The sequence below is a fragment of the Serratia proteamaculans genome, assembly GCF_008830365.1.
Classification (GTDB): Bacteria; Pseudomonadota; Gammaproteobacteria; order Enterobacterales; family Enterobacteriaceae; genus Serratia; species Serratia proteamaculans.
Map to the genome: position 1 here is coordinate 1 of NZ_WBKI01000012.1, position 46,690 is coordinate 46,690.

The following is a 46,690-nucleotide window of genomic DNA, read 5'->3' on the forward strand; positions in this document are numbered from 1 at the left end:
TCAATCTTGCCATGGGGCGCGCGGATTTATTCCCAGAAACGCCGGTAGCGGTGAGAGGGTTTAAGCGCGTCATAGACGAGCAGGCGTGGACAATTACTAAGGTGACCCATTCACTCAGCAATAGCGGTTATACGACGGCACTAGAGCTAGAGGTTAAGCTTTCCGATGTGGAGTATGAAGAGGAAAACAAACAGGATAGAATTAATAATAATTAATTGATATTAAAGGAAAAAAGACTAAAATCATCTTATCAATGTTGACGTGTCGAGGTGATAAATTATGTTTCATTGCAATATTTGCGGAACTGCTGCACATGCTCGTTCAAGCCGTTATCTCAGCGAGAATACAAAGGAGCGTTACCACCAGTGCCAGAACATCAATTGCAGCCATACATTTGTCACCATGGAAACCATTGAACGCACCATTATGAAACCCGGCCATGTGGTTCCGGTGATGCCTCACCCGACCCATTACGGCCAGCAAAGCATGTTGATGTAGCTAAAGCGAAGAATCCCCGGAAATCCGGGGATTTTTTTCGACGTGGTCAATGTGTGGACATTGATAGAGATAATTCCTTTTATCTCATAAAGATAAGTGCTAGATACGGGCACCATCCCTGTCTTCCCCCGCCATGATGGCGGGGTTTTTTTTGTCCATCATTCCGCTATATTGACCCCCTCAACGTTTAACCGGGATGGGTTATGGAACCGCAATATGCGCGTCTGGTGAAATCCGCTGCGTTAGCTGCCACCGCATTGGCCTCCATACTGTTAATGATCAAAATTGTCGCCTGGTACCACACCGGTTCGGTGAGCTTGCTGGCGGCGTTGGTGGATTCTTTGGTGGATATTGCCGCATCGCTGACTAATCTGCTGGTGGTGCGTTATTCGCTGCAGCCAGCTGACGAGGAACATACTTTCGGGCACGGTAAGGCCGAGTCATTGGCTGCGCTGGCACAAAGCATGTTTATTTCCGGCTCGGCCCTGTTTCTGTTCCTGACGGGTTTCCAACATCTGTACTCCCCGGAAACGCTACGTGATCCCGGTATTGGTATTGCCGTGACGGTGGTGGCTTTGTTCAGCACCTTGCTCTTGGTCACATACCAGCGTTGGGTGGTAAGAAAAACCCGCAGTCAGGCGGTGCGAGCAGATATGCTGCATTATCAGTCAGATGTCATGATGAATGGTGCTATTCTTATAGCGCTTGCGCTAAGCTGGTACGGTTTTCAACGGGCGGATGCGCTGTTTGCATTGGGCATTGGCGTCTACATTCTTTATAGCGCGTTGCGGATGGGTCATGAGGCGGTGCAATCGCTGCTGGACAGGGCATTGCCGGACGATGAACGTCAGGCGATCATCGATGTGGTTTCTTCCTGGCCAGGGGTGAAAGGTGCGCACGATTTGCGCACCCGCCAGTCCGGTCCGACGCGTTTTATCCAGTTGCATCTGGAGATGGACGATGCGCTGCCACTGATGCAGGCACATCTTTTGGCCGAGCAGGTGGAACAGGCATTGTTGCATCGTTTCCCCGGTGCGGATGTCCTCATCCATCAGGATCCCTGTTCCGTGGTACCAGAGGGGCGGCAGGGGCGTTGGGAGCTATAATCAATGCAGGGCCGGTGAGAACAGTGCTGCGGTTAGCTCACAGTGCCATGGTGGTTTTTTACCGCAATATTGCGTGACTTGAATCAATTCAGCTGGGTGTTTTTGTTATAATATCCAGCAATAAGCCGTAAAGCTGGTTTTCTGCAGCCGGAGAGGTTTCAAGACAATCGGCGAATACAGAATTCTTAAGAAATTGCATCTACAGTTCAGAGGTAGTCATGATCAAGAAAATCGGTGTACTGACAAGTGGCGGTGATTCGCCGGGTATGAACGCTGCGATCCGTGGCGTTGTGCGTGCTGCCCTTTCAGAGGGTCTGGAAGTTTTTGGTATTTACGATGGCTACCTTGGTTTGTACGAAGATCGCATGGAAAAATTGGACCGCTACAGCGTGTCCGATATGATCAATCGCGGCGGCACCTTCCTCGGTTCGGCCCGTTTCCCGGAATTCAGAGACGACAGTGTACGTGCCAAGGCGATTGAAAACCTGAAAAATCGCGATATCGATGCGCTGGTGGTCATTGGCGGTGACGGCTCCTATATGGGTGCCAAACGCCTGACGGAAGAGGGTTTCCCTTGTATCGGTCTGCCTGGCACTATCGATAACGACGTGGCCGGTACTGACTACACCATTGGCTATTTCACTGCGCTTGAAACCGTGGTGGAAGCGATTGACCGGTTGCGCGATACCTCATCCTCACATCAGCGTATTTCCATCGTTGAAGTGATGGGACGTTATTGCGGCGATCTGACGCTGGCGGCGGCTATCGCCGGTGGTTGCGAGTTCATCGTGTTGCCTGAGATTGAGTTCAACCGCGAAGATTTGGTGTGTGAAATCAAGGCTGGCATCGACAAAGGTAAAAAACACGCGATCGTGGCGATCACCGAACACATCTGCGATATCGATGAGTTGGCGCGCCATATCGAGCAAGAAACCAAGCGTGAAACCCGCGCCACCGTGTTGGGTCATATTCAGCGCGGCGGTTCGCCGGTAGCTTACGACCGCATTCTGGCTTCCCGCATGGGCGCTTACGCTATCGAGCTGTTGTTGCAGGGCTACGGTGGTCGCTGTGTCGGTATCCAAAACGAGAAGATGGTGCATCACGACATCATCGATGCGATCGAAAACATGAAGCGTCCCTTCAAGGGCGACTGGCTGGAAACGGCGAAAAAACTCTACTGATCCCGTTTTAATTCAGGCAATAGAAGCCTCCGCATGCGGAGGCTTTTTTTATCCCCTGCAGTAGATATATTCCATAATCGTCTAGCCCAACATTTTTTATTCTTTAATTGATAGGGGAGTTTCTGGCAGGCTCTGATGCTAAATCAACCGATTGAGGTTGCGATTATTTTTCCTGGGAGAGCGAGTCGATGCGTATGCGTAAATGGGGTGTAGGTCTGACAATCATGCTGCTGGCGTCTGGTGCCATGGCGAAAGATATCCAATTGCTGAACGTTTCATACGACCCGACGCGTGAATTCTATCAGGAATATAACACCGCATTCGGTAAATACTGGCAGCAACAGACCGGCGATAAAGTCACTGTACGCCAGTCGCATGGCGGTTCAGGCAAGCAGGCGACCTCAGTCATTAACGGCATTGAGGCCGACGTGGTGACACTGGCGCTGGCTTATGACGTGGATGCTATCGCCGAGCGCGGACGCATTGATAAAGAGTGGATCAAACGCCTGCCGGATAACTCGGCACCTTACACCTCGACCATTGTGTTCCTGGTGCGAAAAGGCAACCCAAAACAAATTCACGACTGGGCCGATTTGATTAAACCGGGTGTCTCGGTGATTACTCCGAACCCGAAAACCTCCGGCGGTGCACGCTGGAACTATCTGGCTGCCTGGGGTTACGCGCTGCATCAGAACAATAACGACCAGGCCAAGGCGCAGGAGTTCGTTAAAAACCTGTATAAGAACGTCGAAGTGTTGGACTCCGGTGCGCGCGGCTCAACCAATACTTTCGTTGAACGTGGTATCGGCGATGTGTTGATCGCCTGGGAAAACGAAGCGCTGCTGGCGGAAAAAGAGCTGGGCAAGGACAAGTTTGAAATTATCACCCCGAGTGAATCGATTCTGGCTGAGCCGACCGTGTCGGTGGTGGATAAGGTGGTTGATAAGCGCGGTACCCGTGATATCGCTACGGCTTACCTGAAGTATTTGTATACGCCAGAAGGGCAAACCATCGCGGCGAAAAACTATTACCGTCCACGTGATGCGGCAGTGGCGGCCAAGTTTACCGACCAGTTCCCGAAACTGAAGTTGTTCACCGTGGATGATACTTTCGGTGGCTGGACTCAGGCGCAGAAGGTGCACTTTGCCACTGGTGGCGTGTTCGACGAAATCAGCAAGCGTTGATGCCGAATGGCAGCAATAAAAAAACCCCGGCTTGCCGGGGTTTTGTCATTTATAAGCCGAGTGAAATCAGGCTTTTTTAGCAGCAGCAGCGGCTTTGACGATCACGGCGAAAGCATCGGCTTTCAGTGATGCGCCGCCAACCAGCGCGCCGTCGATATCCGGCTGGGTGAACAGCTCGGCGGCATTCTTGTCGTTCACGGAGCCACCGTACTGGATGATCACTTCTGCAGCCACGGCTGCGTCCTGCTTGGCGATGTGATCGCGGATAAATTTGTGTACTGCCTGTGCTTGCGCAGGGGTAGCAGACTTACCGGTACCGATAGCCCAAATTGGCTCATAAGCGATAACCGCGCCTTTAAAGGCTTCAGCACCCTGGGTTTTCAGCACGGCGTCGATCTGGCGTGCACAAACTTCTTCGGTTTTACCCGCTTCGTTTTCTGCGTCAGTTTCACCGATGCACAGCACTGGGATCAGACCGGCAGCTTTCAGCACGGCAAATTTTTCGGCGATCGCAGCGTCAGTTTCTTTGTGGTAAGTGCGACGCTCGGAGTGGCCGATGATGATGTATTGAGCACCAACATCTTTCAGCATGTCGGCGGAAACTTCACCGGTGAATGCGCCGGACAGGTTCACGTCTACGTTTTGGGCGCCCAGGGCAATGCGGCTGCCGGCCAGTGCGTGCTTGGCCTGGTCCAGATACATGACCGGTGGTGCGATAGCAACGCCACAACCGTCAACGCTGCTCAGTTCATTGCGCAGCGCGGCGATCAGTTCGTTAACCATGTGAGTGCTGCCGTTGAGCTTCCAGTTACCCATAACTAATGGATGACGCATGTTTTTTCCTCCAACAAGGGAACGCGAGAGTCGAAATAACCACTGCCGGACCGGCAGTTTACCTGCCCAACAGTATAGAGATGATTAAGCACGAAGGCTTTGCTTTTCGTCATTAAATAGCCAGCTGTTACGGCTCGGATAACGCCAGCTTAACCGGTTCAACAGCGAAAGTTATCCCTTTATCGCCGTTGTCTGCTACCACATAACGGATTGCGCCGACCTGCTGTTGGTAGAAGCGTGAACCTTTGCCTTTTTCCAACAGGTTAGCCACTTTGCTCAGGCTTTTTTCCACCGTCAGCGCCGGTTCAAACTGGCGCATCAGTGCGGCCATATAACTGATGGCAATGATGCGGGCGGCCTTTTCTTCACTGCTCTGCTGCAGCGGCAGGTGGGTGATCTGCAGCGTTTTGATTTTGCCGGTGCCTTTTTCCAGCGCGATGGAGGCGTAGAGATTTTCGTTCAACTTGCTGGCGGCACGCGTCAGCAACGGCGTATCGTCTTCTGCCGTTGCGATGGCACGAAATTCACCAATCGGCAGCGTTGGGTTGTCGCGGTTATATTTTTCGCGGAATTTTACTACCGTCAGATCAAACGTCGGCGCCCCGGCCAGCAGGTACGGCGCGGTGGGCGACGCACTGACGGCGGCATCCGGCGGATCGGCCCAGGCACTGCTGATACCCAACAACAGGCAGGCGATGGCGATGGTTTTTCTCAGCATGGCATACGACATCAAGAACAAAGATGGCTCCGATTAAAGCGATAACCGAGGGGGGTGTCAAAGATCCCGCGCCATTATCGCTTGCTGACAGGAAAGCTGTGCGTTACTCCGCGTAATGCAGGGCGGAAATCTTCGCCCTGCGGCGCCTATGTTACACTGCACGGCAGAATATGGGCAGGTTAACAATGCAGGATTCAATGACAATACAACAGTGGTGCTTTTCGTTTAAGGGCCGAATTGGGCGGCGTGATTTCTGGATTTGGATGGTGTTATGGTTGTTGCTGATGGCGGTGGCTTTTTCTCTCGCCAGTCGTGAGTTGGTGGATATCCAGACCATTGCATTCTTTATCGTGGGGTTGCTGTGGCCGACGGCGGCAGTGCTGGTGAAACGGCTGCACGACCGCAACAAAGCAGGCTGGTGGGCGTTGTTGCTGATCCTGGCGTGGTTGCTGGCGGCGGGCAACTGGCAAATGCTGGCCCCGCTCTGGCAATGGGGCGTCGGGCGGTTTGTCCCGACGCTGATCATTGTGATGATGATGATCGATTTGGGCGCGTTTGTCGGCACGCCCGACACCAACCGTTTTGGCCCACCGGCCGAACCGGTGAAGTTCGGCGCGGACTGAGGTAACTGCTTACCAGTATTGTTCGCTGGTGATATGGCCCGGCTTGCGGCGCAGGTGCTTGCGCATCTGCCGCTGATCTTTCAGCGTTTGTTGGGTATCTCGCACCATTTGCGGGTTACCGCACAGCATGACGTGGTCAGTTTCAGCATCGAGGGGTAATCCCACCGCCGCTTCCAGCCGGCCATCCTCGATCAGCGCCGGCACGCGGCCCGTCAGTGAGCCGCTGACTTCTTCGCGACTAACGATAGTCTGAATGCGCAGTTTGCCGTTGTAGCGCTGCTGTAATTGTTGCATCAGCGGCAGGTAGCTGAGATCGCGCGCAAAGCGGGTGGCATGTACCAGCACCAGGTTTTTGAAACGCTCTAGGTCTTTGCCTTCCTGCAGCATCGACAGGTAAGGGCCAATCGCGGTACCGGTCGCCAACATCCACAGGGTGTCGCATTCAGGCACTTCTTCCAGCACGAAAAATCCGGCGGCCTCTTTGGTCACCATCACTTCCGACCCCGGCTGCAGCTGATTGAGGCGTGGGCTCAGTTTACCTTCCGGCACGGTAACCAGATAAAACTCCAGATTTGGGTCACTGGGAGCGTTGACGTAGGAATAGGCGCGTTGCACGCGTTCGCCGTCAATTTCCAGCGCCAGTTTGGCAAATTGCCCGGCGGTAAAAGGAGCAATGGGGGCATGGACGGTAATGCTGAACAGCCCGTCTGTCCATTGCGTGACTTGCGTAACCTTGCCATTAACCCAGTCAGCCATACTCTAAAGCTCCAATCGTCGAATCAAATAAGCGCAATGTCGTGAACCGGAAATAGCGTGCGCAGTACGCTCTATGTGATAGCCGTGGCCAAACAAACGGTTAAACAGTTGCAGCTCCGAGTTGCACAGGCTACTGCAGGCGGTGGCCGCCACGCCGATCGGGCAGTGGTTTTCCACCAGTAACATGCCCAGCGGATGCTCAACCAGTTCGGCCATGTAGCCATCATGCTGCCGCAGACGCACCAGTCGGGTGAGTTTGGCCTGATGGCAGGTTTCCTCTGACAGCTCTTCGGCATAGCGCTGATAAAGCTTGTCTTCGCGCGCATTCAGTAGCTGCTCCACCTCTTCAGCGCCAAACAGCTGATGGGCAGATCCCAACATCTCCGCCGCCAGCCGATCGTGGCCATTGGCAAACTGGGCGTGGCCCTGATGGGTCAGCGACCAGTAACGGGTGGGGCGACCTACTTTGGTACGCGCTTCCTCGTAATCAACCAGCTCACGTTTCTCCAGGGATTGCAGATGCTGACGGATACCCATGGGAGTGATGTCCAGACGCTCAGCCAGCATTTTGGCTGAATGTGGCCCCAGGGTTTTTAACTGCAATAAAATCAGCTCTGTTGTTTTCATAAACCCAATCCCTATGGTGTTATTTTATTTCAAGATGATGAAAATAATTATCGATTAAATGCTAAAGCCAAACTATTGAAAGTTTGCCATTTTTAACCCATAAGCGGTAGACGTACAGTTTAATTTACGAGGCTGGTTGGCTTTGCTGCCACTGTGACGGAGATCAATATCTGTCTGAAACTCGCTAAAAAAATCAAATTTGTTAGCTTATGCCGCCATAGAGGGCTGCTCGCCGTTCTGGCTGATTTTGGGGCCATACCGGGACGCTGTGACGAGTTAATACGTTAACGAAGATAATGAGAAAAATAGAAAACTTTCACCTGTTGGTGATGCTTACCCTGTTAGTGGCAGTCGGTCAGATGGCACAAACCATTTATGTTCCCGTTGTCGCTGATATCGCTAAAGATTTCTCGGTACGTTCCGGTGCGGTGCAGCGCGTGATGGCGGCCTATCTGATGACCTATGGTTTCTCGCAGCTGATTTACGGCCCGCTGTCAGACCGTATTGGCCGCCGCCCGGTGATTCTGGCCGGGATGATGATTTTCATGATCGGCGCTCTGGGTGCGCTATTGTCCAATAACCTGACGATGCTGGTTGCCGCCAGTGCCATTCAGGGGATGGGGACCGGCGTGGCGGGGGTGATGGCGCGAACCATGCCGCGTGACCTGTATGCCGGTACCTCGCTGCGTTATGCCAACAGCCTGCTTAACATGGGGATTCTGGTTAGCCCGTTGTTGGCGCCGATCATCGGCGGAGCATTGGCGATGGTATTTGGCTGGCGTGCCTGCTATGCCTTCCTGTTGGTACTCTGTGCCGGTGTGGCTTTCGCCATGTTCCGCTGGCTACCGGAAACTCGCCCGCAGCAGACCGAGAAACGACGAATGCTGGCAAGCTTCCGCAAGCTGTTGGCCGACGGGACCTTCAGTTGCTATCTGGTGATGCTGATTGGCGCTTTGGCGGGGATCGCGGTCTTTGAAGCCAGCTGTGGCGTGCTGATGGGCGGCGTGCTGGGTCTGAGCGGTCTGACCGTCAGTATCCTGTTTATTCTGCCAATTCCGGCGGCGTTTTTTGGGGCCTGGTATGCCGGTCGTGACGGTAAAACCTTCCACAGCCTGGTGTGGCATTCGGTGATCAGTTGTCTGCTGGCGGGTTTGATGATGTGGATCCCAGGGTGGTTTGGCGTGATGAACATCTGGACGCTGATTGTACCTGCGGCGTTGTTCTTCTTCGGAGCCGGTATGATGTTTCCGCTGGCGACCACCGGGGCGATGGAGCCATTCCCCTATCTGGCTGGTGCAGCTGGCGCGTTGGTCGGGGGCATGCAGAATATGGGCTCTGGCCTGGCGACCTGGCTTTCCGCCATGTTGCCGCAGACCGGGCAATTCAGCCTTGGCTTGCTGATGTTTGCCATGGCGCTACTGATTCTGCTGTGCTGGTGGCCGTTGTCCCACCGGATGCAGCATCAGGGACATACCGTATAAAACGAACAGGGCGCCTTCGGCGCCCTGTTTAATTACAGCAGAAACTCGTGCAGCGCCGGGTCTTTACGATCCAGATAATGGGTCGAGCGGATGCGGCGGATAGTGCGTGACTTACCGCGGATCAACAGCGTTTCTGTGGTGGCCATATTGCCCTGGCGGCTAATACCCTCCAACAAATCGCCCTTGGTGATGCCGGTAGCGGAGAAAATCACGTTGTCGTTGCGCGCCATGTCATCCAGCAGCAGCACCTTGCCAGCTTCAATCCCCATCTCTTTACAGCGTGCCAGCTCTTCTTCGCCGATGCGACGATTCTCGGCGCTGTCGCCTTTGACCTGATGACGCGGCAGCAGGCGTGCCTGCATATCACCGTCCAGTGCGCGGATCACCGCGGCAGAAATTACCCCTTCCGGCGCGCCGCCGATACCGTACATCACGTCGACTTCACTGTCTGGCATGCAACTCAGGATTGAGGCCGCCACGTCGCCGTCGGGGATAGCGAACACTCGCACCCCGAGCTGCTGCATCTGGGCAATAACGCCATCGTGACGCGGTTTGGCCAGGATCACCACCGTCAGTTGACTCAGTGGCTTTCCCAGGCAGACCGCGACGTTGTTCAGGTTCTCAGCCAGCGGCAGGTTAAGATCGATAGCACCGCGCGCTGCCGGGCCCACCACCAGTTTTTCCATATACATGTCAGGGGCGTGCAGGAAGGTGCCGCGATCGCCCACCGCCAGCACTGCCAACGCATTGGGCTGGCCCATGGCGGTCATGCGGGTGCCTTCGATGGGATCGACGGCGATATCCACCGCGTCGCCCTGGCCGCTGCCGACCTGCTCGCCGATATACAGCATCGGCGCTTCATCAATTTCGCCTTCGCCGATCACGATGCGGCCGTCGATATCCACTTTATTGAGCATAATGCGCATTGCGTTGACTGCAGCGCCGTCGGCGGCGTTCTTATCGCCGCGTCCCAGCCATTTATAGCCTGCCAGCGCAGCGGCTTCGGTAACGCGGGAAAATTCGATGGCTAATTCACGTTTCATGGCAAAACCTGTCTGTGAGAAAGGAAGAAAATATCGGCAAAGTTTATCACAGCACGCGGCGGCGGGGGCGGGGCAAAAAAATGCGCCGCCCGGAGGCAGCGCATGATGGGGTTAACCAGGCAAATAAGTGTTAGTCGTGCTCTTCCCATGCTTGTGCGCGGGCAACCGCTTTTTTCCAGCCGCTGTAACGGAAGTTACGCTCGGTGGTTTCAATGCTTGGGCGGAACTCACGCTCGATGACCGCTTTGCTCTTCACTTCATCCAGGTCATTCCAGTAGCCGATAGCCAGGCCCGCCAGGAATGCCGCACCGAGCGCAGTCGACTCACGCACTTCAGGACGCTCTACACGGGTACCGAGGATGTCAGACTGGAACTGCATCAGGAAGTTGTTAGCGACCGCGCCACCGTCCACACGCAGCGATTGCAGACGAGTGTTGGAGTCGGCTTGCATGGCATCCAGCACGTCGCGCGTCTGGTAGGCAATGGATTCCAGCGTGGCACGAATGATGTGGTTGCTGTTCGCGCCGCGGGTCAGGCCGAAGATGGCGCCACGGGCATACGGGTCCCAGTAAGGTGCGCCCAGACCGGTGAAGGCAGGTACCACGTACACGCCGTTGCTGTCTTTCACCTTGGTGGCGAAGTATTCGGAGTCGGCCGCATCGCTGATCAATTTCAGCTCATCGCGCAGCCACTGAATGGAGGCGCCGCCAATGAAGACCGCCCCTTCCAGCGCGTAGTTCACTTCGCCGCGTGGGCCGCAGGCGATAGTGGTCAGCAGGCCGTGGTTAGAACGTACCGCTTCTTTGCCGGTGTTCATCAGCAGGAAGCAGCCGGTGCCGTAGGTGTTTTTCGCCATGCCCGGTTGAACACACAGTTGGCCGTACAGCGCCGCCTGCTGGTCGCCGGCGATACCGGCGATAGGAATACGTGTACCGCCTTTACCCCCGATGTTGGTCTGGCCGTACACTTCAGAAGACGGACGGACTTTTGGCAGCATGGCGCGTGGGATATCCAGCGCTTCCAGCATACGTTCATCCCAGTCCAGCTCATGGATGTTGAACATCATGGTACGCGAGGCATTGGTGTAATCGGTCACATGCACCCGCCCTTGGGTCATTTTCCACACCAGCCAGGTGTCGACAGTACCGAACAGCAGCTCACCGCGTTTGGCGCGTTCACGGGCGCCTTCAACGTGATCGAGGATCCATTTTACCTTGGTGCCGGAGAAGTACGGGTCAACCACCAGGCCGGTGTTGTGACGAATGTACTCTTCCATGCCATCGCGTTTGAGTTTTTCACAGATGTCGGCGGTGCGGCGGCATTGCCAGACGATGGCGTTATAGATCGGTTTGCCGGTCTCTTTTTCCCAGACGATGGTGGTTTCGCGCTGGTTGGTGATGCCGATACCGGCGATTTGATCGGAATTGATGTCGGCTTTTGCCAGCACTTCCACCAGCGTGGAGCTTTGTGACGACCAGATCTCCATCGGATCATGCTCAACCCAGCCGGCTTTCGGGTAAATCTGCGTGAATTCACGCTGCGACACCGCAACAATATTGGCATCGTGGTCTAGCACTACGGCACGTGAACTGGTAGTTCCCTGGTCGAGAGCGACAATGTATTTTTTTTCTACAGTCATGATTTTAGTCCTGCTGTTGTTAACCGTTTTAAAACTGTGCCAATCACGCTTTACGCTGCTGAGCTTTGGCGGCGGGTTGTTCTTCGTCTACACAGACATCACACGGCAAATTGCGGCCAATGAGCATGCGGTAGCCAAAGGCACCCAGGCAGGCACCGATGATTGGGCCAAAGATAGGCACCAGGAAGTACGGAATATCACGCGCACCGGTGAAGGCCACTTTGCCCCAGCCAGCCAGATAAGCGAACATTTTCGGGCCGAAGTCACGGGCCGGGTTCAGCGCAAAGCCGGTCAATGGTCCCATAGAGGCGCCGATCACAGCAATCAGAATACCGATTAACAGCGGTGCCAGCGGGCCGCGTGGAATGCCGTTACCGTCATCGGTCAGCGCCAGGATCAGGCACATCAGGATCGCGGTAATCACCGTTTCAACCAGGAAAGCCTGGCCAACGGAGATGTGTGCATTAGGGTAGGTGGAGAAGATACCGGCCAGGGCCAGGCTTTCGTCGCTGCCGCGCACCATATGGTTGACTGCTTCAAAGTCGAAGAACAGGTTGTAATACAACCCGTAGACCAGCGCTGCTGCGCAGAAGGCTCCGGCGATCTGTGCGACGATGTAAGGCAGTACTTTGCGTCCGTCAAAGCAGGCAAACAACCACAGCGCGATGGTCACCGCCGGGTTGAGATGCGCACCGGAGATGGCAGCGGTCAGGTAGATGGCCATGGCAACGCCCAGGCCCCAAATGATACTGATTTCCCATTGACCGAAGCTGGCGCCAGCCAGTTTCAGCGCGGCAACGCAGCCTACGCCAAAAAATATCAACAGGCCGGTGCCGAGGAACTCAGCGATACATTGGCCTTTTAGGGTCGGACTGGTGGTTTGGCTCATAATGTTGTTGTCCTGCAAAACGGCGGTTGTGGGTTTATAGGCTCAGGGTGTGCATCAACCCGGCCTATGGGTACAGTTTTTTTCATCTCGTCCAATTATTAATTGAGGACGTGATGTAAATTTATCGTTAACGAACATAAACGAGAAATAGCGAAATCAAAATGTGTGTGCTGAGTCATAAAATTGAGCGAATTCGCGTCGTTTTGTGTTCTTTCTGCGCCATAAAACTGTGATCTGACCAGTGTTCCAGCCACCGTTCGTTAACAAATCAATTTACGCTCCCTGAGTATTTTCAGTTTTTGCTGATGGTGGCGGCAGGAAAATTGCAACAGACTGCGCGTTGAGCCGGATGTTGCTAGACAGTCGGGGACAGGCTACTTACAATCGTTTTTATCGAAAGAAGCGTTTTATCGAGACAGGCGCGTTATTTTCAATAAAAGCGTGTGTCACTTGGCGCGATGCATATTCGCAGCAGTTGCAACCTGAGTTGCGGCCGTTACCTATAGATGTACGCCTTGCTATCATGAGGGGACTGAAGAATGTCATTTGAAGTATTTGAGAAATTGGAATCAAAAGTTCAGCAGGCGATCGATACCATCACCCTGCTGCAGATGGAAATTGAAGAGCTGAAAGACAAAAACAACACTCTTTCACAGGAAGTTCAGGCTGCCTCCGGCAACCACGAATCGCTGGTACGTGAGAACCAGCAACTGAAAGAAGAGCAGCACGTATGGCAAGACCGCCTGCGTGCGCTGTTGGGCAAAATGGAAGAAGTCTGATTCCGGATTGCACGATCGAAAAGGGCGCCCAAGGCGCCCTTTTTCATATCTGAAGATTACTCGATATCGAGTGGATCCTCGGACAGGATAATACCGGTATTGTCAGCATACAGATGATCGCCGGAGAAGAACGTCACACCGCCGAAGTTAACGCGGATGTCGCTTTCGCCAATGCTCTCACTGGCGGCACCCACCGGAATGGCCGCCATCGCCTGAATGCCGATGTCCAACTCTTCCAGATCGTCTACCTGACGAACCGCACCGTAAACCACGATGCCTTCCCATTCGTTCTGGGTTGCCAGACGCGCCAGTTCTGCATTGATCAGGGCACGACGTACCGAGCCGCCACCGTCAATCACCAGGACGCGACCGCGGCCGTTTTCTTCAAGCAACTCGAATAACAGGCCGTTATCCTCAAAGCATTTCACCGTAGTGATTTGCCCGCCAAATGAAGTACGCCCGCCAAAATTGGAGAATAGAGGCTCAACTACGTTCACCTCTTCGTGATAGATGTCGCAAAGTTCGGAAGTATCGTATTTCATAGGATTTTACGTCTGTTTGCCGCTGGAATAACCAGTATATCCCTTTATTCGCCCTGTTGGCAAAATCATCAGTTCGATGGCTAACTGAGCACCACGCCAATAGCGAACAACACATTGGCCAGCAACGCGGCCTTAACCATATGTTCCAGCATAGGTCGCATGCCGGCAGGGGTCGGATCGCGCAACACGCGCAAGCCATGGCGGACCAGCAACGGGATGGCCAAGACAAACAGCCAGCCCCACAGGCTATGCAGGTTAAGCAGCGTGAACAGCGTAAAGCACGCCACCGCACCTATCAGCAGCAACACGTGGTAATAACGTGCCTTCTGCGGCCCAAGTCGGACTGCCAGGGTATTCTTGCCGTTGGCACGGTCGCTTTCGATATCGCGCAGATTATTGATATTGAGCACGGCAGCGGCCAGCAGGCCGCAGGCGGTGGCCGGCAGCATCACGATGCTGTCAAAGGTGTGGGTTTGCAGGTAGAAGGTGCCTGCCACGCTTAGCCAGCCGAAAAATACCAGTACCGAAATATCGCCCAGACCTAAATAACCATAGGGTTTGTTGCCCACGGTATAGGTAATGGCGGCGACGATAGAAAGCCCGCCGAGCACCAGGAAACCCACCACGTCGCTGGGTTGTTCACAGGCCACGGCGATCAGTGAACAGCCTGCCAGAGTGATCAACACCACCGTCACTATCAGCGCGCGTTTCATCTGCGCCTGGGTGATCATGCCTTTTTGCATGCCACGTAGCGGCCCGATACGGTCTTCTTTGTCGCTGCCTTTTACCGCATCGCCATAGTCGTTCGCCAGGTTGGAGAGAATTTGCAGCAGGCCGGCCGTCAGCAGTGCCAGCAGTGCCACGCCAGGCTTCAGGCTACCTTGCCAGGCGGCAATGGCAGAACCGACGACGATCGAGGCAAAGGCCAGCGGCAGGGTGCGCGGTCGTAAACTTTCAAGCCAGGCTCTGGCCGGGGAGGTGGTAGTTGATGAGCTCATTTTTCGCTTCAGAGTTAGTGGCTGCGTCCGTTAGAAATAATTGTGGGAGGCATAATGCCTCCCACAGATGACTGACTGGACATGATTGAGCGATTATAGGATAAAACGACTCAAATCTTCATCCGCTACCAGTTCATCCAGATGATTACGTACGTAATCCGCATCAATTGTAATGGATTGACCGTTAATTTCACTCGCATCGTAGGAAATATCTTCCATCAGACGCTCAAGCACGGTGTGCAAACGACGTGCGCCGATGTTTTCGGTGCTTTCGTTAACCTGCCATGCGGCTTCAGCGATACGGCGGATACCTTCGGCGGTGAACTCAATATTGACGCCTTCGGTGCCCATTAGCGCTTTATACTGCTCGGTCAGCGAAGCGCTTGGTTCGGTCAGAATACGCTCGAAATCTTCGGTGGTCAGCGCCTGCAACTCAACGCGGATCGGCAAGCGGCCCTGCAGCTCAGGGATCAAGTCTGACGGGCTGGCGGTCTGGAATGCGCCGGAAGCGATAAACAGAATGTGATCGGTTTTCACCATGCCGTGCTTGGTGGAAACGGTACAGCCTTCCACCAGCGGCAGCAGGTCGCGCTGCACGCCTTCGCGAGACACGTCCGGGCCGGAGCTTTGGCCGCCACGCTTACAGATTTTGTCGATCTCGTCGATAAACACGATGCCGTGCTGCTCAACCGCTTCGATCGCCTGTTCTTTCAGCTCTTCCGGGTTCACCAGCTTGGCCGCTTCTTCTTCCACCAGCAGTTTGAAGGCTTCTTTGATCTTCAGCTTGCGTGGTTTCTGCTTCTGGCCGCCGAGGTTCTGGAACATCGACTGCAGCTGGTTGGTCATCTCTTCCATGCCAGGAGGTGCCATGATTTCTACGCCCATCGGCGCAGCAGCCAGATCGATCTCGATTTCTTTGTCGTCCAACTGGCCTTCACGCAGTTTCTTGCGGAATGCCTGGCGTGCCGCGGACGGCTCCTGATGCTCTTCCGCTTGGCCCCAGTTGTTCTTGGCCGGAGGCAGCAGTGCGTCAAGGATGCGCTCTTCTGCCAGCTCTTCGGCGCGGGTACGGTTCTTGTCGATGGACTGCAGACGCACCATTTTGATCGCGGCATCGGTCAGATCGCGGATGATAGAATCCACTTCTTTCCCTACGTAGCCTACTTCGGTGAATTTGGTGGCTTCAACCTTGATGAACGGCGCATTGGCCAGTTTTGCCAGGCGACGGGCGATTTCGGTTTTACCGACACCGGTCGGGCCGATCATCAGAATGTTCTTTGGCGTGACTTCATGACGCAGCATCTCGTTGAGCTGCATCCGGCGCCAGCGGTTACGCAGGGCAATGGCAACGGCACGTTTGGCTTTGTTCTGGCCAATGATGTAGCTGTCCAGTTCGCTGACGATCTCGCGCGGGGTCATTTCAGACATAGTATTCGATCCTTACGCTTTGGAAGGCAATTCTTCAATGGTGTGGAAATGGTTGGTGTAAATACAGATGTCACCGGCGATGTTGAGGGACTTATCAACAATTTCGCGGGCGCTCAGCTCTGTATTTTCCAACATCGCGCGGGCGGCTGCCTGGGCGTACGGACCGCCGGAGCCAATCGCAATCAAATCATTTTCAGGCTGGATCACGTCACCATTACCGGTGATGATCAGCGAGGAGTTTTCATCCGCTACCGCCAGCAGCGCTTCAAGCTTGCGCAGCATACGGTCGGTACGCCAGTCTTTCGCTAATTCAACGGCCGCTTTCACCAGGTGACCCTGATGCATTTCCAGCTTGCGCTCGAACAGCTCAAACAGCGTGAAGGCATCCGCGGTACCACCGGCAAAACCGGCAATCACTTTGTCGTTATACAGGCGACGCACTTTCTTCACGTTGCCCTTCATTACCGTATTGCCCAAGGTGGCCTGGCCATCGCCACCGATCACTACCTGGCCGTTGCGGCGTACGCTTACAATTGTTGTCACGAGCAGACCCTCGTTGAAGACGGAAAGAAGCCCTCGCAGTATCTGCTTGCACAGACACTACGAGGCATATTGAGAGTATAGATGGGGGGGGATTGACGCTTTTCAACCCCCAACGGAGAGGGGAATGCAACTTGACATGCCTACGCCCTTCAGGCGCGACAGGGTTTTGTCCGCAGCCGCCCGGCTGCTGTAAGGGCCAAGTACCACACGGTTCCAGCCACCGCCGGCGGTGATACGGCTTTCAATACCCTCAAATGCCAGACGCGCACGCACGGACTCCGCCTGATCGGTTGCGCGGAATGAGCCACACTGCACCATCCACTTCTGCTTCGACTCAGGTTTGGTTTCCTGCTTGGCCGTTTCCTGTTTCACTTCCGGCTTGGTTTCAGGTTTGACCTCAGGTTTCGGCTGCTTAACCTGCACCGGCGGCGGTGTCACCGTCTGCGGTTTGGGTTGTGGCTTGGGCTGAGCCGGCTGCTGCACCGGTGCTGTCGTCGCACCGCTGTTAAACGGATTGCGCGGTTGAGCTACCTGCGGTTGCTGTACCTGTTGCTGCTGGATCTGCTGCTGTTGCACCTGCTGCTGTTGCTGCAGACGGCTACGGGCGGCGGCCTGTGAAGGGTCGTTATACGGCACTTCATTCAGCTGCGTTGGGCGTTGTTGCATATCTGCCTGCATCTGATCCAGCAGTTGGCGTTGTTCTGCGGTCAACTGAGTCTTGGTGTTGGTGGCGCCGCCGGCCGTAGGTTCGGTCGGGGTTTGCACGCCAATCTGACGATTCTCCAGTTCTTTGATGTAGCGCCAACGCTCTTCCGGCTTCGGCGGCAAGCCGTTGCCCGGACGACTGCTGTGCACAGGCAGTAGCGGTGCGTCATCCGGCTTGTTGTGCGTTATGAAATAGAGGCCACCGATAAAGATCACCAGAAGTGCGACGGCCAGCGCCAACACGGTTTTGGAGACCTTCGGAGAACTGCGTTTTTTACGGCTGGGGGTTTTACGCTTAGCTCCTGCTGCGCGCCCTCGGCTTACATAGTCTTTTTGTGCCACTATTATTCCGCTGTGTCCTGATGAGGGGATAAGTCCGTCATGTTACTGAACCCTAAAATATTTGACTAGCGTTTAGGGGCAGCGGTGCTGCCTCTGATAATCAATTCACTGTCCAATAGCCGGGAGCCACTTGCCACTGTTTGTCCGTGTAGCTGCTCCAACAGCAACAACATTGCCTGCTGGCCAATCTGGTAACGTGGTTGAGCCACCGTGGTTAACGGCGGGTCGCAATACTGCGCCAGTTTGATGTCGTCAAAGCCGACGATAGACAGGTCCTGCGGGACTCGCAACCCCATCTTTTTCGCCTGCGACAGCACGCCGATCGCCATTACGTCACTGTGGCAGAAGACGGCCGTCGGCGGTTTTGGCTGTGCCATCAACGCCGCGAGCGCCTGAGCACCCGCTTCGTAGGTGAAATCACCCCGGGTAATATAGCTGCTTTCGACGCTAATGCCATTACGACGTAGCGCCTGAATGTAACCTTGCAGTCGATAATGGCTGAGCGGCATCTGCTCCGGCCCGGCGACACAGGCGATTTGCTTGTGACCGAGCTGATGCAAATAATGTACGGCTTCGAAGGCGGCGGTCAGGTTATCGATGTGAACCGTCGGCAGTTCCAGCTCCGGGGCAAACTCGTTGGCCATCACCATCGGCGGCAGATTACGCTGCTCTTCCTTGCTGGCATCGAACGGCAAATTGGAACCGAGCAGCAGCATGCCATCGATTTGTTTGGTGATGATCAGATTGACGAAGGTGCGTTCCTGCTGGTTTTGCTGAGCACAATCGCCAATTAGCACCAGGTAGCCCTGTTGTGCGGCAGTTTGCTCGATCCCTTGGATCACATCGGCGAAAAACGGATCGCAAATGTCGGGGACGATCACCAGGATGGTTCGGGATTCGTTACGTTTGATATTGCGGGAGAGGGCATGAGGAGAATAGCCCACGGCCAGCACGGCCTGTTCCACTTTCTGACGCGTCGGCGTTGACACCTTTTCCGGGTTCATCAGCGCACGCGACACGGTTGCCGTTGAAACGCCCGCCATTTCGGCAACGTCTTTCATGGTTGCCATGGGTAACTCTTTCTTGTGTTCCAACGCCTTTCTCCTTGCGTTAGCCCCATGCCAACGCGACTACTTCAGTTGCTCACAAATTCTTACCGTGCGGTGGTGTTGTTATCATTTAGCGCCATCCGCGTTTAAACATTCCGTCACGCTGCTGCAAGAGGTGACAAAATTGCCTTCACAGACATTCTAAACAGAATATGTCCTGCCTTTGTTACCTAATTTGCATAAAAAGTGTGACCTGGGAAGGTTTTTTAGCGTTCGCTCGCAATTTCAAGGGTAAACGTTTGCCTGGTAGGAACTGAATCGGACTTTTCTGGGTTCAACTGTCTATAGGATCAATGTCTAGCGTCCACTTCACCTTACGCGCCTGCGGCAGGGTGCTGACCAGGGGCAGGGAGCTTTTCATTATCTGTTGCAGCACCCGCCGAGAAGGGTGTTGCAATAGCAATTGCCAGCGGAAGCGGCCACCGCGTTTCGACTGCAGTGCCGGGACCGGCCCCATCACCCACAGCGAATCGTCTTTCAGCGGGCTGGCCTCCAACAGGTTGCGCAGCTGCTGCAAGAATTGGGGGGCCTGCTGGTTATCGTGATCTTCCGAACGCACGATAATATGGCTGGTGTAAGGCGGCAGGAACACGCTATTGCGCTCTGCCAGCGTCTGTTTGGCAAAGGCGTCGTAGCCCTGTTGCAGCAGAATTTGCAGCAGCGGGTGTTCCGGGTGGTGGGTCTGTAACAGCACCTCTCCGGGCTTACCGGCGCGGCCTGCCCGACCGGAGACCTGGGTATACAGCTGGGCAAAGCGTTCTGCGGAACGGAAGTCGGCTGAGAACAGCGCGCCATCGACGTCCAGCAGGGCTACCAGCGTGACATCCGGGAAGTGGTGACCCTTGGCCAGCATCTGGGTGCCGATCAAAATGCGCGAACCGCCGCGGTGAATATCCGCCAGATGCTGCTCCAGCGAACCCTTGCGGCTGGTGGTGTCGCGATCGATACGGGTGATCGGGGTTTCCGGGAACAGCGGCGCCAGTTCGTTTTCCAACTGTTCGGTACCGACGCCGACAGACACCAGATGGGTAGAACCGCATTGAGGGCACTGGTGGGGGACCGGACGCTGGCTGTCACAGTGGTGGCAGCGCAGTTGACGATGATTCTGGTGGAAGGTGTAGTAATGATCGCAACGCTGGCACTCGGCGATCCAGCCGCACTCGTGGCATAGCAGCGCCGGGGCATAACCGCGACGGTTCAGGAACAGCATCACCTGATTACCGGCCTTCAAATGGTGTTGCATGCTTTTCAGCAACGGCTGCGAAAGACCCACCTTCAGCGGCAGGCCTTTTAGATCGATCAGGTGCTGCGCCGCCGGTTTGGCGTTACCTGCACGTTGGGTGAGTTTGAGCTGGCGATATTTACCCAATTGCACATTGTGCAGGGTTTCCAGCGCCGGTGTGGCGGTGCCCATCACCATTGGGATGTTTTCCTCGCGGGCGCGGAATACCGCCAAATCGCGGGCGTGATAGCGCCAGCCTTCCTGCTGTTTATAAGAGCTGTCGTGCTCTTCGTCGATGATGATCACGCCCAGTCGAGAGAACGGGGTAAACAGCGCAGAACGGGTACCGATGACAATCGCCGCCTCGCCGCTGCGGGCGCGCAGCCAGACTGACAGACGTTCGCTGTCATTGAGGCCGGAGTGCAGCACCTCCACCGGCGCATTGAAGCGCTCGCGAAAGCGGGCAATGGTCTGCGGTGTCAGGCCGATTTCCGGTACCAGCACCAGCGCCTGCTTACCTGCTGCCAGAATGTTTTCCAGCACGCTGAGATAGACTTCGGTCTTGCCGGAGCCGGTGACCCCGGCCAGCAGCCAGGTGGCAAACTGGTCGTCTTCACTGCGGATGGCACCTACTGCGGTGGCCTGTTCGGTATTCAGCCGCAGTCGCTCACCCAACACTTCAAAGCCGGGCCGCCAGTCCTGCGTTGCGACCGTCTGTGCCCGTAGATCAATCAGCCCCTTGGCGCGCAATGCCTGCAAGGCGCTCTCGGTTAACGCCAGTTCACTGACCTGGTGGCGATAGACCGGGCGCTGCAGCAGCGCGGCCAGCGCCTGCTGCTGTTTGGGCGCTCGCTTCAGGCTCTCTGGCAGCGTGGCGCGGCCTTGCTCGGTAGCGAACCATTGCCACAGCGGTGCCGTTTCAGCCGGTTTCCCCTGGCGCAGCAGGATGGGCAGCGCGTGGAACAGCACTTCACCGATGGGATAATGATAATAGTCGCTGGCCCAGCGCAGAATGCGCCACAGGCTGGGGGAGAACAGGGAGGCGTTGTCGATTACGCTGTCGATGGGTTTGAGCTTATCGAGCGGTAATTCGCTGGTCTCGCTACAGCCGGTGACGATTCCGATCGCCCGTTGCTTGCCCCAGGGCACGGCTACGCGAGCGCCGACAGCCGGCTGCAGGCCTTGCGGCAGCAGATAGTCGAAGGTGCGGGCGAGGGGTACCGGCAAAGCAACGTGAACAACAGGCATGGGGTCATCCAGAGTAAAAAAACAGTCCATCAGTTTACACGGCACACCGGCAAATGTACGGTTCCGATTGCGCGGTACTTTTAATTCTGTATAATTTGCCGCCTTTGGTATAATTCGATACCAAATTTTTTATCAACCACGTGTGGTGTCTGGCGAAACAGGGCTGGATAGCGACACGGCCTTAACTGAGGTTTCCCATGAAACAAGGTATCCACCCAAAATACGAAGAAGTTACTGCTAACTGCTCTTGCGGTAACGTGATCAAAATCCGCTCTACAGTGGGTCACGATCTGAACCTGGACGTTTGTGGCGAATGTCACCCGTTCTACACTGGCAAGCAGCGTGACGTTGCTACCGGTGGCCGCGTTGACCGCTTCAACAAGCGTTTCAGCGTGCCAGGCGCTAAGAAATAAGATTTCTTATCGTCAGATGAAAAAGGCGCCTTCGGCGCCTTTTTTCGTTTCTACCGTCTGCAGTTGCAGACCGGCGCTTAGTATTCCCAGGTATCGGGATCCACACCCAATTCACGCATCAGCAGTTTCGCGGCTTCCGGGATTTCATCGCTGCGTTCTTTGCGCAGGTCTTCGTCGTTCGGCAGCGGCTGGCCGGTAAAGGCGTGCAGAAATGCTTCGCACAGCAATTCGCTGTTGGTGGCATGGCGCAGGTTATTCACCTGGCGACGCGTCCGTTCATCGGTGAGGATTTTCAGGACCTTCAGCGGAATAGATACCGTGATTTTTTTTACTTGCTCGCTCTTTTTACCGTGTTCAGCGTAAGGGCTGACATACTCGCCGTTCCACTCAGCCATGGGACACCTTAAATTTGTCAGAAAAATTACAAAATTCTAAAAACCGGCCAATTATGCCCGATCTTCACTGTTCTCACTAAATAAATGTCAATTTTACGCGACCAGGGTCACTGAATGCGGACGATCAATAGGCGTCGCCTATGCATTCCGGGTTAACATCGTATCGTCACCTCAAACTGGCATAATTTTAGCGGGTATTAAGGCTTTGCTCAATCTACACGCAAAGAAGTTTAGATGTCCAGATGTATTGACGTCTATCCTCACTGCGATTAATCTTTAGGCCTCATTCATCCGAATCCCGAGAGCCGAGAGACCCTATGACGCGTAAACCTGCCACGATTGCCGTACGTAGCGGCCTGAACGATGACGAACAGTACGGCTGCGTTGTCCCGCCGATCCACCTTTCCAGTACCTATAATTTCACCGACTTCAATCAACCTCGTGCTCATGACTACTCACGTCGCGGCAACCCGACGCGTGATGTGGTCCAGCGGGCGCTGGCAGAACTGGAAGGCGGCGCCGGTGCGGTGATGACCAGCAGCGGGATGTCGGCGATCCACCTGGTGACCACGGTGTTCCTGCAACCCGGCGATTTGCTGGTGGCACCACATGATTGCTACGGTGGCAGCTATCGTCTGTTCGACAGCCTGAGCAAGCGTGGTGCTTACCGCGTACTCTTTGTCGATCAGGGGAATGAGGAGGCGTTGCAGCAGGCGCTGGCGCAAAAACCCAAGCTGGTGCTGATTGAAAGCCCAAGCAACCCACTGCTGCGCGTGGTAGATATCGCGGCGATTTGCGATGCGGCCCATGCCGTGGGGGCGTTAACGGTGGTGGACAACACCTTCCTCAGCCCGGCGTTACAGCAGCCGATTGGGTTGGGTGCCGATCTGGTGGTGCATTCCTGTACCAAATACCTCAATGGCCATTCCGACGTGGTGGCCGGCGCGGTGATTGCCAAAGATAAAGATCTGGCGGTGGAATTGGCGTGGTGGGCCAATAATATCGGCGTAACCGGCGGCGCGTTCGACAGTTATTTGCTGCTGCGCGGCATGCGTACTCTGTCGCCACGTATCAAGGCGGCGCAACAAAACGCCGATGCGATTGTCAGTTATTTACAGCAGCAACCCTTGGTGAAAAAGCTGTATCATCCTTCTCTGCCACAGAACCCTGGGCACGAGATTGCACGTCGTCAGCAACGCGGCTTTGGCGCGATGCTCAGCTTTGAACTGGACGGTGATGAAGCGCTGCTGCGTCGTTTCCTGTCTGCCCTTAAGCTCTTTACTCTGGCAGAATCCTTGGGCGGCGTAGAAAGCCTGATCTCGCATGCAGCGACCATGACCCACGCAGGTATGGCGGCAGAAGCCCGTGCGGCAGCCGGTATTTCCGAAAGCCTGCTGCGTATCTCCGTGGGTATTGAAGACAGTGAAGATTTGATTGCCGATCTGGAACGAGCCTTCCAGGCGGCGGCAACGAGGTAAGCATGAATGCAATTGCGGTAGCAGGGCCGGTGAGTGGGCGTCAACTGCACAAGTTTGGCGGCAGCAGCCTGGCGGACGTGAAGTGTTATCTGCGGGTGGCCGGGATCATGGCCGAATACAGCCAGCCGGGTGACATGATGGTGGTGTCGGCTGCCGGCAGCACCACCAACCAACTGATTAGCTGGCTGAAGCTGAGCCAGAGCGATCGTCTTTCTGCGCATCAGGTTCAGCAGACGCTGCGCCGCTATCACAGCGAATTGATCGGTGGTCTGTTACCGCCGGAAACCGCCGAGCCGCTGATCGCCGAATTTATTCAGGATCTGGAGCGTCTGGCGGTATTGCTGGACGAAAAGCTCGACGATGCCGTGTATGCCGAAGTGGTGGGGCACGGTGAGATTTGGTCGGCGCGGCTGATGGCGGCGGTGCTGAACAAACTGGATATGCAGGCGGCCTGGCTGGATGCGCGCGATTTTCTGCGTGCGGAACGCGCCGCTCAGCCACAGGTTGATGAAGGCCGCTCTTATCCGCTGCTGCAACAGCTGCTGGCTCAGCACCCGGGTAAACGCCTGGTGGTGACCGGCTTTATTTCACGCAACGACGCCGGTGAAACTGTGCTGTTGGGGCGTAACGGCAGTGACTATTCCGCTACCCAGGTCGGTGCGCTGGCCGGTGCGGAACGCGTGACCATTTGGAGCGACGTGGCCGGGGTTTACAGCGCCGATCCACGCAAGGTGAAAGATGCCTGCCTGTTGCCGCTGCTGCGGCTAGATGAGGCCAGTGAACTGGCCCGCCTGGCGGCACCGGTGCTGCACACACGCACCCTGCAGCCGGTGTCCGGCAGTGATATCGATCTGCAACTGCGTTGCAGTTATCAGCCGGAACAAGGCTCAACGCGCATCGAGCGCGTGCTGGCCTCCGGCACCGGCGCGAAGATTGTCACCAGTCATGACGACGTGTGTTTGATTGAGCTGAACGTTGCCAGTCAGCATGATTTCAAACTGGCTCAGAAAGAGCTGGATTTGGTGCTTAAGCGCGCTCAGATCAAACCGCTGGCGATCGGCATTCATCCGGACCGTAATCTGGTCCAGTTGTGTTACACCTCGGAAGTGGTGAACAGCGTGCTGCGTACTCTGCAGGACGCGGGGCTGCCAGGTGAGCTGCGACTGCGTGAAGGACTGGCGCTGGTGGCGCTGGTGGGCGCGGGCGTTTGCAAGAACCCGCTGCACAGTCACCGCTTCTATCAACAGTTGAAAGACCAGCCGGTCGAGTTTATCTGGCAGGCCGAAGACGGCATCAGCCTGGTGGCGGTACTGCGTCAGGGGCCGACCGCGTTGCTGATCCAGGGCCTGCACCAGACTCTGTTCCGCGCGGAAAAACGTATCGGCCTGGTGCTGTTCGGTAAAGGCAATATCGGCGCACGCTGGCTGGAGTTGTTTGCCCGCGAGCAGAAAAATATTTCTGCCCGCAGTGGCTTTGAGTTCAGCCTGGCGGGGGTGGTGGACAGCCGCCGTAGCCTGCTGAATTACGACGGGCTTGATGCCAGCCGCGCCCTGGCATTCTTTGAGGACGAAGCGCAGGAGCTGGACGAAGAGTCCCTCTTCCTGTGGATGCGTGCTCATCCGTTCGACGATTTGGTGGTGCTTGACGTAACCGCCAGTGAAGAACTGGCCGAGCAGTATCTGGATTTCGCCAGCTACGGCTTCCATGTGATCAGCGCCAACAAACTGGCGGGAGCATCGTGCAGCGATAATTATCGCCAAATCCGCGATGCCTTCGCCAAAACCGGTCGCCACTGGCTGTATAACGCTACCGTCGGCGCCGGCCTGCCGGTCAACCATACGGTGCGCGATCTGCGCGACAGCGGTGACAGTATTCTGGCGATCAGCGGCATCTTCTCCGGCACGCTTTCCTGGTTGTTCCTGCAGTTCGACGGCACGGTGCCGTTTACCGAACTGGTGGATCAAGCGTGGCAGCAGGGGCTGACCGAACCCGATCCGCGGGTCGATCTCTCCGGCCAGGACGTGATGCGCAAGCTGGTGATCCTGGCGCGCGAAGCGGGCTACGATATTGAACCGAATCAGGTGCGAGTCGAATCGCTGGTGCCTGCGGGTGCCGAGCAGGGTACTGTCGATCAGTTCTTCGAAAACGGCGATGCGCTGAACCAGCAGATGCTGCAGCGTTTCGAGGCCGCCAGTGAAATGGGTCTGGTGCTGCGGCACGTGGCGCGCTTCGATGCTAATGGCAAGGCGCGTGTTGGCGTGGAAGCGGTTCGGCCTGAACATCCGCTGGCGTCGTTGTTGCCGTGCGATAACGTGTTTGCCATCGAAAGCCGCTGGTACCGCGATAACCCATTGGTGATCCGCGGACCGGGTGCCGGTCGTGACGTCACCGCGGGGGCTATCCAGTCAGATCTTAACCGTTTGGCGCAGCTGCTTTAATTTTCTTATGGGCGCGGATCTGCCGCGCCCCTCGTTTTTCCTGCCATAATTCTCTTTATCCTGAACATGAAATTCTTTCTCTTAACGGGTGAGGATTAATCATCCTATTACCCTCAGTTTCCTGTTGACTCTTTAGCCAACATACGGCATTTTCTATCTAGACGTCTAAACGTATAGACGCTTATCAAAACAAAGCAAAACAGTGATCGATAAGAGGCGGACAGGGTATGAGTTTTTTTCACGCAAACCAGCGGGAAGCGCTGAATCAGAGTCTGGCAGAGTTAAACGGCCAGATTAACGTATCATTCGAGTTCTTCCCGCCGCGCACCAGCGAGATGGAAGACACCCTGTGGCAGTCCATTGATCGTTTGAGCAGCCTGAAACCAAAATTTGTCTCTGTGACCTATGGCGCCAACTCTGGCGAGCGCGATCGCACCCACAGCATCATCAAAGGGATTAAGGAGCGTACCGGCCTGGAAGCGGCACCGCACCTGACCTGTATCGATGCCAGCCCGGCTCAGCTGCGTGAGATTGCTACCGATTACTGGAACAGTGGTATCCGTCATATCGTGGCGCTGCGTGGCGACCTGCCGCCAGGCGGTGGCAAACCTGAGATGTATGCCACCGATCTGGTGACGCTGCTGAAAGACGTCGGTGATTTCGACATCTCGGTAGCGGCCTACCCTGAAGTGCACCCGGAAGCCAAAAGCCCGCAGGCGGATCTGATCAACCTGAAGCGTAAAATCGATGCCGGTGCCAACCGCGCGATTACCCAGTTCTTCTTTGATGTAGAAAGTTACCTGCGTTTTCGTGACCGCTGCGTGGCGACGGGTATCGACGTGGAGATCGTACCGGGCATTCTGCCGGTGTCCAACTTCAAGCAGTTGCAGCGTTTCGCCACCATGACCAACGTGCGCGTGCCGAGTTGGATGACCAGCATGTTTGAAGGGCTGGATGACGATGCCGAAACCCGCAAAATGGTCGGCGCCAATATCGCGATGGACATGGTGAAAATCCTTAGCCGCGAAGGGGTGAAGGATTTCCATTTCTATACGCTGAACCGCGCCGAAATGAGTTACGCGATTTGCCACACGCTGGGTGTGCGTCCGGCGGCCGTGGCCTGACTTGACTGATGAATTAAGACAAAGGCGCTGTGTAATGACAGCGCCTTTTTGTTGGATAAAAAAACGGCCCCTGCGAACAGGAGCCGTTTATTACAACGCTCAAACTAGCCGGTGTTACGCATCCCGGCGGCAACGCCGGCAATGGTCACCATCAGCGCCTGCTCAACGCGGGCATCCGGGTGTTCCTGCTGACGCGAACGGTGCAGCAGTTCGGCCTGCAGCACGTTCAGCGGATCGGTATACACGTTACGCAGCGCGATGGATTCGGCGATCCATGGCAGGTCTTCCATCAGGTGCGCGTCATTGGCAATGGTCAGTACCACCTTAATGTCGCTTGCCAACTGGTCGCGCAACTGCTGGCCCAGTGGCCACAGTGATTTGTCGACCAGGCGCTGATCGTAGTATTCCGCCAACCACAGGTCGGCTTTGGCGAACACCATTTCCAGCATCGCAATACGGGTGGAGAAGAATGGCCAGTCGCGGCACATGGCTTCCAGTTGATCCTGTTTGCCTGCTTTCACCGCTTCCTGCAAACCGGCACCAGCGCCCAGCCAGGCCGGCAACATCAGGCGGTTCTGTGTCCAGGCGAAGATCCACGGAATGGCACGCAGGCTTTCTACACCGCCGTTTGGCTTACGTTTGGCGGGGCGTGAACCCAGCGGCAACTTGCCCAGCTCCAGTTCCGGCGTTGCGGCGCGGAAATACGGCACGAAGTCCGGATTTTCACGCACGTAGCCACGGTACATTTTGCATGAGGTGTCTGACAGGTCATCCATCAGCGCGCGCCACTCTTTTTTCGGTTCTGGCGGCGGCAACAGGTTGGCTTCCAGGATCGCACCGGTGTACAGCGCCAGGCTGCTGATGGTGACTTCTGGCAGGCCAAATTTGAAGCGGATCATCTCGCCCTGTTCGGTGACACGCAGTCCCCCTTTCAGGCTGCCCGGCGGTTGCGACAGCAGTGCCGCATGTGCCGGAGCACCGCCACGGCCAATCGAGCCGCCGCGGCCATGGAACAATGTCAGCGCCACACCGGCTTTTTCACAGGTTTTGATCAGTGCGTCTTGCGCGCGGTACTGCGCCCAGGAGGCCGCCATCACCCCGGCGTCTTTTGCCGAGTCAGAATAGCCAATCATCACCATCTGTTTGCCCTGGATAAAGCCGCGATACCAGTCAATATTCAGCAACTGGGTCATCACGTCATCGGCGTTATTCAGGTCGTCGAGGGTTTCGAACAGCGGGGCCACCGGCAGCGCGAACGGGCAACCGGCTTCTTTTAGCAGCAGATGGACCGCCAGGACGTCAGAAGGTGTGCGCGCCATGGATATCACATAGGCGGCAATTGAGCCTTCCGGCGCTTCGGCGATCACCCGGCAGGTCTCCAGTACTTCCTGGGTATCGGCACTCGGTTCCCATTTCAGTGGCACCAGCGGGCGTTTCGAATTCAGTTCGCGGATCAGGAATGCCTGTTTGTCGGCTTCCGACCAGCTTTCGTAGTCACCCAGGCCCAGATAACGGGTCAGTTCGGCGATGGCTTCGGTGTGACGGGTGCTTTCCTGACGCACGTCGATACGCACCAGCGGCACGCCAAAGCAGCGCACGCGACGCAGGGTATCCAACAGCTGACCATTGGCTATGATGCTCATGCCACAGGCCTGCAGCGACTGATAACAGGCGAACAGCGGTTCCCACAGCTGATCGTTTTTCACCAGCAGGTCGTGTGGCTTCAGGACGCGCTCGCCTTTCAGGCGGCCTTCCAGATAAGCTTGAGAGCTCATCAACTGGCTGCGCAGTTGCTTCATGATCTCGCGGTATGGCTCTTGCACCTCGTCGCCACCGGCCCGTGCGCGCAGCTCCGGGGTACATTCGGTCATCGACAGCTCGGACACCAGCACCTGAATATCGCGGGTGAACAGATCGCAGGCCTTCCAGCGGCTCAGCAGCAGCACGTGGCGGGTGATTTCAGCCGTCACATTTGGGTTGCCGTCACGGTCACCGCCCATCCAGGAGGTGAAGCGTACCGGCACCGCTTCTGCGGGCAGGCTGTAATCGATGGAGTTTTCCAACTGTTCGTTGAATTCGCGCAGGAAGGCCGGGACCCCTTCCCACAGGCTGTTTTCCACCACCGCAAAGCCCCACTTGGCTTCGTCGATCGGTGACGGGCGGTTTTTGCGGATCTCGTCGGTGTGCCACGACTGAGCTACTAATTGACGCAGGCGGCGCATGATCTTGTTGCGCTCGTAGTCGGCCAGATCGTTATGGTCGAGTTGGCTGAGGCAGGTATTGACCTCAACCAGCTTGTGGATCAGAGTGCGGCGGGTGATTTCCGTCGGGTGCGCGGTCAGCACCAGCTCGATGGAAAGCTGTGACACGGCATTTTGCAGTTCTTTGGTGCTGAGCTTTTTGTCTTTTAGCCGGGTGAACAACTGCGCCAGCGCTTCCGGGTTGCTGGCGGCTTCACCATTAGGTGAAATGCTGTGGTACTGCTCAGCGGTATTGGTCAGATTGAGAAACTGGCTGAAGGCGCGAGCGACTGGCAACAACTCGTCGTTGGACAGGTTTTGCAAGGTGGAAAGCAGCTCCTGACGATGCGCTTCGTTACCTGCACGTGAAGATTTGGAAAGCTTACGGATAGTTTCAACGCGATCGAGAATATGCTCGCCCAGCGCTTCTTTGATGGTATCGCCGAGCAATTTGCCGAGCATACTGACATTACTTCGCATTGCCGAATATTGTTCGTTCATATAACCCCTGACCCAATTCTGTATGATTTTTATCTTGTAAGTAAATTTCACGTGTCAGGCGAACAGCGCCTGTTTCATCTCGCCACGTTCCTGTCCAATGGTCAATTGACACTATTTTTAGCAAAAAAACATCAAAATCGGCGCATTTTCTGAAATTTAATTACGCTGCGCCGGTTATCAGTCTGGCTTATTTCCTTGGTTTGCTACTTCTTAATGGGTAGGGAGATGATAAATCATTAACCCTACCCTGTGTCAGGTTTATTGGCGACAGAAGTGGCTGACCAATTGACTCAGCAGCTTGCGCGTCGGTTCGATAAAGCCGGTATCGATGTATTCATCCGGCTGATGTGCCTGGTCGATAGAGCCGGGGCCCAACACCAGCGTTGGGCAGACCTGCTGGACGAACGGGGCTTCGGTGCAGTAGTTGACCACCTGTGTGCGGGTGCCCAACAGTTTCTCAATCACTGCCACCATCTGGTGATCGGTCGGGCACTCATAACCCGGAACCGAGGCGTGCAATTCCTCAATGCTCAGGCGGCCCGGCCAGCGCTGGCTGACTGGCTCCAGCGTTTGGTGCATCAGTTCATTGATGTTGTCGAGCGTCATGCCCGGCAACGGACGGATATCCAGATGCAACTCGCAGCAGGCGCAGATGCGGTTGGCTGCGTCGCCACCGCTGATATGACCGAAGTTCATGGTCGGGTAGGGCACGGCAAAGGCCGGGTTGTTAAAGCGCTCTTGCAGCGTTTTGCGCAGCTCCATCAGGCGGCCGATGGTTTCATGCATCAGATCGATGGCGTTCACGCCGCGCGCCGGGTCGCTCGAGTGGCCTGATTGGCCGACGATGCGGATGGCGTTGGCCATGTGACCCTTGTGCGCGCGTACCGGCTGCAGCGAGGTTGGCTCACCGATAATGGCAAAGTCCGGACGGATACTGGTCGAGGCGGCGAAATAACGTGCACCGGCCATCGTCGTTTCTTCATCTGCGGTTGCCAGAATGTACAACGGCTTGGTCAGCTTGCTGGCGTCGATGTCGCGCACGGCATCCAGAATAAAAGCAAAGAAGCCTTTCATGTCGGCAGTGCCCAGACCGTACAGCTTATTGTCGTGTTCGGTCAGGGTGAAGGGATCGCGTGTCCAGCGCCCTTCATCATAAGGTACGGTATCGGTGTGACCTGCCAACAGCAAGCCACCGCTGCCTTCGCCAATACTGGCCAGCAGGTTAAATTTATTGCGGCTGTCCGGCACCGGTTGTACGTCGACACTAAAGCCCAAATCGGCAAACCAGCCGGCCAGTAAGTTGATTAACGCTTCATTACTCTGATCGAGGGCGCCATCGGTGGCGCTGATCGACGGAGTGGCGATCAACGCCCGGTACAGCTCAATAAATGGAGGTAATTTCATCTTCACTGTTGACAGCCTTTGGTTAGGTTGGTATCAATATTCATGCAGTTATTGTGAATAAAAATACAGTAAGCTGGAGCGTAAGGGAACCCGATTCCCGGATGATTATAAAAACATCAACGCTCGACCTCGTGGGTGAACGGCAAAACAACGCTGGTGAGCCTGGAAACCTGAGTCTAATACGACCCAACGCAAGTCAAGAAGGTGAAAGGCCCCATGTTGAATACGCTGATTGTCGGTGCCAGCGGTTATGCCGGAGCAGAGCTCACGGCGTACCTTAATCGTCACCCACACATGAACATAACCGCTTTAGCGGTTTCAGCGCAAAGTGCAGATGCAGGAAAATTGCTTTCCGATTTGCACCCCCAGTTAAAAGGTATCGTCGATCTGCCGTTACAACCGCTGGTTGACGTTGCCAAAGCCGCCGTGGACATCGACGTGGTGTTTCTGGCCACGGCGCATGAGGTCAGCCACGACATCGCGCCGGCGTTTCTGGCTGCAGGTTGCGTGGTGTTCGATCTCTCTGGAGCGTTCCGCGTGGAAGATACCGCCTTCTATAGCCAATACTACGGTTTTGAACATCAGCATGCTGACCTGCTGGAGCAGGCGGTGTATGGCCTGGCGGAGTGGCAGAGCGACAAAATCAAACAGGCACAGCTGATCGCCGTACCGGGCTGTTACCCGACGGCGGCGCAGTTGGCGCTAAAACCGCTGATCGACCAAGACTTGCTGAACCTGGATCAGTGGCCGGTGATCAACGCGACCAGCGGCGTGAGCGGTGCGGGCCGTAAGGCCAGCGTTAACACCAGTTTTTGCGAGGTGAGCCTGCAGCCGTACGGTATTTTCAACCACCGTCATCATCCGGAAATCGTCGCGCATCTGGGCGTGCCGGTCATATTTACGCCACATTTGGGTAACTTCCCGCGTGGTATTCTCGAAACCATTACCTGTCGCCTGAAAGCCGGTGTGACTGCACAGGATGTGGCCGCCGTTTACCACGCCGCCTATGACGACAAACCGCTGGTGCGGCTGTATGACCAGGGCGTACCGGCATTGAAGTCAGTCGTCGGGCTGCCGTTCTGCGATATCGGCTTTGCCGTACAGGGCGAACACCTGATCGCGGTGGCGGCGGAAGACAACCTGTTGAAAGGCGCAGCCGCTCAGGCGGTGCAATGCCTGAATATCCGTTTTGGGTTCCCGGAAACCCAGTCATTACTTTAATAAATCACCAGCGTGGGATGTAAACAGCGATGAACCCGTTAATTATCAAATTAGGTGGCGTGTTATTAGACAGTGAAGAGGCGCTGGAGCGTCTGTTTACCGCACTGGACAGCTACCGTCAGCAGCATCAGCGCCCGTTGGTGATCGTTCACGGTGGCGGTTGCGTGGTGGATGAGCTGATGAAAAAGCTTTCCCTGCCAGTGGTGAAGAAGAATGGCCTGCGTGTGACGCCGGCCGATCAGATCGACATTATCACCGGCGCGCTGGCCGGCACCGCCAACAAAACTTTGCTGGCGTGGGCCATCAAGCATCAGATTAATGCGGTCGGCCTGAGCCTGGCAGACGGTGGCAGCGTCACCGTCACCCCGCTGGATCCGGCGCTGGGCCACGTGGGCAATGCGCAACCGGGCTCGCCGCTGCTGCTCAATACCCTGCTGGCTGCCGGTTACCTGCCGGTGATCAGCTCCATCGGCATTACCGCCGATGGGCAGTTAATGAATGTGAACGCCGATCAGGCGGCGACGGCCCTGGCCGCCACGCTGGGTGCGGATTTGATCCTGCTGTCGGATGTCAGTGGCATCCTCGATGGAAAAGGGCAACGCATCGCAGAAATGACGGCGCAAAAAGCGGAACAACTGATTGCCCAGGGCATCATCACTGATGGTATGGTGGTGAAGGTGAATGCGGCGCTCGATGCAGCCCGTACCCTCGGTCGCCCGGTAGATATCGCCAGTTGGCGCCATGCCGATCAGCTTCCTGCTCTGTTTAACGGCGTGTCGATTGGCACCCGGATCCTCGCTTAAATTTAGAATTAAAAAGGAAAAGACCATGCAAAATCAAGGCATCAAAAAAATCGTTCTGGCGTACTCTGGCGGTCTGGATACTTCGGCCATCATTCCCTGGCTGAAAGAAAACTACGGCGGCTGCGAAGTGGTGGCGTTCGTGGCGGATATCGGCCAGGAGCGCAGCGATCTGGAAGGTGTGGAGCAAAAAGCCCTGCAATCCGGTGCCTCTGAGTGTCACGTGGTTGATCTGCGTGAAGAATTCATCCGTGACTATGTTTACCCAGTGCTGCAGACCGGTGCCTTGTATGAAGGCAGCTACCTGCTGGGCACCTCAATGGCGCGCCCGATTATCGCCAAAGCGCAGGTTGAACTGGCGCTGAAAGTCGGTGCTGATGCAGTGTGCCACGGCGCAACCGGTAAAGGTAACGACCAGGTACGTTTCGAAACCACCTATACCGCGCTGGCCCCACACCTGAAAGTGGTTGCTCCTTGGCGTGAGTGGGACCTGCGTTCCCGTGAAGCGCTGCTGGACTACCTGAAAGAGCGCAACATCCCGACCACCGCGTCGCTGGAAAAAATCTACAGCCGTGACGAGAATGCCTGGCATATCTCTACCGAAGGTGGCGTGCTGGAAAGCCCGTGGAATGCACCGAACAAAGACTGCTGGGTTTGGACTGTTGACCCACAGGAAGCGCCGGATCAGCCTGAGCAAGTAACCATCACCGTAGCAAAAGGCTGCGTAGTGGCGGTTAACGGTGAAGCACTGAGCCCGTACAAATGTCTGGAAACCCTGAACGTGCTGGGTGCCAAGCATGGTGTGGGCCGTATCGACATCGTAGAAAACCGTCTGGTTGGCATCAAATCCCGTGGCTGCTACGAAACCCCGGGCGGGACCATCATGGTGGCGGCACTGCGTGGCGTTGAGCAACTGGTACTGGATCGCGACAGCTTCAAATGGCGTGAGCAGTTGGGCCTGGAAATGTCTTACGTGGTGTACGATGGCCGCTGGTTTGCTCCACTGCGTCGTTCACTGCAGGCCTCTGCCGAAGCGCTGGCCGAAGAAGTTAACGGTGAAGTGGTACTGCAGCTGTACAAAGGCCAGGTGACGGCGATTCAGAAAAAATCCGCCAACAGTCTGTATTCCGAAGAGTTCGCGACCTTCGGCGAAGACGAAGTTTACGATCACAGCCACGCGGGCGGTTTTATCCGTCTGTTCTCACTCTCTTCACGCATTCGCGCGCTGAACGAGATAAAGAACAAGTAACTTATTAACCATTCGGCGTGACGTGATAGGGGCGCAGCGTGCTGCGCCCCTATTCGCATAAAATTTCAGGAGTAAAGGTATGGCACTTTGGGGCGGACGGTTTAGTCAGGCGGCAGATCAGCGGTTCAAACAATTAAACGATTCTCTGCGCTTTGATTATCGCCTGGCGGAACAGGACATCGTGGGTTCCGTGGCCTGGTCGAAAGCGCTGGTCACCGTCAATGTATTGACGGCAACCGAGCAGCAGCAGCTTGAGCAGGCGTTGAACGGGCTGTTGGCGGAAGTGCAGGCCGATCCGCAGGCGATTGTCAGCAGCGATGCAGAAGATATTCACAGCTGGGTGGAGCAGAAGCTGATCGACAAAGTCGGCGATCTGGGCAAAAAGCTGCACACTGGCCGTAGCCGTAACGATCAGGTCGCGACCGATCTGAAATTGTGGTGCAAACAGCAGATCGGCGAACTGCATCAGGCGATTGTGCAACTGCAACTGGCGCTGGTTGAAACCGCCGAAGCCAACCAAGACGCGGTGATGCCGGGCTATACTCACCTGCAGCGCGCGCAGCCGGTAACCTTTGCCCACTGGTGTTTGGCCTATGTGGAAATGCTGGCGCGCGACGAAAGCCGTCTGCAGGACACGCTGAAGCGCCTGGACGTCAGCCCGTTGGGCAGCGGTGCGCTGGCCGGTACCGCCTATCCGATTGATCGTGAACAACTGGCCGGTTGGCTGGGTTTTGCCTCCGCCACCCGCAACAGTCTGGATAGCGTTTCCGACCGTGACCACGTGCTGGAGTTACTATCCAATGCCTCCATCAGCATGGTGCACCTGTCGCGCTTTGCCGAAGACCTGATCTTCTTCAACAGCGGCGAAGCAGCCTTTGTTGATCTGTCTGACCGCGTGACCTCCGGCTCCTCGCTGATGCCGCAGAAGAAAAACCCGGATGCGCTGGAGCTGATCCGCGGTAAATGTGGCCGCGTGCAGGGCGCATTGACCGGCATGATGATGACGTTGAAAGGCCTGCCGCTGGCTTACAACAAAGACATGCAGGAAGACAAGGAAGGGCTGTTTGACGCGCTCGATACCTGGATGGACTGCCTGCAGATGGCGGCCCTGGTGCTGGATGGCATTCAGGTGAAACGTCCGCGCTGTAAAGAAGCGGCGGAGCAGGGGTACGCCAACTCGACCGAACTGGCGGACTATCTGGTCGCCAAAGGCGTGCCGTTCCGTGAGGCGCACCATATCGTCGGTGAAGCGGTGGTGGAAGCCATCCGCCAAGGTAAGGCGTTGGAGGCCCTGCCTTTGACTGATTTGCAGAAGTTTAGTGCGATCATTGGCGACGATGTGTACCCGATTCTGGCGCTGCAATCTTGCCTGGATAAGCGCTCAGCCAAAGGAGGCGTTTCTCCTCAGCAGGTTGCCAGTGCGATCGCCGCAGCGAAACAGCGCTTGGCTTAATTAGGTTACTCAATATAAAGGGCGCAGTTCATAAGCAGAACTGCGCCCTTTGTTTTTAGAAAGATTACTCGCCCGGGCAGCGCTGGCAGCGTTCGGCCTCGGCCTCGCCCAGTTTGAGCTTGGCTTGCAGATCGCGCAGCGCGGTGCGCAGGCCTTCTTCGATGACCGGATGGTAGAACGGCATGTCCAGCATCTGGTTGATGGTCATTTGCTGTTGGTGTGCCCAGGCCAGCAGGTGGGCGATATGCTCAACGTCCGGCCCCATCATCTCTGCGCCGAGAAAACGCCCGGTGCCCTGTTCGCCGTAGACGTGCAGGATGCCCTTATTGCGCAACATTACGCGCGAGCGCCCCTGATTCTCGAACGACACCTCACCGATTTCAAAACAGCCGCAGGCGCTGAATTTTTCGCTCAATTCGCGGAAGGTAGAGCCGACCATGGCGATCTGCGGATCGGAAAATACTACCGAGATCGCGCTGCGGCGTAGGCCCTGCGTGACTTCCGGGTAGCTGCCGGCATTGGTTCCTGCAATACGTGCCTGATCGCTGGCTTCGTGCAACAGCGGCAGTTGGTTGCTGGCATCGCCTGCGATAAAGATGTGTGGCAAGCTGGTTTGCATCGTCAGGCGATTGGCCTGGGGTACGCCCCGGGTATCGAGTCGCAGGCCGGTATTCTCCAGGCCTAAATTATCGACGTTCGGGCGGCGACCGGTAGCGGCCAGTACGTAATCCACCATGATCTCCTGCGGCTTGCCGTGTAAATCCTGATAGCGGATAAACACTTTGTCACCTTCGCGCTGCATCATCTCGACTTTCACATCGGCATCAAGATAGAACTCTTCGCCCAGGGCTTTGGCCGCGTAATTGCGCACCGCGCTGTCGGTCAAGGGGCCGACGGCGCCGCCAACGCCAAACACTTTGGTTTCGACCCCGAGACGATGCAGCGCCTGACCCAGTTCCAGACCAATCACACCTGGCCCGAACACCGCCACGGACTGTGGTAAATCATCCCAGTTGAATACGTCGTCATTGACGATCAGTCGGTCACCCAGCGCATTCCACGCTGCCGGCCAGCTTGGGCGGGAACCCGTGGCGATAACGATCCGCTGCGCCACGATGCGCGTATGCTCATCCACCTGCAGGGTGTTGTCGTCGATAAAGCGGGCGTAGCCGCTAATTTTGTCGCCGGCTGGGATCTGGTCGACGCCTTCCAACACAAAGCCGACGAAGCGATCGCGTTCACGTTTGACGCGCTCCATCACTTCACGACCGTTAATGGTGGTTTTGCCTGCGGGATACACGCCAAAGCCCGGTGCACGCTCGATTTGATGCACCGCCTCGGCGGCGGCGATCAGTAATTTGGATGGCATGCAGCCAACGCGTGCACAGGTGGTACCGTAGGCTCCGCCCTCAATCATCACCACACTGGGGGTCGAAAGCTTGGCGGCGCGATAGGCACCCAGACCGGCGGTGCCGCCGCCGATAACCGCGACGTCAACATTCAACTGTTTCATATCCGCTCCTGAAAGCTAAAAAAAGGGCGGGCCGGAGCCCGCCAAAAGTTCACGTTGACTTTGTTATTACTTATTAATCAGGCTGACAGGAAAGTTTCCAGGTCATCGCTACCGCCAATATGACGGCCGCCGATAAACACTTGCGGTACCGTGGCACGGCCGCTGACGGCGCGCAGGCTAACGGTTGTCGCGTCCTGACCCAGTACGATTTCTTCATACTGGATGCCACGCTCCTGCAACATTTGTTTGGCTTTGGCGCAGAACGGGCAACCCGGCTTGGTAAACAGCGAAACCGACTCCTGCACTTTGAATTCCGGCGCCAGATATTTCAGCATGGTGTCGGCATCCGACACTTCAAACGGGTCACCTGGCTTGTTCGGTTCGACGAACATTTTTTCCACTACGCCGTTACGCACCAGCATCGAATAACGCCATGACCGTGGGCCAAAGCCCAGATCGGCTTTCTCGACCAGCATGTTCATGCCTTTGGTGAACTCACCGTTGCCGTCCGGCACGAAGGTGATGTTCTCAGCGTGTTGATCGGCTTTCCAGGCGTTCATCACGAAGGTGTCATTCACCGAGATGCACAGGATGCTGTCAACGCCGTGTTGTTTGAATACGCTGGACAGCTCGTTGTAGCGCGGCAAATGGCTGGAAGAGCAGGTTGGGGTGAACGCACCCGGCAGCGAAAATACGATAACGGTTTTATCTTTAAACAGATCTTGGGTAGTGACATCGATCCATTGGTCACCCTGACGAGTATGGAAGGTCACCTGAGGAATTTTTTTGCCTTCTTGGCTGGTAAACATGAATTAACCCCTTAATTAGGAAAAATAAATTTTTGCTATCAGCGTTGTGCCGCTTTGTTGGGACACATTATTGCCGCCGGGGCTTGATAGATCTAATCGCTCATTGCTATCTTATCTATCGCCATGAGCTATCGTGGTCTGGAGGGAAACAATGAATATTCGTGATTTAGAGTACCTGGTCGCCTTGGCCGAGCACCGGCATTTCCGCCGTGCCGCCGATTCATGCCATGTTAGCCAACCCACGCTCAGTGGGCAGATCCGCAAGCTGGAAGACGAACTGGGTGTGATGTTGCTCGAACGTACCAGCCGCAAGGTATTATTCACCCAGGCAGGTCTGCTGCTGGTGGAACAGGCGCGTACCGTGCTGCGCGAAGTCAAAGTTCTGAAAGAGATGGCCAGCCAGCAGGGTGAAGCCATGTCCGGGCCGCTGCATATCGGCCTGATCCCGACCGTCGGGCCTTATTTGCTGCCGCAGATCATTCCTACGCTGCACAAAACCTTTCCCAAGCTGGAAATGTACCTGCATGAAGCGCAAACCCAACAGCTGCTGGCGCAACTCGACAGCGGCAAACTGGACTGCGCGATCCTGGCCCTGGTGAAGGAAACGGAAGCCTTTATTGAAGTCCCACTGTTTGATGAACCCATGAAGCTGGCGGTGTACTCCGATCACCCATGGTCGCAGCGCGACCGCGTGGCAATGCCGGATCTGGCAGGGGAAAAGCTGTTGATGCTGGAAGACGGCCACTGCTTGCGCGATCAGGCGATGGGCTTTTGCTTCCAGGCCGGGGCTGACGAGGATACCCATTTCCGGGCAACCAGTCTGGAAACGTTGCGTAACATGGTAGCGGCAGGCAGCGGTATTACGCTGTTGCCTTCATTGGCGGTACCGCCACAGCGTGAGCGTGACGGCGTTTGCTATCTCGAGTGTTATAAACCCGAACCCAAGCGCACCATTGCGCTGGTGTACCGCCCCGGCTCTCCATTGCGCAGTCGTTATGAGCAATTGGCCGAGGCGATCCGCGAGCATATGCAAAACTACCTGGGTACCAAGTTAAAACAGGCGGTTTAAGCCGTTCAGCGCAGCCACCCGGTAGGCTTCGGCCATGGTCGGATAGTTGAAGGTTGTATTAACGAAATACTCGATAGTATTGCCTTCACCTTTCTGCTCCATGATCGCCTGACCGATGTGGATGATCTCCGCCGCACGCTCACCGAAGCAATGGATCCCGAGGATCTGCAGGGTGTCGCGATGGAACAGGATCTTCAGGCTGCCGACATTCATCCCGGCAATTTGCGCACGAGCCAGATGTTTGAACTGGGCGCGGCCCACTTCATACGGCACCTTCATCGCCGTCAGTTCCTGCTCGGTTTTACCGACGGAGCTGATTTCCGGAATGGTGTAGATACCGGTCGGGATGTCTTCAATCAGATGTCCGCTGGCTTCACCGGAGGCAATCGCCTGCGCGGCAATACGGCCCTGATCGTAAGCGGCAGATGCCAGGCTCGGATAACCAATCACGTCCCCCACAGCATAAATGTGCGACAGCGCAGTCTGGTACATGCTGTTCACTTTCAGCAGGCCACGGCTGTCTGACTCCAGACCGACGTTCTCCAGCCCCAGTGAGTCGGTGTTACCGGTACGGCCGTTGGCATACAGCAGGCAGTCTGCTTTCACTTTCTTGCCGGACTTCAGGTGAACAATCACGCCGTCGTCGGTGCCTTCGATCTTCTCGAACTCTTCGTTGTGACGGATCACCACGCCGTTGTTCCAGAAGTGGTAAGAGAGCGAGTCCGACATTTCCTGATCGAGGAACGCCAGCAGGCGGTCGCGGGTGTTGATCAGATCGACCTTCACGTTCAGACCACGGAAGATAGACGCATACTCACAGCCGATGACCCCGGCGCCGTAAATGATTACGTGGCGCGGCTCGTGGTTTAATTCGAGAATGGAATCGCTGTTATAAATGCGCGGATGGTTAAAGTCGACGCTCGACGGGTTGTAAGGGCGTGAGCCGCAGGCGATGACGATATGATCGGCGCGGATGGTGTCCTGGGTGCCGTCCATATAACTGACGCTGACGGTGTTGGCGTCAATAAAGCGCGCATCGCCGGCGAACAGCTTGCATTGGTTACGCTCATAGAATCCCTGGCGCATCCGGGTTTGTTGGTTAATCACGTTATCGGCGTGGCGTAAAATATCAGGGAATGTCGCGCTGAGCGTGCGTGAATTGTTATAAAGCGGGTTCTGGTTGAATTCGATAATGCGGCTAACGGCGTGGCGGAGAGCTTTGGACGGGATGGTACCCCAGTGGGTACATCCGCCGCCTACGTTATTGTACCGTTCGATAACGGCCACGCGGGCGCCCTGTTTCACCAACCCCATAGCGGCACCTTCACCACCAGGGCCCGAGCCAATAACTATGGCATCAAATTGATAGTGCTGTTGCATAGGGGAGAGACCTGTCTTATACAAAATTACAACGGTATCTTAACATCATAGCGCTGAGTGCCCAATCACCATTAGGCTTTTTGAGGCAAAGCACAAATGGTGCAGGCGGAAACTGTGACAGGACGCGTTTGTATAAATGCTGTTGCAATAAAATTTGCTATATTGCCGGGTCTACGGCGTTAGACTGACAAAATGGATCTTATCTGGATATGCATATGGGCGTCAGAGCACAACAAAAAGAACGGACTCGTCGTTCCCTCATTGAGGCGGCTTTCAGTCAGCTAAGCGCCGAACGCAGCTTTGCCAGCCTGAGCCTGCGTGAAGTCTCGCGTGAAGCGGGCATCGCACCGACGTCATTTTACCGTCACTTTCGTGACGTGGATGAGCTGGGATTAACCATGGTTGATGAAAGCGGCCTGATGCTGCGTCAACTGATGCGCCAGGCACGCCAGCGTATTGCCAAGGGCGGCAGCGTGATCCGCACCTCGGTCTCCACCTTTATGGAGTTTATCGGTAACAATCCCAATGCCTTCCGTCTGTTGCTGCGTGAACGCTCCGGCACCTCGTCGGCCTTCCGTGCGGCGGTGGCGCGTGAGATCCAACATTTTATCGCCGAACTGGCGGATTACCTCGAGCTGGAAAACCATATGCCGCGCAGTTTCACCGAAGCGCAGGCGGAAGCCATGGTGACCATCGTGTTTAGTGCCGGTGCTGAAGCGCTGGACATCGATATCGAACAGCGGCGCCGGCTTGAGGAACGTTTAGTGCTGCAACTGCGGATGATTTCCAAGGGTGCTTATTATTGGTATCGCCGCCAACAAGAAAAAGCTTCTGTATCCCACGTATAAAAGGTAGAAAGCGATGGAAAAACCAAGCCGTGAGAATGGCACCTTACTGCTGGCGTTGATTGCCGGCCTGTCGATCAACGGTTCGTTCGCCGCGCTGTTCAGCTCGGTGGTGCCGTTTTCGATTTTCCCTATCCTGACTTTGGTGTTGGCGGTTTACTGTCTGCACCAGCGTTATTTGCACCGTGCGATGCCGGACGGCATGCCCAAGCTGGCCGCCGCGAGTTTCCTGCTGGGGGTGTTGTTGTACAGTGCGATCGTCCGGGCCGAATACCCGCAGATTGGCTCTAACTTCCTGCCGGCGATCATTTCCGTGGCGTTGGTGTTCTGGATTGGTATCAAGCTGAAGGCGCGCAAGGCGCTGGATGAGAATACGCCTGCCTGATGGGCGTAAAGCAGGGGCGCAGCAATAATGGCGCCCCTGTCAGATTAAACGCGTTTTTCCAACAGCACGCCGCATTCCATATGATGGGTGTACGGGAACTGGTCAAACAGCGCCAGGCGGCTGACTCGATGGGTTGCCTGCAAGGTCTCCAGATTGGCGCACAGCGTTTCCGGGTTGCATGAGATATACAAGATACGCGGGTAGGCCTGCACCATTTTCACCGTTTCATCATCCAGCCCACTGCGTGGCGGATCGACAAAAATGGTTTCGCAGTTATAACTGTTCAAGTCGATACCTTTCAACCGATTAAACTCGCGGACTCCGTTCATCGCCTGAGTAAAGTCTTCCGCTGCCATGCGGATAATCTGCACGTTATCGATATGGTTGGCGGCAATGTTGTATTGCGCCGCCGCGACCGAAGGTTTGGCTATTTCGGTCGCCAGTACCCGCTCGAAGTTACGTGCCAGTGCCAACGAGAAGTTACCGTTGCCGCAATACAGCTCCAACAGATCGCCTTTGGAACCGGCGGTCGCGTCCAGCGCCCATTCCAGCATCTGTATGTTCAGCGCCGCATTCGGCTGGGTGAAGCTGTTTTCCACCTGACGGTAGATCATGTCGCGGCCGGCGACCGGCAGCACTTCGTCGACGTAATCTTGATCCAACATGATTTTCATTTTCGACGCACGGCCAATCAGCTGCAGGTCAAAGCCCTGTGCGCGCAGATCATCACGCAGTTTTTCTGCCTGCTGCTGCCAGGCGTCGTCAAGCTTGCGGTGATATAGCAGTGAGGCGATGATTTTGCCACTGCGGGTCGACAGGTAGTCAATCTGGAACAGTTTGCGGCGTAGAACAGGCTCTGGCTTGATGGCGGCGATCAGTGCACTCATCAAGCGGTTAATTAATTCGCTGGCGGCGGGGAACTGATCGACACGGATGCGCTGCTTGGTCTGTTGATCAAACATGATGTGGTACATCTCGTCTTCATCATGCCAGATGCGGAATTCGGCGCGCATGCGGTAGTGGCTGACAGGCGAGCGGAACACTTCCGGCTCGGGTGCCGTGAACGGTGACATCAGCGTCTTCAGCCGGGCAGTTTTCTCCGCCAGTTGGTCATCGTAACGTTCAATAGGCAAATTCTCGGGCGTCATGTTTCTTCTCGTCAGGCAAATTTGATCAGCGGGGATTGTAGGGAATCAGCCCGTGAAGTCCAGTTTTGTCGTGTTTATTATTTGTAACATTGGTAGCAGTCTAGACATCTATTTACATTGATCGTAGCATTGTCATCCGGCCTCAAGCAGCGAGTGAAAAGGGAATCCGGTTCGAATCCGGAGCTGACGCGCAGCGGTAAGGGGAAGTCACGGCGATAGCGTTTTACGCAGACACTGTCCGTTGCAGGATGGGAAGTCATCGCCCGGTGCAGGTAGCTCACAGGCTGCCCGCAACTCCCAAGCCCGAAGACCTGCCGGTGTTACGTCGCAATGTCCGTGGCCGTCGCGAAATACCGGCTATGATCCTGCGGCATCCACCAATTAAGTTTGGATGCTTTTTCATGACAATTACAAAAAATACACTGCTGGTGGTGGTTTCTTCCATCACGGCTTTTTCTGGATGGGCGCAAGACAACACCACAGCCAATAACAGCGATGATTTGGTGGTTTCCGCCAACCGCTTTCCACAGCCGGTTTCTTCCGTACTGGCACCCACCTCTGTCGTCACCCGCAATGATATCGACCGCTGGCAGGCAAAAAGCCTGACCGACGTGATGCGCCGTCTGCCGGGGGTGGATGTCGGGCAGAATGGTGGCCTGGGACAAAAAAGCTCGCTGTTTATCCGCGGTACCAACTCCAGCCATGTCCTGGTGTTGATCGACGGTATTCGCCTTAACCAGGCCGGCATCAGTGGTTCTTCTGACCTCAGCCAGATCCCGATTTCGCTGGTGCAGAAAGTCGAATATATTCGCGGACCGCGTTCGGCTGTCTATGGTTCCGATGCCATCGGTGGCGTGGTGAACATTATTACCACCCGTGAAAAGAACGGCACTACGCTTTCTGCCGGTGTGGGTTCAAACGGCTATCAGGCCTATGACGCTTCCACTCAGCAACAGTTGGGCGACAGCACGGTGGCGACGCTCGCCGGCAACTATACCTACACCAAAGGCTATGATGTAGTGGCTTACGGCAGTACCGGTATGCAGAGCCAGCAGGATCGCGATGGCTACATGAGTAAAGCGCTGTACGGCGCCGTTGACCATCAGTTCAATGAGGCCATTAGCGGCTTTGTGCGTGGTTATGGTTATGACAATCGTACGGCTTACGATGCTTATTATTCCTCCCCGACCAGCCCACTGGTAGATACTCGCAAACTGTACAGCCAGACCTGGGATACCGGCCTGCGTTATAAAGAAGGTATCTACGCGACACAACTGATTGGCAGCTATAGCCATAGCAAGGATTATGATTACGATCCTCGACTCGGTATGCATGACAGTTCGGCAAGTTTGGTGGATTCAGAGCAATACAACCTGCAGTGGGGGAATACCCTGCAGTTGGGCCAGGGGACGGTTAGCTCAGGGGTTGATTGGCAACACCAGGAGATCAAGCCGAACTCCACTACGGTCAACGGTGAGAAAAGTCAGCGTAACGCCGGTATCTATCTGACCGCACAGCAGTTGGTTGGCCCGGTAACTCTGGAAGGGGCGGTGCGTGGTGACGATCATTCTGAATTCGGCTGGCATGGCACCTGGCAAACCAGCGCGGGCTGGGAGTTTGTCGAAGGGTACCGCTTTATTGCTTCCTATGGTACGGCGTTTAAAGCCCCAAATATGGGCCAGCTGTATGGCAACTTTGGTAATAATGCCGATTTGAAGCCGGAAGAAAGTAAACAGTGGGAAGGCGGTTTTGAAGGTTTGACAGGTCCAGTGACCTGGCGCGTTTCCGGCTACCGTAACGATATTGATAACCTGATTGATTCCACTGGGGAGACCAATTACGTTTATTACAATATCGGCAAGGCTACTATTAAAGGTATAGAAGCCACGGCCTCGTTTGATACCGGTCCGTTAACCCACCACATCGGCTACGACTATGTCGACCCACGCAATGCCAAAACCAACGAAGTGCTGCTGCGTCGCGCCAAACAGCAAGTGAAGTATGAGCTGGACTGGCAGGTCTATGATTTTGACTGGGCGGTCACCTATCAATACCTGGGGGAGCGCTATGACAAAGACTACAGCACCTACCCCGAGCAAAGCGTCAAACTCGGCGGCGTCAGCCTGTGGGATCTCGCAGTTTCGTATCCGGTCACATCTCATCTGACAGTTCGTGGTAGAATCGCCAACCTGTTTGATAAAGATTATGAGACGGCTTATGGCTACGCTACTCCAGGAAGAGAATACTACCTCACTGGAAGCTATACCTTCTAACACCACCGCGAAGGACCGTCCGACGGTACTGGTATTTGACTCCGGCGTCGGCGGGTTATCGGTGTATCAAGAGGTTCGGCAACTGCTGCCGGACCTCCACTATATATACGCCTTCGATAATGTGGCGTTTCCCTACGGTGAGAAATCCGAAGAGTTTATTGTTGAGCGCGTGCTGGAGATTGTCAGCGCGGTGCAGCAGCGCCATCCTCTGGCGATAGTCATCATCGCTTGTAACACTGCCAGTACCGTATCCCTGCCGGCTTTGCGTGAACGCTTTACCTTCCCGGTCGTCGGCGTGGTGCCTGCCATCAAACCTGCCGCCCGTCTGACCGCCAATGGCGTCGTCGGCCTGTTGGCTACCCGTGGTACCGTACAGCGCACCTATACCCATGAGTTGATTGCCCGCTTCGCTACCGATTGTAAGATCGAGCTATTGGGGTCTTCAGAGCTGGTGGAACTGGCAGAAGCCAAGTTGCACGGTGACGTCGTACCGCTGGCGACGCTGAAGAAAATCCTGCAGCCATGGTTGAGCATGCGCGAACCGCCGGATACTGTCGTACTCGGTTGCACCCACTTTCCTCTATTAGCAGAAGAATTAATGCAGGTGTTGCCGGAGGGAACCCGGCTGATCGATTCCGGCGCGGCGATTGCTCGTCGTACCGCTTGGCTGATTTCAACGCAGGAAAATCTGGTGTCGACTCAGGAAGACAATTTGGCGTATTGCATGGCGTTAAATGAAGACACTGATGCTTTATTGCCCGTTCTGCAGGGATATGGCTTTAAATCGTTGAAAAAACTGCCTGTTTAAAGCTGTTTTGGTTAAACATTCAACGGTCGGAAAAAATATTGAAATTAGGGGTTGCGGCGTTCTGAGAACTCCCTATAATGCGCCTCCACTGACCGGGAACAACGACTCCTCTAACGAGAACCAGTCGCCCAGCCAGGAAGAAGCAAGCCGGTGAAAACACCGTTTCTTAATAAGAAAAAAGCTTGACTCTTCAGCGGGAAAGCGTAATATGCACCTCCCGCGTTACCGAGAGTTATCTCAGTAACGAAC

At 55.6% G+C, this 46,690-nt stretch carries 41 protein-coding genes, 1 pseudogene and 1 riboswitch; of the genes and pseudogenes, 21 read left to right on the plus strand and 21 right to left on the minus strand.

Features of this window, described 5'->3' with window-relative positions:
- The 5 genes and pseudogenes from F8R23_RS23655 to F8R23_RS23675 form a co-directional block, all read left to right on the plus strand.
- Nucleotides 1-215 (plus strand): annotated as a pseudogene (locus F8R23_RS23655) (phage late control D family protein); the annotation flags it as partial.
- Nucleotides 216-279: 64 nt separating this feature from the next.
- Nucleotides 280-498 carry a DNA-binding transcriptional regulator gene (locus F8R23_RS23660; RefSeq protein WP_099061749.1) on the plus strand — a complete coding sequence of 73 codons (219 nt, stop codon included), beginning with the start codon at nt 280-282 and terminating at the stop codon, nt 496-498.
- Nucleotides 499-701: 203 nt separating this feature from the next.
- On the plus strand, nt 702-1,604 hold the full coding sequence (gene fieF, locus F8R23_RS23665) for a CDF family cation-efflux transporter FieF (RefSeq protein ID WP_099063884.1): 903 nt from the start codon (nt 702-704) through the stop codon (nt 1,602-1,604).
- Nucleotides 1,605-1,822: 218 nt separating this feature from the next.
- The gene (pfkA, locus tag F8R23_RS23670) at nt 1,823-2,785 is read left to right on the plus strand and encodes a 6-phosphofructokinase (protein ID WP_085120029.1); all 963 of its coding nucleotides are present in this window, start codon (nt 1,823-1,825) and stop codon (nt 2,783-2,785) included.
- A gap of 194 nt (nt 2,786-2,979) precedes the next feature.
- Complete coding sequence (locus F8R23_RS23675) at nt 2,980-3,969, plus strand: sulfate ABC transporter substrate-binding protein (protein ID WP_112349293.1); 990 nt, start codon at nt 2,980-2,982, stop codon at nt 3,967-3,969.
- A gap of 66 nt (nt 3,970-4,035) precedes the next feature.
- On the opposite strand, the gene tpiA is transcribed toward F8R23_RS23675, so the two are convergent.
- On the minus strand, nt 4,036-4,803 hold the full coding sequence (gene tpiA / locus F8R23_RS23680) for a triose-phosphate isomerase (RefSeq protein ID WP_112349232.1): 768 nt from the start codon (nt 4,801-4,803) through the stop codon (nt 4,036-4,038).
- A 127-nt stretch (nt 4,804-4,930) separates the two neighbouring features.
- Nucleotides 4,931-5,521 (minus strand): DUF1454 family protein, encoded by a 591-nt coding sequence (locus tag F8R23_RS23685; RefSeq protein ID WP_129936374.1) that lies wholly within the window; start codon nt 5,519-5,521, stop codon nt 4,931-4,933.
- A gap of 197 nt (nt 5,522-5,718) precedes the next feature.
- On the opposite strand from F8R23_RS23685, the gene F8R23_RS23690 reads away from it, so the two are divergent.
- On the plus strand, nt 5,719-6,144 hold the full coding sequence (locus F8R23_RS23690) for a DUF805 domain-containing protein (RefSeq protein WP_099063882.1): 426 nt from the start codon (nt 5,719-5,721) through the stop codon (nt 6,142-6,144).
- Between the two features lie 9 nt (nt 6,145-6,153).
- On the opposite strand, the gene fpr is transcribed toward F8R23_RS23690, so the two are convergent.
- Nucleotides 6,154-6,900, minus strand: coding sequence for a ferredoxin--NADP(+) reductase (fpr, locus tag F8R23_RS23695; protein ID WP_099063881.1), 747 nt, complete (start codon nt 6,898-6,900; stop codon nt 6,154-6,156).
- Between the two features lie 3 nt (nt 6,901-6,903).
- Nucleotides 6,904-7,527, minus strand: coding sequence for a helix-turn-helix transcriptional regulator (locus F8R23_RS23700; protein WP_129936361.1), 624 nt, complete (start codon nt 7,525-7,527; stop codon nt 6,904-6,906).
- A gap of 296 nt (nt 7,528-7,823) precedes the next feature.
- Between F8R23_RS23700 and emrD the strand changes: the two genes are divergently transcribed.
- The gene (emrD, locus tag F8R23_RS23705) at nt 7,824-9,008 is read left to right on the plus strand and encodes a multidrug efflux MFS transporter EmrD (RefSeq protein WP_099063879.1); all 1,185 of its coding nucleotides are present in this window, start codon (nt 7,824-7,826) and stop codon (nt 9,006-9,008) included.
- A gap of 32 nt (nt 9,009-9,040) precedes the next feature.
- On the opposite strand, the gene glpX is transcribed toward emrD, so the two are convergent.
- The 3 genes from glpX to F8R23_RS23720 form a co-directional block, all read right to left on the minus strand.
- A complete protein-coding gene (gene glpX, locus F8R23_RS23710; protein ID WP_099063878.1) occupies nt 9,041-10,051 on the minus strand; it encodes a class II fructose-bisphosphatase in 1,011 nt (336 codons plus the stop codon).
- Between the two features lie 130 nt (nt 10,052-10,181).
- Nucleotides 10,182-11,690 carry a glycerol kinase GlpK gene (glpK, locus tag F8R23_RS23715; protein WP_112349227.1) on the minus strand — a complete coding sequence of 503 codons (1,509 nt, stop codon included), beginning with the start codon at nt 11,688-11,690 and terminating at the stop codon, nt 10,182-10,184.
- Between the two features lie 43 nt (nt 11,691-11,733).
- A complete protein-coding gene (locus F8R23_RS23720; protein ID WP_099063876.1) occupies nt 11,734-12,579 on the minus strand; it encodes an MIP/aquaporin family protein in 846 nt (281 codons plus the stop codon).
- 539 nt (nt 12,580-13,118) lie between these two features.
- On the opposite strand from F8R23_RS23720, the gene zapB reads away from it, so the two are divergent.
- Nucleotides 13,119-13,358, plus strand: a complete 240-nt coding sequence (gene zapB, locus F8R23_RS23725) for a septal ring assembly protein ZapB (RefSeq protein WP_012147470.1) — start codon at nt 13,119-13,121, stop codon at nt 13,356-13,358.
- A gap of 56 nt (nt 13,359-13,414) precedes the next feature.
- Here zapB and rraA read toward each other — a convergent pair whose 3' ends face one another.
- The 7 genes from rraA to priA form a co-directional block, all read right to left on the minus strand.
- Nucleotides 13,415-13,900: a ribonuclease E activity regulator RraA gene (gene rraA / locus F8R23_RS23730; RefSeq protein ID WP_020837546.1), complete on the minus strand. Its 486-nt coding sequence runs from the start codon at nt 13,898-13,900 to the stop codon at nt 13,415-13,417.
- Between the two features lie 80 nt (nt 13,901-13,980).
- Nucleotides 13,981-14,898 (minus strand): 1,4-dihydroxy-2-naphthoate polyprenyltransferase, encoded by a 918-nt coding sequence (locus F8R23_RS23735; RefSeq protein ID WP_099063875.1) that lies wholly within the window; start codon nt 14,896-14,898, stop codon nt 13,981-13,983.
- Between the two features lie 93 nt (nt 14,899-14,991).
- The gene (gene hslU, locus F8R23_RS23740; RefSeq protein ID WP_085120017.1) at nt 14,992-16,326 is read right to left on the minus strand and encodes an ATP-dependent protease ATPase subunit HslU; all 1,335 of its coding nucleotides are present in this window, start codon (nt 16,324-16,326) and stop codon (nt 14,992-14,994) included.
- Between the two features lie 12 nt (nt 16,327-16,338).
- Nucleotides 16,339-16,869, minus strand: coding sequence for an ATP-dependent protease subunit HslV (hslV, locus tag F8R23_RS23745; protein ID WP_012147466.1), 531 nt, complete (start codon nt 16,867-16,869; stop codon nt 16,339-16,341).
- Nucleotides 16,870-16,971: 102 nt separating this feature from the next.
- A complete protein-coding gene (gene ftsN / locus F8R23_RS23750) occupies nt 16,972-17,916 on the minus strand; it encodes a cell division protein FtsN (RefSeq protein ID WP_129938888.1) in 945 nt (314 codons plus the stop codon).
- A 65-nt stretch (nt 17,917-17,981) separates the two neighbouring features.
- Nucleotides 17,982-19,010, minus strand: a complete 1,029-nt coding sequence (gene cytR, locus F8R23_RS23755; RefSeq protein ID WP_099063873.1) for a DNA-binding transcriptional regulator CytR — start codon at nt 19,008-19,010, stop codon at nt 17,982-17,984.
- A 289-nt stretch (nt 19,011-19,299) separates the two neighbouring features.
- Nucleotides 19,300-21,495, minus strand: coding sequence for a primosomal protein N' (gene priA / locus F8R23_RS23760; RefSeq protein WP_129936365.1), 2,196 nt, complete (start codon nt 21,493-21,495; stop codon nt 19,300-19,302).
- Nucleotides 21,496-21,692: 197 nt separating this feature from the next.
- Between priA and rpmE the strand changes: the two genes are divergently transcribed.
- Nucleotides 21,693-21,908 (plus strand): 50S ribosomal protein L31, encoded by a 216-nt coding sequence (rpmE, locus tag F8R23_RS23765; protein ID WP_012147462.1) that lies wholly within the window; start codon nt 21,693-21,695, stop codon nt 21,906-21,908.
- Nucleotides 21,909-21,985: 77 nt separating this feature from the next.
- Here rpmE and metJ read toward each other — a convergent pair whose 3' ends face one another.
- The gene (gene metJ / locus F8R23_RS23770) at nt 21,986-22,303 is read right to left on the minus strand and encodes a met regulon transcriptional regulator MetJ (RefSeq protein WP_012147461.1); all 318 of its coding nucleotides are present in this window, start codon (nt 22,301-22,303) and stop codon (nt 21,986-21,988) included.
- Nucleotides 22,304-22,620: 317 nt separating this feature from the next.
- Here metJ and metB point away from each other — a divergent pair, with 317 nt between their 5' ends.
- The 3 genes from metB (at nt 22,621) to metF (ending at nt 27,343) form a co-directional block, all read left to right on the plus strand.
- Nucleotides 22,621-23,781 carry a cystathionine gamma-synthase gene (metB, locus tag F8R23_RS23775; protein WP_112349221.1) on the plus strand — a complete coding sequence of 387 codons (1,161 nt, stop codon included), beginning with the start codon at nt 22,621-22,623 and terminating at the stop codon, nt 23,779-23,781.
- Between the two features lie 2 nt (nt 23,782-23,783).
- Nucleotides 23,784-26,219 carry a bifunctional aspartate kinase/homoserine dehydrogenase II gene (locus F8R23_RS23780; RefSeq protein ID WP_151416103.1) on the plus strand — a complete coding sequence of 812 codons (2,436 nt, stop codon included), beginning with the start codon at nt 23,784-23,786 and terminating at the stop codon, nt 26,217-26,219.
- A 227-nt stretch (nt 26,220-26,446) separates the two neighbouring features.
- A complete protein-coding gene (gene metF / locus F8R23_RS23785) occupies nt 26,447-27,343 on the plus strand; it encodes a methylenetetrahydrofolate reductase (RefSeq protein WP_099063870.1) in 897 nt (298 codons plus the stop codon).
- A gap of 104 nt (nt 27,344-27,447) precedes the next feature.
- On the opposite strand, the gene ppc is transcribed toward metF, so the two are convergent.
- Nucleotides 27,448-30,084 carry a phosphoenolpyruvate carboxylase gene (gene ppc, locus F8R23_RS23790; RefSeq protein ID WP_099063869.1) on the minus strand — a complete coding sequence of 879 codons (2,637 nt, stop codon included), beginning with the start codon at nt 30,082-30,084 and terminating at the stop codon, nt 27,448-27,450.
- A 258-nt stretch (nt 30,085-30,342) separates the two neighbouring features.
- On the minus strand, nt 30,343-31,488 hold the full coding sequence (gene argE / locus F8R23_RS23795; RefSeq protein WP_165366392.1) for an acetylornithine deacetylase: 1,146 nt from the start codon (nt 31,486-31,488) through the stop codon (nt 30,343-30,345).
- A 216-nt stretch (nt 31,489-31,704) separates the two neighbouring features.
- Here argE and argC point away from each other — a divergent pair, with 216 nt between their 5' ends.
- The 4 genes from argC (at nt 31,705) to argH (ending at nt 36,211) form a co-directional block, all read left to right on the plus strand.
- Nucleotides 31,705-32,709, plus strand: coding sequence for an N-acetyl-gamma-glutamyl-phosphate reductase (argC, locus tag F8R23_RS23800; protein ID WP_129936368.1), 1,005 nt, complete (start codon nt 31,705-31,707; stop codon nt 32,707-32,709).
- A 29-nt stretch (nt 32,710-32,738) separates the two neighbouring features.
- On the plus strand, nt 32,739-33,512 hold the full coding sequence (gene argB, locus F8R23_RS23805) for an acetylglutamate kinase (RefSeq protein ID WP_099063866.1): 774 nt from the start codon (nt 32,739-32,741) through the stop codon (nt 33,510-33,512).
- Nucleotides 33,513-33,537: 25 nt separating this feature from the next.
- A complete protein-coding gene (locus F8R23_RS23810) occupies nt 33,538-34,758 on the plus strand; it encodes an argininosuccinate synthase (RefSeq protein WP_085120003.1) in 1,221 nt (406 codons plus the stop codon).
- Between the two features lie 79 nt (nt 34,759-34,837).
- Nucleotides 34,838-36,211, plus strand: coding sequence for an argininosuccinate lyase (gene argH / locus F8R23_RS23815; RefSeq protein WP_085120002.1), 1,374 nt, complete (start codon nt 34,838-34,840; stop codon nt 36,209-36,211).
- A 64-nt stretch (nt 36,212-36,275) separates the two neighbouring features.
- Here the strand turns inward: argH and F8R23_RS23820 are convergent, their stop codons facing one another.
- Together F8R23_RS23820 and F8R23_RS23825 are read right to left on the minus strand one after the other, a co-directional pair.
- The gene (locus tag F8R23_RS23820) at nt 36,276-37,724 is read right to left on the minus strand and encodes a dihydrolipoyl dehydrogenase (protein WP_129936369.1); all 1,449 of its coding nucleotides are present in this window, start codon (nt 37,722-37,724) and stop codon (nt 36,276-36,278) included.
- A 77-nt stretch (nt 37,725-37,801) separates the two neighbouring features.
- On the minus strand, nt 37,802-38,533 hold the full coding sequence (locus F8R23_RS23825) for a glutathione peroxidase (RefSeq protein WP_151416104.1): 732 nt from the start codon (nt 38,531-38,533) through the stop codon (nt 37,802-37,804).
- A 151-nt stretch (nt 38,534-38,684) separates the two neighbouring features.
- On the opposite strand from F8R23_RS23825, the gene oxyR reads away from it, so the two are divergent.
- Nucleotides 38,685-39,602, plus strand: coding sequence for a DNA-binding transcriptional regulator OxyR (gene oxyR / locus F8R23_RS23830; protein WP_099063864.1), 918 nt, complete (start codon nt 38,685-38,687; stop codon nt 39,600-39,602).
- Here oxyR and sthA read toward each other — a convergent pair.
- Entirely contained in the window at nt 39,585-40,982 is a 1,398-nt protein-coding gene (gene sthA, locus F8R23_RS23835; RefSeq protein WP_012147448.1) for a Si-specific NAD(P)(+) transhydrogenase, read from the minus strand. The genes oxyR and sthA overlap by 18 nt on opposite strands.
- A gap of 215 nt (nt 40,983-41,197) precedes the next feature.
- On the opposite strand from sthA, the gene fabR reads away from it, so the two are divergent.
- Together fabR and F8R23_RS23845 are read left to right on the plus strand one after the other, a co-directional pair.
- The gene (gene fabR, locus F8R23_RS23840) at nt 41,198-41,830 is read left to right on the plus strand and encodes an HTH-type transcriptional repressor FabR (protein WP_085120094.1); all 633 of its coding nucleotides are present in this window, start codon (nt 41,198-41,200) and stop codon (nt 41,828-41,830) included.
- A gap of 13 nt (nt 41,831-41,843) precedes the next feature.
- The gene (locus F8R23_RS23845; RefSeq protein ID WP_099063863.1) at nt 41,844-42,212 is read left to right on the plus strand and encodes a YijD family membrane protein; all 369 of its coding nucleotides are present in this window, start codon (nt 41,844-41,846) and stop codon (nt 42,210-42,212) included.
- A gap of 44 nt (nt 42,213-42,256) precedes the next feature.
- On the opposite strand, the gene trmA is transcribed toward F8R23_RS23845, so the two are convergent.
- The gene (trmA, locus tag F8R23_RS23850; protein ID WP_112349213.1) at nt 42,257-43,360 is read right to left on the minus strand and encodes a tRNA (uridine(54)-C5)-methyltransferase TrmA; all 1,104 of its coding nucleotides are present in this window, start codon (nt 43,358-43,360) and stop codon (nt 42,257-42,259) included.
- A gap of 121 nt (nt 43,361-43,481) precedes the next feature.
- A riboswitch (cobalamin riboswitch) is annotated at nt 43,482-43,693 on the plus strand.
- Nucleotides 43,694-43,761: 68 nt separating this feature from the next.
- Here trmA and btuB point away from each other — a divergent pair.
- The gene (btuB, locus tag F8R23_RS23855) at nt 43,762-45,633 is read left to right on the plus strand and encodes a TonB-dependent vitamin B12 receptor BtuB (protein ID WP_151416105.1); all 1,872 of its coding nucleotides are present in this window, start codon (nt 43,762-43,764) and stop codon (nt 45,631-45,633) included.
- Entirely contained in the window at nt 45,578-46,441 is an 864-nt protein-coding gene (gene murI, locus F8R23_RS23860; RefSeq protein ID WP_129936371.1) for a glutamate racemase, read from the plus strand. Before btuB ends, murI begins: the two co-directional genes overlap by 56 nt.
- Nucleotides 46,442-46,690: the final 249 nt, after the last annotated feature.

Coding starts and splice junctions, on each gene's coding strand:
- F8R23_RS23685 (WP_129936374.1), bottom strand. CDS start 5,521: ATGCTGAGAAAAACCATCGCCATCGCCTGCCTGTTGTTGGGTATCAGC.
- argE (WP_165366392.1), bottom strand. CDS start 31,488: ATGAAATTACCTCCATTTATTGAGCTGTACCGGGCGTTGATCGCCACT.
- F8R23_RS23720 (WP_099063876.1), bottom strand. CDS start 12,579: ATGAGCCAAACCACCAGTCCGACCCTAAAAGGCCAATGTATCGCTGAG.
- rpmE (WP_012147462.1), top strand. CDS start 21,693: ATGAAACAAGGTATCCACCCAAAATACGAAGAAGTTACTGCTAACTGC.
- glpK (WP_112349227.1), bottom strand. CDS start 11,690: ATGACTGTAGAAAAAAAATACATTGTCGCTCTCGACCAGGGAACTACC.
- F8R23_RS23675 (WP_112349293.1), top strand. CDS start 2,980: ATGCGTAAATGGGGTGTAGGTCTGACAATCATGCTGCTGGCGTCTGGT.
- sthA (WP_012147448.1), bottom strand. CDS start 40,982: ATGCAACAGCACTATCAATTTGATGCCATAGTTATTGGCTCGGGCCCT.
- F8R23_RS23810 (WP_085120003.1), top strand. CDS start 33,538: ATGCAAAATCAAGGCATCAAAAAAATCGTTCTGGCGTACTCTGGCGGT.
- priA (WP_129936365.1), bottom strand. CDS start 21,495: ATGCCTGTTGTTCACGTTGCTTTGCCGGTACCCCTCGCCCGCACCTTC.
- metB (WP_112349221.1), top strand. CDS start 22,621: ATGACGCGTAAACCTGCCACGATTGCCGTACGTAGCGGCCTGAACGAT.
- F8R23_RS23825 (WP_151416104.1), bottom strand. CDS start 38,533: ATGTTTACCAGCCAAGAAGGCAAAAAAATTCCTCAGGTGACCTTCCAT.
- tpiA (WP_112349232.1), bottom strand. CDS start 4,803: ATGCGTCATCCATTAGTTATGGGTAACTGGAAGCTCAACGGCAGCACT.
- trmA (WP_112349213.1), bottom strand. CDS start 43,360: ATGACGCCCGAGAATTTGCCTATTGAACGTTACGATGACCAACTGGCG.
- btuB (WP_151416105.1), top strand. CDS start 43,762: ATGACAATTACAAAAAATACACTGCTGGTGGTGGTTTCTTCCATCACG.
- argC (WP_129936368.1), top strand. CDS start 31,705: ATGTTGAATACGCTGATTGTCGGTGCCAGCGGTTATGCCGGAGCAGAG.
- F8R23_RS23780 (WP_151416103.1), top strand. CDS start 23,784: ATGAATGCAATTGCGGTAGCAGGGCCGGTGAGTGGGCGTCAACTGCAC.
- fpr (WP_099063881.1), bottom strand. CDS start 6,900: ATGGCTGACTGGGTTAATGGCAAGGTTACGCAAGTCACGCAATGGACA.
- pfkA (WP_085120029.1), top strand. CDS start 1,823: ATGATCAAGAAAATCGGTGTACTGACAAGTGGCGGTGATTCGCCGGGT.
- emrD (WP_099063879.1), top strand. CDS start 7,824: ATGAGAAAAATAGAAAACTTTCACCTGTTGGTGATGCTTACCCTGTTA.
- zapB (WP_012147470.1), top strand. CDS start 13,119: ATGTCATTTGAAGTATTTGAGAAATTGGAATCAAAAGTTCAGCAGGCG.
- argB (WP_099063866.1), top strand. CDS start 32,739: ATGAACCCGTTAATTATCAAATTAGGTGGCGTGTTATTAGACAGTGAA.
- F8R23_RS23735 (WP_099063875.1), bottom strand. CDS start 14,898: ATGAGCTCATCAACTACCACCTCCCCGGCCAGAGCCTGGCTTGAAAGT.
- ppc (WP_099063869.1), bottom strand. CDS start 30,084: ATGAACGAACAATATTCGGCAATGCGAAGTAATGTCAGTATGCTCGGC.
- oxyR (WP_099063864.1), top strand. CDS start 38,685: ATGAATATTCGTGATTTAGAGTACCTGGTCGCCTTGGCCGAGCACCGG.
- fieF (WP_099063884.1), top strand. CDS start 702: ATGGAACCGCAATATGCGCGTCTGGTGAAATCCGCTGCGTTAGCTGCC.
- F8R23_RS23690 (WP_099063882.1), top strand. CDS start 5,719: ATGACAATACAACAGTGGTGCTTTTCGTTTAAGGGCCGAATTGGGCGG.
- glpX (WP_099063878.1), bottom strand. CDS start 10,051: ATGAAACGTGAATTAGCCATCGAATTTTCCCGCGTTACCGAAGCCGCT.
- F8R23_RS23845 (WP_099063863.1), top strand. CDS start 41,844: ATGGAAAAACCAAGCCGTGAGAATGGCACCTTACTGCTGGCGTTGATT.
- hslU (WP_085120017.1), bottom strand. CDS start 16,326: ATGTCTGAAATGACCCCGCGCGAGATCGTCAGCGAACTGGACAGCTAC.
- rraA (WP_020837546.1), bottom strand. CDS start 13,900: ATGAAATACGATACTTCCGAACTTTGCGACATCTATCACGAAGAGGTG.
- murI (WP_129936371.1), top strand. CDS start 45,578: ATGGCTACGCTACTCCAGGAAGAGAATACTACCTCACTGGAAGCTATA.
- F8R23_RS23700 (WP_129936361.1), bottom strand. CDS start 7,527: ATGAAAACAACAGAGCTGATTTTATTGCAGTTAAAAACCCTGGGGCCA.
- argH (WP_085120002.1), top strand. CDS start 34,838: ATGGCACTTTGGGGCGGACGGTTTAGTCAGGCGGCAGATCAGCGGTTC.
- metJ (WP_012147461.1), bottom strand. CDS start 22,303: ATGGCTGAGTGGAACGGCGAGTATGTCAGCCCTTACGCTGAACACGGT.
- F8R23_RS23660 (WP_099061749.1), top strand. CDS start 280: ATGTTTCATTGCAATATTTGCGGAACTGCTGCACATGCTCGTTCAAGC.
- F8R23_RS23820 (WP_129936369.1), bottom strand. CDS start 37,724: ATGAAACAGTTGAATGTTGACGTCGCGGTTATCGGCGGCGGCACCGCC.
- fabR (WP_085120094.1), top strand. CDS start 41,198: ATGGGCGTCAGAGCACAACAAAAAGAACGGACTCGTCGTTCCCTCATT.
- metF (WP_099063870.1), top strand. CDS start 26,447: ATGAGTTTTTTTCACGCAAACCAGCGGGAAGCGCTGAATCAGAGTCTG.